At 66.3% G+C, this 55,413-nt stretch carries 61 protein-coding genes and 1 pseudogene (2 of these 62 only partly in view); 31 read left to right on the plus strand and 31 right to left on the minus strand.

Going from position 1 to position 55,413, the window contains the following annotated elements; all coding sequences use genetic code 11:
• A protein-coding gene (locus ASE34_RS00870) for an LLM class flavin-dependent oxidoreductase (protein ID WP_056275515.1) crosses the window boundary here: on the plus strand, positions 1 to 939 show its 3' portion. The gene continues 447 nt to the left of window position 1, outside the view; 939 of the gene's 1,386 nt are visible here — the last part of the coding sequence; the start codon falls outside the window, past its left edge; its stop codon occupies positions 937 to 939.
• 27 nt (positions 940 to 966) lie between these two features.
• Here the strand turns inward: ASE34_RS00870 and ASE34_RS00875 are convergent, their stop codons facing one another.
• Positions 967 to 1,146: a hypothetical protein gene (locus ASE34_RS00875; protein ID WP_056275518.1), complete on the minus strand. Its 180-nt coding sequence runs from the start codon at positions 1,144 to 1,146 to the stop codon at positions 967 to 969.
• Positions 1,147 to 1,293: 147 nt separating this feature from the next.
• On the opposite strand from ASE34_RS00875, the gene ASE34_RS00880 reads away from it, so the two are divergent.
• Both ASE34_RS00880 and ASE34_RS00885 read left to right on the plus strand, forming a co-directional pair.
• Complete coding sequence (locus ASE34_RS00880; protein WP_056275521.1) at positions 1,294 to 2,334, plus strand: iron-containing redox enzyme family protein; 1,041 nt, start codon at positions 1,294 to 1,296, stop codon at positions 2,332 to 2,334.
• On the plus strand, positions 2,331 to 2,537 hold the full coding sequence (locus tag ASE34_RS00885) for a CDGSH iron-sulfur domain-containing protein (protein ID WP_053098184.1): 207 nt from the start codon (positions 2,331 to 2,333) through the stop codon (positions 2,535 to 2,537). The genes ASE34_RS00880 and ASE34_RS00885 overlap by 4 nt, the downstream gene beginning before the upstream one ends.
• Positions 2,538 to 2,551: 14 nt before the next feature.
• Here ASE34_RS00885 and ASE34_RS00890 read toward each other — a convergent pair whose 3' ends face one another.
• Complete coding sequence (locus tag ASE34_RS00890; protein WP_056275524.1) at positions 2,552 to 3,088, minus strand: hypothetical protein; 537 nt, start codon at positions 3,086 to 3,088, stop codon at positions 2,552 to 2,554.
• A 158-nt stretch (positions 3,089 to 3,246) separates the two neighbouring features.
• On the opposite strand from ASE34_RS00890, the gene ASE34_RS00895 reads away from it, so the two are divergent.
• From ASE34_RS00895 to ASE34_RS00915, 5 genes are all read left to right on the plus strand, one after another.
• The gene (locus ASE34_RS00895; protein WP_056275527.1) at positions 3,247 to 3,924 is read left to right on the plus strand and encodes a response regulator transcription factor; all 678 of its coding nucleotides are present in this window, start codon (positions 3,247 to 3,249) and stop codon (positions 3,922 to 3,924) included.
• Positions 3,917 to 5,248, plus strand: a complete 1,332-nt coding sequence (locus tag ASE34_RS00900) for a sensor histidine kinase (protein ID WP_056275530.1) — start codon at positions 3,917 to 3,919, stop codon at positions 5,246 to 5,248. The genes ASE34_RS00895 and ASE34_RS00900 overlap by 8 nt, the downstream gene beginning before the upstream one ends.
• Before the next feature lie 355 nt (positions 5,249 to 5,603).
• Positions 5,604 to 6,452: a PepSY domain-containing protein gene (locus tag ASE34_RS00905; RefSeq protein WP_235567399.1), complete on the plus strand. Its 849-nt coding sequence runs from the start codon at positions 5,604 to 5,606 to the stop codon at positions 6,450 to 6,452.
• Between the two features lie 195 nt (positions 6,453 to 6,647).
• Positions 6,648 to 6,965, plus strand: coding sequence for a hypothetical protein (locus ASE34_RS00910; protein ID WP_053098188.1), 318 nt, complete (start codon positions 6,648 to 6,650; stop codon positions 6,963 to 6,965).
• A gap of 68 nt (positions 6,966 to 7,033) precedes the next feature.
• Positions 7,034 to 7,261, plus strand: a complete 228-nt coding sequence (locus ASE34_RS00915; RefSeq protein WP_053098195.1) for an RNA-binding S4 domain-containing protein — start codon at positions 7,034 to 7,036, stop codon at positions 7,259 to 7,261.
• 19 nt (positions 7,262 to 7,280) lie between these two features.
• On the opposite strand, the gene ASE34_RS00920 is transcribed toward ASE34_RS00915, so the two are convergent.
• A complete protein-coding gene (locus tag ASE34_RS00920; protein WP_056275533.1) occupies positions 7,281 to 7,838 on the minus strand; it encodes a dihydrofolate reductase family protein in 558 nt (185 codons plus the stop codon).
• A 153-nt stretch (positions 7,839 to 7,991) separates the two neighbouring features.
• Between ASE34_RS00920 and ASE34_RS00925 the strand changes: the two genes are divergently transcribed.
• Both ASE34_RS00925 and ASE34_RS00930 read left to right on the plus strand, forming a co-directional pair.
• Positions 7,992 to 8,888, plus strand: coding sequence for an SDR family oxidoreductase (locus ASE34_RS00925; RefSeq protein WP_053098197.1), 897 nt, complete (start codon positions 7,992 to 7,994; stop codon positions 8,886 to 8,888).
• 101 nt (positions 8,889 to 8,989) lie between these two features.
• Complete coding sequence (locus ASE34_RS00930) at positions 8,990 to 9,775, plus strand: DNA/RNA non-specific endonuclease (RefSeq protein ID WP_056275536.1); 786 nt, start codon at positions 8,990 to 8,992, stop codon at positions 9,773 to 9,775.
• Here ASE34_RS00930 and ASE34_RS00935 read toward each other — a convergent pair.
• Both ASE34_RS00935 and ASE34_RS00940 read right to left on the minus strand, forming a co-directional pair.
• Complete coding sequence (locus tag ASE34_RS00935; protein ID WP_056275539.1) at positions 9,772 to 10,116, minus strand: hypothetical protein; 345 nt, start codon at positions 10,114 to 10,116, stop codon at positions 9,772 to 9,774. The two genes, ASE34_RS00930 and ASE34_RS00935, sit on opposite strands and share 4 nt — an antisense overlap.
• A gap of 62 nt (positions 10,117 to 10,178) precedes the next feature.
• Positions 10,179 to 11,087: an RNA polymerase sigma-70 factor gene (locus ASE34_RS00940; protein ID WP_235567401.1), complete on the minus strand. Its 909-nt coding sequence runs from the start codon at positions 11,085 to 11,087 to the stop codon at positions 10,179 to 10,181.
• Positions 11,088 to 11,278: 191 nt separating this feature from the next.
• Between ASE34_RS00940 and ASE34_RS00945 the strand changes: the two genes are divergently transcribed.
• Positions 11,279 to 12,040, plus strand: coding sequence for an SDR family oxidoreductase (locus ASE34_RS00945; protein WP_056275543.1), 762 nt, complete (start codon positions 11,279 to 11,281; stop codon positions 12,038 to 12,040).
• An 86-nt stretch (positions 12,041 to 12,126) separates the two neighbouring features.
• Positions 12,127 to 12,882: an SDR family oxidoreductase gene (locus ASE34_RS00950; RefSeq protein WP_053098200.1), complete on the plus strand. Its 756-nt coding sequence runs from the start codon at positions 12,127 to 12,129 to the stop codon at positions 12,880 to 12,882.
• Between the two features lie 193 nt (positions 12,883 to 13,075).
• Here ASE34_RS00950 and dnaB read toward each other — a convergent pair whose 3' ends face one another.
• Positions 13,076 to 14,449, minus strand: coding sequence for a replicative DNA helicase (gene dnaB / locus ASE34_RS00955; RefSeq protein ID WP_053098201.1), 1,374 nt, complete (start codon positions 14,447 to 14,449; stop codon positions 13,076 to 13,078).
• A 556-nt stretch (positions 14,450 to 15,005) separates the two neighbouring features.
• Here dnaB and ASE34_RS00960 point away from each other — a divergent pair.
• Both ASE34_RS00960 and ASE34_RS00965 read left to right on the plus strand, forming a co-directional pair.
• Positions 15,006 to 16,091 (plus strand): hypothetical protein, encoded by a 1,086-nt coding sequence (locus ASE34_RS00960; RefSeq protein WP_082586446.1) that lies wholly within the window; start codon positions 15,006 to 15,008, stop codon positions 16,089 to 16,091.
• A 108-nt stretch (positions 16,092 to 16,199) separates the two neighbouring features.
• Positions 16,200 to 17,801, plus strand: coding sequence for a chaplin family protein (locus tag ASE34_RS00965; protein WP_056275549.1), 1,602 nt, complete (start codon positions 16,200 to 16,202; stop codon positions 17,799 to 17,801).
• A gap of 258 nt (positions 17,802 to 18,059) precedes the next feature.
• Here the strand turns inward: ASE34_RS00965 and rplI are convergent, their stop codons facing one another.
• Genes rplI through rpsF form a run of 4 tightly spaced genes read right to left on the minus strand, consistent with a single transcriptional unit; the run spans position 18,060 to position 19,712 of the window.
• Positions 18,060 to 18,512, minus strand: coding sequence for a 50S ribosomal protein L9 (rplI, locus tag ASE34_RS00970; RefSeq protein ID WP_053098203.1), 453 nt, complete (start codon positions 18,510 to 18,512; stop codon positions 18,060 to 18,062).
• A gap of 11 nt (positions 18,513 to 18,523) precedes the next feature.
• On the minus strand, positions 18,524 to 18,778 hold the full coding sequence (rpsR, locus tag ASE34_RS00975) for a 30S ribosomal protein S18 (RefSeq protein WP_042541518.1): 255 nt from the start codon (positions 18,776 to 18,778) through the stop codon (positions 18,524 to 18,526).
• Positions 18,779 to 18,828: 50 nt separating this feature from the next.
• Entirely contained in the window at positions 18,829 to 19,338 is a 510-nt protein-coding gene (locus tag ASE34_RS00980; RefSeq protein ID WP_053098204.1) for a single-stranded DNA-binding protein, read from the minus strand.
• Between the two features lie 5 nt (positions 19,339 to 19,343).
• On the minus strand, positions 19,344 to 19,712 hold the full coding sequence (gene rpsF, locus ASE34_RS00985) for a 30S ribosomal protein S6 (RefSeq protein ID WP_029264265.1): 369 nt from the start codon (positions 19,710 to 19,712) through the stop codon (positions 19,344 to 19,346).
• Positions 19,713 to 19,938: 226 nt separating this feature from the next.
• Between rpsF and ASE34_RS00990 the strand changes: the two genes are divergently transcribed.
• Positions 19,939 to 20,652: a hypothetical protein gene (locus tag ASE34_RS00990; RefSeq protein WP_230101270.1), complete on the plus strand. Its 714-nt coding sequence runs from the start codon at positions 19,939 to 19,941 to the stop codon at positions 20,650 to 20,652.
• 201 nt (positions 20,653 to 20,853) lie between these two features.
• Here ASE34_RS00990 and ASE34_RS00995 read toward each other — a convergent pair whose 3' ends face one another.
• From ASE34_RS00995 to ASE34_RS01015, 5 genes are read right to left on the minus strand one after another with little or no spacing between them, the layout of a single operon-like run.
• Positions 20,854 to 21,693, minus strand: a complete 840-nt coding sequence (locus ASE34_RS00995) for an ABC transporter ATP-binding protein (RefSeq protein WP_053098206.1) — start codon at positions 21,691 to 21,693, stop codon at positions 20,854 to 20,856.
• A complete protein-coding gene (locus ASE34_RS01000) occupies positions 21,686 to 22,561 on the minus strand; it encodes an ABC transporter ATP-binding protein (protein WP_082586447.1) in 876 nt (291 codons plus the stop codon). Before ASE34_RS01000 ends, ASE34_RS00995 begins: the two co-directional genes overlap by 8 nt.
• Positions 22,558 to 23,469 (minus strand): ABC transporter permease, encoded by a 912-nt coding sequence (locus ASE34_RS01005; protein ID WP_056275557.1) that lies wholly within the window; start codon positions 23,467 to 23,469, stop codon positions 22,558 to 22,560. The genes ASE34_RS01000 and ASE34_RS01005 overlap by 4 nt, the downstream gene beginning before the upstream one ends.
• Positions 23,466 to 24,527, minus strand: a complete 1,062-nt coding sequence (locus tag ASE34_RS01010; RefSeq protein ID WP_053098208.1) for an ABC transporter permease — start codon at positions 24,525 to 24,527, stop codon at positions 23,466 to 23,468. Before ASE34_RS01010 ends, ASE34_RS01005 begins: the two co-directional genes overlap by 4 nt.
• Before the next feature lie 13 nt (positions 24,528 to 24,540).
• On the minus strand, positions 24,541 to 26,127 hold the full coding sequence (locus tag ASE34_RS01015) for an ABC transporter substrate-binding protein (RefSeq protein WP_056275560.1): 1,587 nt from the start codon (positions 26,125 to 26,127) through the stop codon (positions 24,541 to 24,543).
• A gap of 192 nt (positions 26,128 to 26,319) precedes the next feature.
• Here ASE34_RS01015 and ASE34_RS01020 point away from each other — a divergent pair, with 192 nt between their 5' ends.
• Entirely contained in the window at positions 26,320 to 26,853 is a 534-nt protein-coding gene (locus ASE34_RS01020) for an Lrp/AsnC family transcriptional regulator (protein ID WP_082586448.1), read from the plus strand.
• 19 nt (positions 26,854 to 26,872) lie between these two features.
• On the opposite strand, the gene ASE34_RS01025 is transcribed toward ASE34_RS01020, so the two are convergent.
• Positions 26,873 to 27,232 (minus strand): hypothetical protein, encoded by a 360-nt coding sequence (locus ASE34_RS01025; RefSeq protein WP_230101268.1) that lies wholly within the window; start codon positions 27,230 to 27,232, stop codon positions 26,873 to 26,875.
• A gap of 216 nt (positions 27,233 to 27,448) precedes the next feature.
• On the opposite strand from ASE34_RS01025, the gene ASE34_RS01030 reads away from it, so the two are divergent.
• The 8 genes from ASE34_RS01030 to ASE34_RS01065 all read left to right on the plus strand — a co-directional run bounded on the left by ASE34_RS01030 (position 27,449) and on the right by ASE34_RS01065 (position 35,532).
• Complete coding sequence (locus ASE34_RS01030) at positions 27,449 to 28,411, plus strand: hypothetical protein (RefSeq protein ID WP_235567402.1); 963 nt, start codon at positions 27,449 to 27,451, stop codon at positions 28,409 to 28,411.
• On the plus strand, positions 28,408 to 29,523 hold the full coding sequence (locus tag ASE34_RS01035) for a hypothetical protein (RefSeq protein ID WP_056275563.1): 1,116 nt from the start codon (positions 28,408 to 28,410) through the stop codon (positions 29,521 to 29,523). Before ASE34_RS01030 ends, ASE34_RS01035 begins: the two co-directional genes overlap by 4 nt.
• A 372-nt stretch (positions 29,524 to 29,895) precedes the next feature.
• Positions 29,896 to 30,591: a DUF1684 domain-containing protein gene (locus ASE34_RS01040; protein WP_056275568.1), complete on the plus strand. Its 696-nt coding sequence runs from the start codon at positions 29,896 to 29,898 to the stop codon at positions 30,589 to 30,591.
• Positions 30,592 to 30,619: 28 nt separating this feature from the next.
• The gene (locus ASE34_RS01045; RefSeq protein ID WP_056275571.1) at positions 30,620 to 32,113 is read left to right on the plus strand and encodes an ABC transporter substrate-binding protein; all 1,494 of its coding nucleotides are present in this window, start codon (positions 30,620 to 30,622) and stop codon (positions 32,111 to 32,113) included.
• 53 nt (positions 32,114 to 32,166) lie between these two features.
• On the plus strand, positions 32,167 to 33,129 hold the full coding sequence (locus ASE34_RS01050; RefSeq protein WP_053098213.1) for an ABC transporter permease: 963 nt from the start codon (positions 32,167 to 32,169) through the stop codon (positions 33,127 to 33,129).
• Positions 33,126 to 33,986 (plus strand): ABC transporter permease, encoded by an 861-nt coding sequence (locus ASE34_RS01055; protein ID WP_056275574.1) that lies wholly within the window; start codon positions 33,126 to 33,128, stop codon positions 33,984 to 33,986. Before ASE34_RS01050 ends, ASE34_RS01055 begins: the two co-directional genes overlap by 4 nt.
• Positions 33,983 to 34,780, plus strand: coding sequence for an ABC transporter ATP-binding protein (locus ASE34_RS01060; protein WP_056275578.1), 798 nt, complete (start codon positions 33,983 to 33,985; stop codon positions 34,778 to 34,780). The genes ASE34_RS01055 and ASE34_RS01060 overlap by 4 nt, the downstream gene beginning before the upstream one ends.
• Entirely contained in the window at positions 34,777 to 35,532 is a 756-nt protein-coding gene (locus ASE34_RS01065; protein ID WP_056275581.1) for an ABC transporter ATP-binding protein, read from the plus strand. Before ASE34_RS01060 ends, ASE34_RS01065 begins: the two co-directional genes overlap by 4 nt.
• Positions 35,533 to 35,585: 53 nt before the next feature.
• Here the strand turns inward: ASE34_RS01065 and ASE34_RS01070 are convergent, their stop codons facing one another.
• The 8 genes and pseudogenes from ASE34_RS01070 to ASE34_RS01110 form a co-directional block, all read right to left on the minus strand.
• The gene (locus ASE34_RS01070) at positions 35,586 to 36,050 is read right to left on the minus strand and encodes an HIT family protein (protein ID WP_056275585.1); all 465 of its coding nucleotides are present in this window, start codon (positions 36,048 to 36,050) and stop codon (positions 35,586 to 35,588) included.
• 357 nt (positions 36,051 to 36,407) lie between these two features.
• Positions 36,408 to 36,569: pseudogene (locus ASE34_RS01075) on the minus strand (DUF779 domain-containing protein); the annotation flags it as partial.
• A 382-nt stretch (positions 36,570 to 36,951) separates the two neighbouring features.
• Entirely contained in the window at positions 36,952 to 38,142 is a 1,191-nt protein-coding gene (locus ASE34_RS01080) for a 5-methylcytosine restriction system specificity protein McrC (protein WP_056275590.1), read from the minus strand.
• 244 nt (positions 38,143 to 38,386) lie between these two features.
• Positions 38,387 to 40,021 (minus strand): McrB family protein, encoded by a 1,635-nt coding sequence (locus ASE34_RS01085; protein WP_056275593.1) that lies wholly within the window; start codon positions 40,019 to 40,021, stop codon positions 38,387 to 38,389.
• Between the two features lie 52 nt (positions 40,022 to 40,073).
• Positions 40,074 to 41,978, minus strand: a complete 1,905-nt coding sequence (locus ASE34_RS17455; RefSeq protein ID WP_157538034.1) for an N-6 DNA methylase — start codon at positions 41,976 to 41,978, stop codon at positions 40,074 to 40,076.
• On the minus strand, positions 41,975 to 43,753 hold the full coding sequence (locus ASE34_RS01100) for a DNA methyltransferase (protein WP_056275603.1): 1,779 nt from the start codon (positions 43,751 to 43,753) through the stop codon (positions 41,975 to 41,977). Before ASE34_RS01100 ends, ASE34_RS17455 begins: the two co-directional genes overlap by 4 nt.
• A complete protein-coding gene (locus tag ASE34_RS17880) occupies positions 43,750 to 43,950 on the minus strand; it encodes an AbrB/MazE/SpoVT family DNA-binding domain-containing protein (protein WP_162253839.1) in 201 nt (66 codons plus the stop codon). The genes ASE34_RS01100 and ASE34_RS17880 overlap by 4 nt, the downstream gene beginning before the upstream one ends.
• Positions 43,951 to 44,121: 171 nt before the next feature.
• A complete protein-coding gene (locus ASE34_RS01110) occupies positions 44,122 to 44,601 on the minus strand; it encodes a DUF1643 domain-containing protein (protein WP_056275609.1) in 480 nt (159 codons plus the stop codon).
• A gap of 266 nt (positions 44,602 to 44,867) precedes the next feature.
• Between ASE34_RS01110 and ASE34_RS17705 the strand changes: the two genes are divergently transcribed.
• From ASE34_RS17705 to ASE34_RS01120, 3 genes are all read left to right on the plus strand, one after another.
• Positions 44,868 to 45,014, plus strand: a complete 147-nt coding sequence (locus tag ASE34_RS17705) for a hypothetical protein (protein WP_157538036.1) — start codon at positions 44,868 to 44,870, stop codon at positions 45,012 to 45,014.
• Between the two features lie 58 nt (positions 45,015 to 45,072).
• A complete protein-coding gene (locus ASE34_RS01115; RefSeq protein WP_056275611.1) occupies positions 45,073 to 45,279 on the plus strand; it encodes a hypothetical protein in 207 nt (68 codons plus the stop codon).
• A gap of 65 nt (positions 45,280 to 45,344) precedes the next feature.
• Positions 45,345 to 45,674, plus strand: a complete 330-nt coding sequence (locus tag ASE34_RS01120; RefSeq protein WP_056275614.1) for a hypothetical protein — start codon at positions 45,345 to 45,347, stop codon at positions 45,672 to 45,674.
• 137 nt (positions 45,675 to 45,811) lie between these two features.
• Here ASE34_RS01120 and ASE34_RS18320 read toward each other — a convergent pair whose 3' ends face one another.
• Positions 45,812 to 46,393 carry a recombinase family protein gene (locus ASE34_RS18320; protein WP_082586453.1) on the minus strand — a complete coding sequence of 194 codons (582 nt, stop codon included), beginning with the start codon at positions 46,391 to 46,393 and terminating at the stop codon, positions 45,812 to 45,814.
• Positions 46,394 to 47,807: 1,414 nt separating this feature from the next.
• Between ASE34_RS18320 and ASE34_RS17710 the strand changes: the two genes are divergently transcribed.
• Positions 47,808 to 48,095, plus strand: coding sequence for a hypothetical protein (locus tag ASE34_RS17710; RefSeq protein ID WP_157538038.1), 288 nt, complete (start codon positions 47,808 to 47,810; stop codon positions 48,093 to 48,095).
• A gap of 475 nt (positions 48,096 to 48,570) precedes the next feature.
• Here ASE34_RS17710 and ASE34_RS17715 read toward each other — a convergent pair whose 3' ends face one another.
• Positions 48,571 to 48,984 (minus strand): hypothetical protein, encoded by a 414-nt coding sequence (locus tag ASE34_RS17715; RefSeq protein ID WP_157538040.1) that lies wholly within the window; start codon positions 48,982 to 48,984, stop codon positions 48,571 to 48,573.
• A 149-nt stretch (positions 48,985 to 49,133) separates the two neighbouring features.
• Between ASE34_RS17715 and ASE34_RS01130 the strand changes: the two genes are divergently transcribed.
• Complete coding sequence (locus ASE34_RS01130; protein ID WP_082586454.1) at positions 49,134 to 50,270, plus strand: EcsC family protein; 1,137 nt, start codon at positions 49,134 to 49,136, stop codon at positions 50,268 to 50,270.
• Between the two features lie 143 nt (positions 50,271 to 50,413).
• Here ASE34_RS01130 and ASE34_RS01135 read toward each other — a convergent pair whose 3' ends face one another.
• Positions 50,414 to 50,860, minus strand: a complete 447-nt coding sequence (locus ASE34_RS01135; RefSeq protein WP_157538042.1) for a hypothetical protein — start codon at positions 50,858 to 50,860, stop codon at positions 50,414 to 50,416.
• Between the two features lie 1,273 nt (positions 50,861 to 52,133).
• Here ASE34_RS01135 and ASE34_RS01145 point away from each other — a divergent pair.
• Positions 52,134 to 52,463, plus strand: coding sequence for a hypothetical protein (locus ASE34_RS01145; RefSeq protein WP_157538044.1), 330 nt, complete (start codon positions 52,134 to 52,136; stop codon positions 52,461 to 52,463).
• Positions 52,464 to 53,084: a hypothetical protein gene (locus ASE34_RS01150; protein WP_056275628.1), complete on the plus strand. Its 621-nt coding sequence runs from the start codon at positions 52,464 to 52,466 to the stop codon at positions 53,082 to 53,084.
• A gap of 110 nt (positions 53,085 to 53,194) precedes the next feature.
• Here the strand turns inward: ASE34_RS01150 and ASE34_RS01155 are convergent, their stop codons facing one another.
• From ASE34_RS01155 to ASE34_RS01170, 4 genes are all read right to left on the minus strand, one after another.
• Positions 53,195 to 53,584, minus strand: coding sequence for a hypothetical protein (locus ASE34_RS01155; protein WP_056275630.1), 390 nt, complete (start codon positions 53,582 to 53,584; stop codon positions 53,195 to 53,197).
• A gap of 659 nt (positions 53,585 to 54,243) precedes the next feature.
• On the minus strand, positions 54,244 to 54,435 hold the full coding sequence (locus tag ASE34_RS17720) for a hypothetical protein (RefSeq protein ID WP_157538046.1): 192 nt from the start codon (positions 54,433 to 54,435) through the stop codon (positions 54,244 to 54,246).
• A gap of 396 nt (positions 54,436 to 54,831) precedes the next feature.
• Entirely contained in the window at positions 54,832 to 55,230 is a 399-nt protein-coding gene (locus tag ASE34_RS01165; protein WP_056275635.1) for a DUF779 domain-containing protein, read from the minus strand.
• Between the two features lie 68 nt (positions 55,231 to 55,298).
• Positions 55,299 to 55,413: the 3' end of an aldehyde dehydrogenase family protein gene (locus tag ASE34_RS01170; RefSeq protein WP_053098219.1), read on the minus strand. It continues 1,436 nt past the right edge of the window; 115 of the gene's 1,551 nt are visible here — the last part of the coding sequence; the start codon falls outside the window, past its right edge — the gene reads right to left on this strand; the stop codon is at positions 55,299 to 55,301.

Raw genomic sequence — 55,413 nt, forward strand, 5'->3', positions numbered from 1 at the left:
GACCAGCTCGCGCACGACGACCGCTACGACCATGCCGATGAATACGTCGAGGTGCTCTACAAGCTCTGGGAGGGGTCGTGGGAAGACGACGCGGTCGTCGAGGACCGTGAGCGCGGCATCTTCACCGACCCGTCGAAGGTGCACCCCATCGGCCACGAGGGGAAGCACTTCAGCGTTCCCGGCATCCACATCTCCGAGCCGTCACCGCAGCGCACGCCGGTCATCTACCAGGCCGGAGCGAGCCCCCGCGGCGTGCGCTTCGCGTCGGAGAACGCCGAGGCGATCTTCGTCGCCGCCCCGTCGAAGGAGGTGCTCGCCGGCACCGTGAAGCGCATCCGCGACGCACTCGAAGAGGCGGGCCGCGACCGATACGACGCGAAGATCTACACGCTGCTCACGGTCATCACCGGGGCGACGAGCGAGGATGCCGCGGCGAAGCACGCCGAGTACCTCTCGTATGCGAGCCCCGAGGGCGCGCTGACGTTCATGTCGGGCTGGATGGGCGTCGACCTCTCGCAGTACGCCGAGGACGAGCCCGTCGGCAACGTCGAGTCGAACGCCATCCAGTCGGTGCTGCAGCACCTGAAGGAGGAGGCCGACCTCGGACGCGAGTGGACCGTCGGCGACTTCGGACGCCACAACGCGATCGGCGGCCTCGGCCCGACCCTCGTCGGCTCGGGCGTCGAGATTGCCGACGAGCTGCAGTCGTGGGTGGAGGAGACCGACATCGATGGCTTCAACCTCGCCTACGCGGTCACTCCCGGCACCTGGCAGGACGTCATCGAGCACGTCATCCCGGTGTTGCGCGAACGCGGCGTCTACCCCGAGGAGTACACGCCGGGCACCCTCCGCAACAAGCTGCAGGGCAAGGGCGACCGCGTGCAGGACACGCACCGCGCCGCGAGGTATCGGATCGGGGCGAACGTCCCGGTCGCCTGACCCTCAGCGACCTTCGGTCGGGCGCGGTCAGTCGGCCTTCGAGGTGAGGAGCCCGCGCAGCACGAGGAACACCACGACCGCGACGACGAGCACGATCGCCAGCTTGGCGATGAACCACAGGATCGAGAACAGCGCGCTGACGATCCACCAGGCGATCACCACGGCGAGGACGACGCCGACGATGGTCCAGAGCGAGTTCTTGTTCATGGTTCCAGCCTAGGCGGCGCGGCGACGTCACAGATCCGAACGCTGCGGCATCCGCCCTTCCGCATCCGATGCGTCGCCGTCAATCCCCTTCCCGTGCGCTGATCACCGGGGTGAGACTGCAAGCATCCGACTCTTGGGAGCATCTCCATGTCTGCGCCAGCACTCACTTCGTCCGCCGTTCACGGCATCACCGCGAGAGGTCCCCTCAGCGACGCCGTCATCCGCCGACTGACCGGCGAAGACGCCGACGATCTCGGTGCCAGGGCCGAGGCTGCGCTCGCTTCGACCGATGACGTCGTGCGCGACGACGACATCCAGCTCGCGCTCTTCGTGCTCTACGCCTCGTCGTACGGGTCTCTTCCCGAGCTCGACCCCGCCCTCGAGTGGGATCCGGCGTTGATCGCGACACGGGGAATCCTCGAGCACGCGTTCGAGCGGGCACTGCGGGCGAGTGTCCCGATGCCCGAACTCCCCGAGCCGACCGTCGATGCCGTCGGGCGGGCCCTCTTCGCCCTCGCCGAGGCCGACACGGGTCCCAGCCTGTCGCGCTACGTCGCGAAGAAGGCGACGGAAGAGCAGATGCACGAGTTCTTCATGCAGCGCTCGATCTACACGCTGCGCGAGGCCGACCCGCACTCGTGGGCGATCCCGCGCCTGCACGGGCGTGCGAAGGCGGCGCTCGTCGAGATCCAGTCCGACGAGTACGGCGGCGGGCGGCCCGACCGCGTGCACGCGACGATCTTCGCTCGCGCGATGCGCGGCGCCGGACTCGACGACACCTACGGCGGATACGTCGACGACGTGCCGGCCATCACGCTCGCCTCGCTGAACTCGATGTCGATGTTCGGCGTCAACCGGCGCCTCCTCGGCGCCATCGTCGGACACCTCGCCGCGTTCGAGATGACCTCGTCGATCCCCAACCGCCTGTACGCCGACGGCCTGCGGCGCCTCGGGTTCGGTGAGGACGTGACCGACTACTTCGATGAGCACGTCGAAGCGGATGCCGTGCATGAGCAGATCGCGGCGCGTGACCTCGCCGGCGGGTTGGCGGAGGATCACCCCGAGCTGCTGCCCGACATCATGTTCGGCGCGGCCGCCTGCCTGACCGTGGACGGCTGGGCAGCGGGCCACATGCTCGACTCGTGGACGCGTGGAGAATCCTCGCTGCGGCCGAGGGACGCACGATGAGCGCGCGCGAGGATGCCGTCACCATCACCGCCTACCCCGACGGACCGCTGCTCGTGCGGGGCGCGGCGGTGCTGGAGTCATCCGACGGCGAGCCGATCGAGGTCACGCGCCGCACCGTGGCGCTGTGCCGCTGCGGCCTCTCGACGATCAAGCCGTTCTGCGACGGCACCCACAAGGCCGCAGGGTTCCGCACCGACGCCTGATCTCAACCCGTCGGTCAGTGCCCGACTGCCGGCAGGCATCCGCCGTCCATGATGACGCCGCCGATCTCGACCGTGAGCACGTCGGCCGAGACCTCGCCGAAGATGCATCCCCCTTCGGGAGCAGCTGCACCGAAGGCCACGGCCCGCTCGTCGCCCAGCGTCTGGACGTAGGCGAGGCCGGCGTCGGCGAAGACCTCCTCCACAGCCGCGACCGACAGGCCGCCGGAAGTGCGGAGCGACTCGAGGCCGGCGCGGATGTCGTTCGCCGGTTTCTCGGCGGCGGCTCGGCTCTCCTCCGAGAGGTCGACGCGATCGCGGTAGCGCTCGTTCTGCGCCATCGCGTCGTCGGGGTCGTAGGGCGCGCAGTCCGGAGGCAGATCGACGCCTTCGATCTGCGGGCACGCTGCCGTGGGAGTGGGACTCGGAGATGCAGATGGCGATGCGCCAGGCGGGCCGGCGGTGGCCGTCGCGCACCCTGCGAGCATCATGGTCGTCGCAACGACGAGAAGCAGCCGTGCACCTCTCGACCTGTCCCCCCGGAGTCCGGTCATTCCCTCATGCAACCACACGGGAGCTCAGTGGCCAATGGTCATTCCGTGTGCGCCTCCGCTCACCGCGACAACGCCCCCGGGTGCAGGCCGGATGCGGCGATGAGGCGCGACGACCCCGCTTCAGCCCGGATTCAGCGTGCGCCCGCCACACTGGAGGAATGCGGATCCTGGTGGTTGACGACGAGGTGCGGTTGGCCGACGCCGTCCGCCGGGGACTCGAGGCCGAGGGCTTCGCGGTCGACGTGGCGAACAACGGCGTCGACGGGCTCTGGCGTGCGCGCGAGACCCGATACGACGCGATCGTGCTCGACCTCATGATGCCCGGCATGAGCGGCTGGAAGGTGTGCGAGGCCCTGCGCGCCGAAGAGAACTGGACGCCCGTGCTGATGCTCACCGCCAAGGACGGCGAGTGGGATCAGGTGGAGGCCCTCGAGACCGGCGCCGACGACTATGTGACGAAGCCGTTCTCCTTCGCGATCCTCGTCGCCCGCATCCGCGCCCTCGTGCGCCGCGGAGCCGTGGCCCGCCCGGCCGTCCTCGAAGCCGGAGACCTGAAGCTCGACCCCTCGTCGCACCATGTCTGGCGGGGCGAGACCCCGGTCACGCTGACCGCCCGCGAATTCGCCGTGCTCGAGCACCTGATGCGTCATCGAGGTCAGGTGCTCTCGAAGCGCGAGCTGATCGACGGCGTATGGGACGACGACTTCGACGGCGACCCCAACATCGTCGAGGTCTACGTCGGACACCTGCGCCGCAAGCTCGACAAGCCCTTCGGACGCGAGGCGATCGAGACGATCCGCGGTGCCGGCTACCGATTGGCGGTCGACGGTGGCTAGGCGCTCATTCCGATCGGTGCGCGCCCGGACGACCCTCGGCGCGACGCTCGTCGTGGCCGTCGCCCTGCTCATCGGGGCGTTCTCGTTCTACGGCATCCTGAGCTCCAGCATCCACGCGAGCGCGGAGCGTGCCGCCGAGCAGCGCCTCGACGAACTCGCCGATCGCTTTGACGGCCCCGGCGGCGGACCAGGCGGCGAACGCGGCATCGACACCCTCGACGACGAGATCGTGCAGATCATCGGCGGCGACGGATCGGTGCGCGCCGCCAGTGAGGATGCGCGCGACGAACTGGGGTCGACCGCTCTGCCGGTCTCCGACGGCGCGCAGACCCTGACGATCGGCGGCGAGCCCATGCTCGTGGTCTCCGACGGCATCGAGGACGACGACACCCTCGTGCTGGCGGTGTCGATCGAAGACGGGGTCGAGACGCTGTCGACGGTCGCGCTGCTGCTCGCGGTGGCCGTGCCGCTACTGCTGCTGCTCGTCGCCGTGACCACGTGGCTGGTCGTCGGGCGGGCCCTCCGACCGGTCACCCGCATCCGCGAAGAGGTCGACGGGATCACCGCCGAGCACCTGCATCGGCGCGTCGAGGTGCCGCCGTCATCGGACGAGATCGCGGCGCTCGCGACCACCATGAACCGGATGCTGGATCGCCTCGACGCCTCGGCGACGGCGCAGCGCCGTTTCGTCTCCGATGCGTCGCACGAGCTGCGCTCCCCGCTCGCGACGATCCGACAGCACGCCGAGCTCGCGCAGGCCCACCCGGCCACCACGAGCATCGGCGAGCTCGCGGAGGTCGTGTCCGATGAAGGACTCCGGCTCCAGGGCATCGTCGAATCGCTGCTGCTGCTCGCCCGGCTCGACGAGGGCGGCGGCACGCACGACGAGGCGATCGATCTCGACGACCTCGCGCTCGCTGAGGTGAGGCGGCTGAGGTCTCGGGGCGTCGAGGTCGACGGCTCCGGCATCCGTGCGGCCCGTGTCACCGGAGACCCCCGCCTGCTCGGTCAGCTGCTGCGCAACCTCGCCGACAACGCCGTCCGGCACAGTGCGGCTCGCGTGGCCATCAGCGTGATCCCGCAGGATTCGTGGGTGTTCGTGACCGTCGAGGACGACGGCTCCGGCGTGCCGCCCGACGAGCGCGAGCGCATCTTCGAACGGTTCGTGCGGCTCGACGAGGCGCGCAGCCGGGATGCGGGAGGCAGCGGTCTCGGCCTCGCGATCGTGCAGGGCATCGCCGTGGCCGGCGGCGGCACCGTCTCGGTCGACGCCTCCCGTTGGGGCGGCGCGCGCTTCGTCGTGGCCCTGCCCCTCTCGGACTGACACTCTCTCGGCGTCCGGGCCGTCCGCAGGACCTGGCACCTCAGCATCCGGGCCGTCTGCAGGACCTGGCACCTCAGTATCCGGGCCGTCTGCAGGACCTGGCACCTCAGTATCCGGGCCGTCTGCAGCACCTGGAGCCACAGCATCCGGGCCGTCTGCAGGACCTGGCACCTCAGTATCCGGGCCGTCTGCAGGACCCGCGCACGGATGCGGGAACAGGATCCATGTCTCGTCCTGCATCCGTGCCCGGATCCTGCAGGTGGTACGTGTCACTGCGGCCGAGACGCCCTGCTTCCTGAAGACGCCTTCAGGACGCTTCAGGGTGGCTTCAGCACTGCCGCGAGAGCATCGAGACATGAACGACAAGAACCCGACCCCCGACCAGACGCCCGAGAACCTCCCGACGAACGCGACTCCCCCAGCACCGCCCGCACCCCCCGCGCCCACCGCGACGCCGTCCCACGATGGTGAGACCGTTCCCGTCGCGCCGGTCGCGGCTGAGAACGCCGCCCCGGCATCCGCGTCCGCAGCTCCCGCGAAGCGCGGTCGCAAGCGCGCTCTGCTGATCGGCGGCGGAGTCGCCGCTGCCCTGATCCTCGCCGGTGGAGGCGTGGCCGTCGGAGCAGCCATCGGAGACGACATCGGCGACGACGACGACCGCCCCTCGGTCTCGGACGGGCCCCGCGACGGCGACGGAGACCGCGGTGGACAGCCCGGCGACGACCGTGACGACAGCGACAGCGACAGCGACGATCAGGGCGCACCGCAGGGCGGCGGCCCCGTGACCGGGATCGGCACGGACTCGGCCGACGAGCTCGTGGACATCGCGGATGCCGCCCGCGGAGCCGCCGAGGGCGACGTCACCTCGATCGACGCGAAGCGCGACGGCACCTGGGAGGTCCAGCTGACCGCCGCGAACGGCAGCGAGACCGAGGTGCGAGTGGATGCCGACCTCGCCGCCACCGTGATCTCGACCGAGCAGGAGGACGACGACACGGCTCCGACCCACACCCTCGACGAGGCCGCGATCCGTGCCCTCGTGGATGCCGCATTGGCCGAGGCCGACGGGATGATCACCGACCTCGACGCCGACAACGACGAGGTCAGCCCCTACGACGCGTCGGTGCTCACCAGCGACCGCCGCTCGATCGACATTGACTTCAGCGCCGACTACGCGGTCGTCGGCACCGACATCGACGACTGATCGCCCTCGTCGTTCTTCGAGCCGCCGGCCCTATGGGGTCGACGGCTCGACGCGGTTTCAGCCAGACGTCCCGGCCGCGGAACCCGGCTCCCGCAGGCGATTCCCCGCGTAGCGTCATGATCCGTCACTCGTCGGGTCTCTCTCAGTGAGTTCGGTCGCCATCGCGCGCCGACGATGCGGACACCGGGGGGATCCATGCCAGTCACGGCGCACACCTACTTCTACACACCCGCTCGAGCGGACTCCGTCGTGCAGGCACTGCAGCACCTCGTGACCGACCTGAAGCACGTCGAGCGGCGATACTTCGACAGCCGTTCGGTCGCGTTCAGCACCCGCGGGTCGCTGTTCGAGGCACCGGCCGACGTGACGATCGTGACGACTCCCCTGACGACCGGCGGATCGGATGTGAGGATCGCGCTGCAGACGACGACCCGGCGGACGGCGAGCCGCCGGTCGCTGACCACCAGGGCCGCCGACCGCCTCAGCGTGCGGATTCAGAAGGCGCTGGGCTGACCGCGAGCCAGACGTATCCTCTCGCGGCGCTCGCTCGCAGCTGAGCACCGCCGGATACCATCGGAGTCATGACGAATTCCGGTCCGATCGACGATGTCTCCATCGGCGGAGAGATGATCCGCCTCGGCCAGTTCCTGAAGTACTCGGGACTGCTCGACTCGGGCGGTGACGCCAAGGAGGTCGTGATCGACGGATTCGTGAAGGTCAACGGCGAGGTCGATCGACGGCGCGGACGCCAGCTGCATGACGGCGATCTGGTCACCTTCGAGGGCCGTACCGTTCGCGTGCGCCCCTGATCACGCGGGCCGCTTCCGGTCACCCCCGCGTCGTGTAGCGGAGGAACATCACGCCGCTGTCGAAGCGCCGATCCTCGGCGAGCTCCAGGTCGACGTGCACCCCGTCGGGGAAGAACGGCTTGCCACCACCGACGATCGCCGGTCCGATGAAGAGACCGAACTCGTCGACCAGTCCTGCGCGGATCGCCTCGGCGGCGAGAGTGGGGCCGTCGACGGAGAAGTCGCTGTCGGACTCAGCCTTCCACCGCGCGATCACCTCCGGATCGAACGTGCGCTCGAGCCGGGTGCGCTCGCTCGACACCTCGGCGAGGGTCTTCGAGAAGACGACCTTCTGCGCGGCCTGCCACACCCGCGCGTAGTCGATGCCGACCTGCGGCTGATCGGGTTCGAGATGAGCGGTCTCCCAATAAACCATGGTCTCGTACATGCGCCGCCCGTAGAGGTAGGTGCCGACGTCTGCGAACTGCTTGTTGATGAAGTCGTGCAGGTCGTCGTCGAGCGCCCAGCCGAACCCGCCGTCCGGCCCACTGACGTATCCGTCGAGCGACGTGATCATGGAGTAGATGAGTCGGGCCATGCGGCGAGGCTACTCCCGGCGTCCGCACGGGTCGACCCCTTCTCGGCGTCCTCTCTAGCGACCCTCGGCTTGAGACGCAAGGTGCTGGCCGACATTCCGACGTCGGCGCACGCTGGAGACATACCCCCAGACCAGCGATCGAGAGGAACCCCCATGTCTCGCGACCAGTACACCTTCACCAACCCGGCCGAGCTCTACTCCGACATCGAACCCGAGAAGCAGCACATGCCGGAGCCCGGCCTCGATGCCGACCTCGGTCCGAAGGCCGACCTCGGTGAGGAGAGCTACCGCGGCACCGGCCGACTGACCGGACGCAAGGCGCTCATCACCGGCGGCGACTCCGGCATCGGCGCGGCGACTGCGATCGCCTTCGCACGCGAGGGCGCGGACGTCGCGCTCTCGTACCTGCCCGAAGAGGAAGAGGATGCGGCACGCATCGCCGGCATCCTCCGCGACGCCGGCGCGACCGTGGCGCAGATCCCCGGTGATCTCCGTGACCCCGAGTACTGCCGCACGCTCGTCTCGGAGGCGGTCGGTGCGCTCGGCGGCCTCGACATCCTCGTCAACAACGGCGGCAAGCAGATCTACAAGGAGTCGCTGACCGACATCACCGACGAGCAGTTCGACGACACCTTCAAGACCAACGTCTACGCGATGTTCTGGATCACGAAGGCCGCGCTGCCGCACCTCCCGGCAGGCTCGACCATCATCAACACCACGTCGATCCAGGCCTACTCGCCGTCGGGAATCCTCGTCGACTACGCATCGACCAAGGCCACGATCAACGCGTTCACGAAGGGCCTCGCCGAGCAGCTCGCGCCGAAGGGCATCCGTGTGAACGCCGTGGCACCGGGACCGATCTGGACGCCGCTGCAGCCGAGCGACGGGCAGCCGCAGGAGAAGCTGCCGGAGTTCGGAGAGGACACCCCGCTCGGCCGCATGGGCCAGCCCGCAGAACTCGCCCCCGCCTACGTCTTCCTCGCCTCCGCGGAGTCGAGCTACGTCGCCGGCGAGACGCTCAACGTCAACGGCGGCATGCCCACGCCGTGAGTCGCTGACCGCGGACGCCCCTCCCGAGCTCGCTTCGGAGGGGGCGTTCGCGTGTGCGGCGAGGCCGCGGCGATGTCGGTGGAACCAGGCAGTATGTCGGTATGGCAGACGGATACGACCTCGACTTCCTTCCGACGCGGGTGCCCCTGCCCGGGCCGGCCCGCGATGCGACGGAGCTGACCTACCCCCACTTCAGCGTGCTGCTCGACCGCGAGCGCCGCCTGGCTGCCGTGACGGGCGTGAACATCGACGGGGCGCTGCTGCGCGAGCTGCCCCGCACCGGGGACTGGCAGCTCGACCCCCGAGTCGATGCAGCACTGCAGACCGGACCCGAGGTGTATGCGCGCAACGACCTCGATCGCGGCCACCTCGTGCGCCGACGCGACCCCGGCTGGGGTGATGTCGACGATGCTCGGGCGGCGACCGAGGCGACGTTCTTCTATCCGAACGCCGCCCCGCAGGCCGCCGGTTTCAATCAGTCCGCAGAGCTCTGGCTCGGTCTGGAAGACCACGTGCTCGAGTATGCCGAGACGACGGATCAGCGGATCTCGGTGTTCACGGCCCCTGTGCTGGGAGACGACGATCCGCCGTACCGCGGCATCCGCATCCCTCTTCTGTTCTGGAAGATCGCGGCGTGGCAGGGCCCCGACGGTCTGTCAGCGGCCGGGTTCGTGCTCGATCAGTCAGAGCTCGTCGAGTCACCGGACGGTCTCTTCGCGGTTCCGCCGCTCGGCGCATTCCGCACCTTCCAGGTTCCGATCACCGAGATCATCCGGGTGACAGGGCTGGATGTCGGCCCGCTGCTCGATGCCGATGTGCTCGACCGGCGCAGCGCCCGATCGACCGAGTGGCGGGCGCTCGCCTCGGCATCCGACATCACGCTCTAGCCGTCGCGGCGTCGGTTCCAGTGGGTGAGCTTGTCGGGGTTGCAGACGACCCAGATGCGCGAGAGCAGCCCTGATCTGCTCTCGACCGACACCGCCGCGACGACTGCGCCGTCTCGTTCCAGCACGAGTCCAGCGGAGCCGTTGATCGACGCGATCGAGACCGTGGGGCCGGTCGCCACCAGTGCCGCCAGCTCCGCGGATGCCGTGTGGGTCCCGTCGACGGCGGTCGACGACTGCGGCATGCGACCTCCGCTGTCGATGATCATCACCACGTCAGGGTGCAGCATCGAGCGGATGCCGGCGCGGTCGCCCGCAGCGAGCGCCAGCCGGAGTTCTTCCACAGCGATCGGTTCGGAGGCATCCCGAGGTCGCCGGCCCAGACGAGCCGGATGCCGCCCGCGAGTCATGTCGCGACCGCAGTGATGTGTCCGAGCTTCTGGGGACTCATCACCCAGAGCAGATGCTCGATCCCTTCGTCGGAGGCCGTGACGGTGACCATCGTGGTGACTTCACCGTTCTCGACGAGCGTCGCGGCGGGCTGACCGTTGACCTCCACCCACCCGATCGACTTGCCCGTCCAGAAGTGGTGCGCGAACGCAGCCACGAACTGCGCCACGCGGCCACGACCGATCACCGGGATCCGCGCCGCGAGCTTCACCCCGTTGCCGTCGGTGTAGCTGACCACGTCGGCGGCGAAGAGCTTCTCGAGTTCCCGGGCATCGCCCTTCCGCGCGGCGGCGAGGAAGGCCTCGAGCAGGTGACGTTGATGCGAGGGCTCGACGGTGATCTGCTTCGCCGAGGCCAGGTGCGCGCGAGCCCGGCTCACCAGCTGTCGAGCGCTCACCGCACTCGACGAGATGATCTCGGCGATGCGGGGATACGGATAGTCGAACGCCTCGCGGAGGATGTACGCCGCACGCTCGGTCGGGGTGAGCTTCTCGAGCGTCAGCAGGATCGCGAACTGCAGCGCCTCGGCGCGCTCGGCGCCGAGCGAGGGATCGTCGTCGGTGTTGACCGGTTCAGGCAGCCACGGCCCGATGTAGGTCTCCCGCTTCACGCGAGCCGACTGGAGAACGTTGATCGACAGACGCGTCGTGATGGTCGTGAGGAAAGCGGCGGGTTCCTGCACCTGGGTCCGGTCGGTGTTCTGCCAGCGGATCCAGGTCTCCTGCACGATGTCCTCGGCGTCGGCCACGGTGCCCAGCATCCGGTAGGCGATGCCGAACAGTCGGCGACGCTGGGCGGCGAACACCGAGACCGCGGTGCCGAGGTCTCGGATCGACCCGCTGTGCTCGTCACGTGTCGCGGTCACGTCTTCACTCTGCACCAGAGGTCGCCGCATGCGCACTCCCCTTTCCGCGCCGTCGGCGCTCCCACTCACAGCTCTGACCGGAGGGCGACGCGATCTGTGACGAATCCTGGCGATTCCGTCACAGCCTGGTCTCCCGGCCGGTCAACCAGGTACACGCGGGCTCGTCCGCATCACTCGATCAGAGGAGCGACATGAGGATCACAGTCATCGGCGGCACGGGGTTGATCGGCACCCGCGTCACGCGCGTCCTGAAGGGCGCGGGACACGACGTCGTCGTCGCGTCCCGCGCCTCGGGGGTGAACTCATTCACCGGCGAGGGGCTCGACGACGCTCTCGCCGGCGCATCCGCGGTGATCGATGTGTCGAACTCGTCGTACACCGACGAGGCCGGTGCGCAGGAGTTCTTCTCCACCTCGACGATGAACCTTCTCGCCTACGGCGAAGCCGCGGGCGTCGCCCATCATGTCGCCCTGTCGGTCGTGGGCACCGACCGCCTCGCACGCGCGCAGGGCGGATACTTCATCGCCAAGCATCAGCAGGAACGCCTCATCGCGGCATCCGGTCGCCCGTACACCCTCGTGCATGCGACGCAGTTCTTCGAGTTCATCCGCAGCATCACCGACCACGCCCTGCGCGAGGGAGCCGCGCACATCGCCGATGTGCTCGTGCAGCCGATGGCGGCCGACGACGTCGCGAACGCGGTCGCAGCGGCAGCGCTCGGAGAACCCCGTGTCGGGATGATCGAGTTCGGCGGCCCCGAGGTGTTCAGCCTGACGGAACTCGCGGCACTCGACCTGCGGGCGAGACAGGACGATCGGGAGGTCGTCCCGGATCCGCTCGGAACGTACTTCGGCGCGCATCTCGCCGCCCGCGACCTGCTGCCGGAGATGACCGCGACGATCGCTCCGACGAGGTATCACGACTGGAGGGTGAAGACGCCCGCCAGCATCTGAGAACCCGAGGCGTCACATCTTCGGGCACTCAACGGTCATACCTGGCAGACGCCACCCGGGCGTCGTCACCGAAGAAAGGTTTGGACATGGCAGAGATCGTCGTCATCGGAGGCACCGGCCTCATCGGCTCGAAGGTCGTCGCGAAGCTGACGGAGCACGGCCACGACGCCGTCGCCGCATCGCCGAACACCGGCGTGAACTCGCTCACCGGCGAGGGCCTCGCGGAGGTTCTCGTCGGAGCCCACACCGTGGTCGACGTGTCGAACTCCCCCTCGTTCGCCCCCGACGATGTGCTGGAGTTCTTCACCACGTCGACTCGCAACCTGCTCGCCGCTGAGGCCGCGGCCGGTGTCACCCACCACGTCGCTCTCACGATCGTCGGCACGAACCGCCCTCAGAACATCCCCTACTTCGCGGCGAAGGTCGCGCAGGAGACGCTGATCCGTGACTCCGGGATCCGATACTCCCTCGTGCACGCCACGCAGTTCTTCGAGTTCGTGGGAAGCATCGCCGACATCTCGACCGACGGCGACACAGTGACGCTGCCCGGGGCGCTGATCCAGCCGATCGCCGCCGAGGATGTCGCCACGGCAGTGGCCCGTGCTGCGGCCGGTGAGCCGACCGGCGACATCGAGATCGCAGGCCCGGAGGCCTTCGGCATGGACGAGTTCGCGCGCCGCGCCCTGGCCTTCCGTGGCGATCCTCGCACGGTCGTGCGTGATGACGCTGCGCCGTACTACGGTGCGCAGATCGAGGAGCGCACCCTCATCCCGGTCGACGGGGCGCACATCTTCGAGACGACTCTCGAAGAGTGGCTGCCGCTGAACCCGCCTCGCGAGTAGCGGCGGCATACCGGTCGACAATAGGTCTTGCGCGGCGCGTCGGCCGGTGTCACGCTTGCGTCACAGCTCTGTCGCGCTGTAACGCGACAGCTGGGGTGCCGCTCATCGGCGGCATCGGATGGGGCGCCCTTTCTGCTACCTCCCCCGTGGTGGGGGCGTCCCGTCCTCCCCCGACCTGGCGAGCGAGCGCGACTCAGTTGAAGTCGCCGCCCGGTGCCATGTCGTGGAAGCGCGAGTAGTGGCCCTGGAAGGCCACGGTGATCGTCGCGGTCGGGCCGTTACGGTGCTTGGCGACGATCAGGTCGGCCTCGCCCGGACGAACGTCCTTGTCGTAGACCGAGTCGCGGTGCAGCAGGATCACCATGTCGGCGTCCTGCTCGATCGAGCCGGACTCACGCAGGTCGCTGATCGCGGGCTTCTTGTCGGTGCGCTGCTCGGGACCACGGTTCAGTTGCGACAGAGCGATGACCGGAACCTGCAGCTCCTTGGCGATGAGCTTGAGGCTTCGCGAGAACTCCGAGACCTCCTGCTGACGCGACTCGACGCGCTTGCCTGACGTCATCAGCTGCAGGTAGTCGATGATGACCATCCGCAGACCCTCACGCTGCTTGAGTCGACGGCACTTCGCCCGGATCTCGACCAGCGTCATGTTCGGGCTGTCGTCGATGTAGAGCGGAGCGTCGTTGATGCGTCCGCGGGTCGCGGCGACCGTGGTCCAGTCCCGCGGGTCGAGGTTTCCCTTTCGCATGTTCTGCAGAGGGATCTGCCCCTCGGCACTGAGCAGACGCATCGCGATCTCGCTCTTGCCCATCTCGAGTGAGAAGAAGACCGAGGGGAGGTTGTGGCCGATGGAGGCAGCGCGGGCGAAGTCGAGCGCGAGCGTCGACTTACCCATGGCGGGACGAGCGGCGACGACGATCATCTGCCCGCCGTGCAGGCCGTTGGTGAGCTCGTCGAGCTCCTTGAAGCCGGTCGGGACACCCGTCATCGACCCGTCGCGACCGCTGGCGGCCTCGATCTCCTCGAGCGCGGCGTCGACCGCGATCTGCAGCGGCACGTAGTCCTCTGCGGTCTCGGAGCCGGTGATCGAGTAGATCTCGGCCTGGGCGTTGTTGACGAGGTCGGTCGCGTCGCCCTGTCCGTCGTAGCCGAGCTGCACGATACGCGTGCCCGCATCGACCAGACGACGCAGGATCGCCCGCTCCGACACGATGCCCGCGTAGTAGCCGGCGTTGGCGGCGGTGGGGACGATCGAGGTGAGCGTGTGCAGATAGTCGGCACCGCCGGCCCGGCTCAGCTCTCCCGTCTTGATGAGCTCGTCCGTGACGGCGACGACGTCGGTCGGCTCGCCGTGCGAGTAGAGCGACAGGATCGCCTCGAAGATCAGCTCGTGCTTGGGGATGTAGAAGTCGGCACCCTTGAGCGTCTCGATGACGTCGGCGACAGCATCCTTCGAGAGGAGCATTCCACCCAGGGCGCTCTGTTCGGCGAGAGTGTCGTGGGGAGGCGTTCGCTCCTGTGGACGCTTGCCTCCGAGGCGCTCCTCTGAGATGTCGGCGATCGACACGCTGCTCCCTTCGATGCGACGGTTCTTCCGGTGTGCTCGGTGCCGACTGCGTCGGTCACGCGATGCGAATCAGCTCGAGAAAGGGCCGTCCGCACAGCAAACCAGGCACTTCCGACATCGGGTCGCTGGACCACGCTACGAGCGGGGGTTTTCGGTCGCAACACGGCCTGTGGATAACTATGTGGAAAGCGTGCGAACAAGTCCGGAGAGTCTGTGCAGAACGCATGTGGATAAGTCGGTGGAGTACCTCGAAACACAAGTTTCTTTTTACACCTGATCTGGTATTTAGAGTTTCCCCACCCTGTGGATGAGATCGTGGTTCAACCGGGCATTGAAGGTTCATCGAATCCGGGATGGGATGTGTAGAACCTGGGGAAAGTCAAGCCGAGATTCCACCGGGCGCGTCACAGTGCGCAACCCTCCGAAATGTGCGCGATATGTCATCGTTTCCGAGCGGAACCCTCTAGACACGGCGATATACCGGGAGTATCGTCACCCGCTATCGACGTACTGTGCGTCGAGGACGAACGATCGCTCTCGGGGGAGGGAAGTCGACGTGAACGCTCAGGCAACCCGCCGCGGCCTACCTGCCGTCGCTCTCTGGGGTGGCGTGGGCGCGATCGCGTGGGCCGCGATCACGATCCTCACGGGCGGTTCGTCCGCGAGCGCGGACGACGGATCGAACGACTCGCTGCTCGACGGCGTCTCCTCGATCGTGAGCGAGACCGTCTCATCGGTCGAAGACACCGTGACGTCGGTGACCTCGCCGATCGTCGCGCCGGTCGAGCCCGTCGTGACCGAGGTCGTCCAGCCTGTGGTCACCCAGGTCGTCCAGCCGGTCGTGACCGAGGTCGTCAAGCCCGTCGTCACTCACGTCGTCGAGCCCGTGCAGCAGGTGGCACCTCCGGTCGTCGAGCACGTCGCCGAGACGATCGCTCAGGTGCCCGTCGTGGGCCCTGCGACGTCGCCGATCGTCGACGCCGCCACCGACACCACCGGGGCCGTCATCACTCCCGTGACCGATCTGTTGGACGGATCCCCGGTCGCCGAGATCGTGGCCCCGGTGCAGGATCTGATCACCGAGCTGCCGATCGTCGGAGAACTGGTCGACGATCTCGGAGTGACGCCGGTGATCGACGATGTCGTCGGCGTCATCGACGCGACCACCCCGACTGTCGGCACGGTGGTCGAGAACACTCTCCCGCCGGTGCTCGAGGCCATCACCCCCGCACGCCCCGGATCCTCCGGATCGGACCCCGACCCCGGTCCGATCGGAACAGCGCCGCTCGGAACGGTTTCCCCCCTGGCCGATGAGCCGACACGCGGTCACTTCTCCACGTCCGCGGTGCGCCAGCCGGTGATTCCGTCGGCCGGGTCCGACCTCCCGCCTACGGTGTCCGTCGCGGCATCCGAGGTGAACGAGCCGGCAGCCGACGTCGAGGAGTCCCCCTCTGCACCGCCCGCCGGAGCCCCCTCCGCGCCCACTTCCTCCGCCGGTTCGAGCGGAGCATCCTCATTCACCCCCGCGCGCCTCAGCGATGCGGGAGTTTCTGCGTTCCGCACTGTGGAGCGCACTTCCGGTGCATCCGACGACGTCCTTCCGACGTCTCTGGTCGCCGACACCGACGTCTCTCCTGACTGACGGGTTGTCCGGTCGTTCCTCGTGAACGACAGATGCCGTGCTGCGCGCGCACATGCTCTTCGCGTGCACCCATCCAGACCACCCACTTCCAGTCAGGAGAAGGTCATCATGCGTACATACATCAAGCGGGCCCTGTGGGGCACGCTTCTCGCCGGCGGGATCACCCTGCTCGGCGCAACAGCCGCCAACGCGGCAGACACCTCAGGAGAAGACGGGCTGCTCTCGGGCACCCAAGCGGATGCGCCGATCTCGGTGCCCGTGACGGTCGTCGGCAACGCGGTCTCACTGCTCGGAGACACCTCCGCCCAGCAGACCTCGGCGCCCGCTTCGTCTCCCGCTCCCGCTCCCGCACCGGCCGCCACCACGAGTGGAGATTCCGGCACCGCATCGGGCACTCAGGCCGTCGTGGACGTCGTCGTGCCTGTCACGGTGACCGACAACGCGATCACCGTGCTCGGAGACTCGTCGAGCGGCACGGCGGCTGCTCCGGCTGAGGCTCCCCAGGCCCCAGCTCCGGCTCCCGCTCCCGCTCCCGCTCCCGCGATCACGACGAACGGCGCCGACGGCGTCCTCTCGGGTACCCAGGCCCTGCTGGACGTCGACGTTCCGGTCACCGTCTCAGGCAACGCGATCACCCTGCTCGGCGACAGCGAGGCAACGGGCCAGAATGCTGCAGCACCGGCATCCTCGGACGGCGGCGGCGCGGGATCGACTGAGCCGACCACGTCGGGCGACGACGGGGTCGCAAGCGGCACCCAGGTCGTCGCGCCCGTCACCGCACCGATCGACGTCACCGGTAACGCCATCTCCATCCTCGGAGACAGCGAATCCACCGGCGGCACCAGCACCGGCACCCCGTCCGGAGGCAGCAGCACCGGAGCGGAGACGTCCGGAGACGACGGAATCGCAAGCGGCACCCAGGTCGTCGCGCCCGTCACCGCACCGATCGACGTCACCGGCAACGCCATCTCCATCCTCGGAGACAGCGAATCCACCGGCGGCACCAGCACCGGCACCGCAGGAAGCCCAACCACCGGCAGCACCACCACCGGAGACGACGGAATCCTCGGCGGCACCCAGGTCACCGCACCCGTCACCGCACCGATCGACGTCACCGGCAACGCCATCTCCATCCTCGGAGACAGCGAATCCACCGGCGGTACCAGCACCGGCACCGCAGGAAGCCCAACCACCGGCAGCACCACCACCGGAGACGACGGAATCCTCGGCGGCACCCAGGTCACCGCACCCATCACCGCACCGATCACGATCGGCGGCAACGCCATCTCCGTGGTCGGCGAGAGCACGGTGACGCCGCCGACGACGGACCCGGGCACTGATCCCGGAACGGACCCGGGCACCGACCCCGGCACCGACCCGGGAACCGACCCCGGAACGAACCCCGGCACCGACCCCGGCACGAACCCCGGCACCGACCCGGGAACGGACCCGGGCACCGACCCCGGAACGAACCCCGGAGTCGACCCCGGAACCACCCCCGGAATCGGCATGAATCCCGGAACGGTGACAGCCGTCGGCACGGGCGCCACAGCAGCCGCTGCCGCGAGCGGCACAGCTGCGACGGCATCCGAGCCCATCGAGGGACTGGCCGCCACAGGTGGTTCGTCCTCGATCGCCTTCGTGTCGCTCGCCACTCTCCTGCTCCTCCTCGGAGCGGGGATGCTGCGCCGCCGCCGTGTGACGGCGTAGCCGCAGACCCCGGCGGTGTCGACGTCCTCGGGGGAGGAGATGCGACACCGTCGGTGTGCGGGTCCCGCGACGCCCCGCGCAGGTTTCCCCAGACCTGCCCGCGTCGGCGATGCCGCACAGTTCACGGATGCCCCGCGTCCCCAGCGCGGGGCATCCGTCGTGCCCCGCCACTCCCCCGAGCGAGTGCGCCCCGACAGCCCCGCACACGCAGAACGCCCCCTGTCCCGAAGGACAGGGGGCGTTCGAGAGCGTCGCGCCTTACTTGGCGGCGACGACCTGCAGCGTGATGACTGCGGTCACGTCGTCGTGCAGACGAACCGTGGCCTCGTGCTCACCGGTCGTCTTGATCGCCGACGGGATGTGCACCTTGCGCTTGTCGATCGAGCCGAGACCCGCGGCTGCGACAGCATCCGCGATGTGATCGGTCTTGACCGAACCGAAGAGACGACCCTCGTTGCCGGCCTTGACGGCCAGACGCACCTTGGTGTTCTCGAGGGAGTTCTTCAGTGCCACGGCCTCGTCGCGGTCGTGGATCGCGCGAGCCTGACGAGCAGCCTGGATCGAAGCGACCTGCTTTTCGCCACCGCGGGTCCACGCCGTAGCGAAGCCCTGGGGGATGAGGTAGTTGCGGGCGAACCCGTTCTTGACCTCGACCACGTCACCGGCGCTACCAAGCCCGGCGACCTCGTTCGTGAGAATCAGCTTTGCCATCTCGTTACCCCTTACCGGCCGGCGCCAGCGTAGGGCAGGAGTGCCATTTCGCGCGCGTTCTTGATCGCGGTGGCGATCAGACGCTGCTCCTGCACCGAAACACCGGTGATACGACGGGCACGGATCTTGCCGCGCTCCGAGACGAACTTACGGAGGGTGGAGACATCCTTGTAATCGATGACTCCGACCCGGATCGACTTCGCGGGAGCGGTGGGCTTGCCACCCTTCCGCGGCTTGCGGCGGTCGCCGCTCGACTTTCCAGCCATTGTTTTTCCTTAATTATGAGTCGGATGCCGAAGCATCCGGAGATCCTGTTTCAGAAGGGGGTGTCGTCACCGAAGCTGCCCGGAGTGCTCCAGGCATCTGCGCTGGTCGACGAGCCGGGCGTAGACCACGGCTCTTCCGACACCTGCTGCTGCTGTGCGGGACGGGACTGTCCGCCACCGCCGCCGCCACCGGTCGACGCCGCACGGGTGACCTGCGCGGTCGCGTACCGAAGCGAGGGGCCGATCTCGTCGACCTCCAGCTCGATCGCGGTGCGCTGGTTGCCCTCGCGGTCCTGGTAGGAGCGCTGACGCAGACGGCCCTGCGCCATGACGCGCATGCCCTTGGTCAGCGAACCCGCCACGTGCTCGGCGAACTCGCGCCAGACCGACGCGCGGAGGAACAGCGCTTCGCCGTCCTTCCACTCGTTGGCGGCGCGGTCGAAGTTCCGAGGCGTCGAAGCGATGGTGAAGTTCGCCACCGGCAGTCCGTTCTGCGTGTAGCGCAGCTCGGGGTCGGCCGTGAGGTTGCCCACCACGGTGATGACTGTTTCGCCGGCCATCGGACTCAGGCCTTCGCAGCCTTGGCGGCCTTGCGGGCAGCCTTCTCTTCAGAGCGCTTGGCCTCCGAAGCGACCATCGCCTGAGCTTCCTCAGAGCGAAGGACCTTCGTGCGCATGATCTGCTCGTTCAGCTTCAGCTGACGGTCGAGCTCCTGCGTGGCCTCGCTGGTGGCGGTGAAGTTGACGACGGCGTAGATGCCCTCGTTCTTCTTCTGGATCTCGTAAGCCAGACGGCGCTTGCCCCAGATGTCGACCTTGTCAATCGAGCCACCATCGTTGGTGATGACCTTCAGGAACTTGTCGAGCGTAGGGGCGACCTGGCGCTCGTCGATCTCGGGGGTCAGAATGACCATGAGTTCGTACTGGTGCGTCACTTACCCACCTCCTTCGGACTAGAACGGCTTCCGGGACTTTCCCGGAAGCAGGAGGGTGTGTGCACGTCATCCGCCGAGCCACCCGAGTGGGTGCCTGATGGCAGACAACCTTGACAGTGTAGCGGAGAAACCTTCGGAGTGCCCCCACGCGCATCACCTCGCACTTGGCATGCTGGAATGCGTGCGTGCTGACTCTCAGTGCGCACACGACCGAAGGGGGAACGCCATGCGCGTCAACAAGTGGGGGGTCGGCATCGTCCTGGCCGCCACCGTACTGCTCACCGGGTGCACCGCGGGTGCCGAAGAGCCCGCCGATTCGGAGCCGACGTCGGCCGCCGAGGAGACGCCTGCGACCGACGGTGCCGCATCCGATTCCGACTGCCCCGAGCTGTCGGAGGGTGCGACGGTCGACGGAGCCGAGCTCGGCGCCTGCATCACCGAGGCGATGACCGACACCGCCGGCTATGCCGCCAAGACGTCGATCCTGGGCATGGACACCACCGCCCGGTTCAACCCCGAGACGGATGCCGTCGAGACGATCACGCCCATGGGCTCGCTCATCCTGATCGGCGACGACGCATGGGTGAAGACGCCGACGACCGAGTGGCAGGTCGCCGACCCGAACTCGAGTGACCCGATCGTCGCTGCTCTCAGCAGCGGTGCCGCCACGGCCGCGGGCACCGACCCGGCCACCGCCGCCGGCGCCCTCACCGGCGAGTTCACCGTCACCGGGACCGGCACGCGCCTGGGTCAGGACGTGTACCTCGTGAGCGGCACGTCCGAGGCGCAGGGCGTCGCCGTCGACGTCGTCTTCGAGGTCACCGAGGACTACGTCGTGCTGGCCACGAGCGGCAGCACCGAGGCCGCGGGCCAGATGATCGAGACCTCTCTCGAGATCACCGAGTGGGACGTCGAGCAGGACATCGTCGCCCCGCTCTGAACCACGAGCGGATGCTGCGGGCCGGGGCTGACGCCTCGGCCCGCAGTGCGTTCCGGGTCGATTCCTGTCGGCATGGATCGGCGATGGGGCCGGCGATGGGGTCGGCGATTCGGAGGAGATCTGCGATCGGGAGGAGCATCCGGCTCGGAGCATCCTCCCGCCGGCGGATCTCCTCCCGAACGACCGAGCCGACAGCGCGGCTCAGTCGAGGACGGGGGCGATCTCCGACCAGACGGTCCGCTCGTTCGTCGAGGGGGCGACCGGGATGCGGCCCGCACCGTCGGGCTCGGGGATCGCAGCGAGCAGGGCCTGCGTGTACGGATGCTGCGGTGCAGACCACACACGGTCGGTGGCCCCGGCTTCGAGCACCCGCCCGGCGAACATCACGAAGGTGCGGTCCGCGATGCGGCGGACCACGGCGAGGTCGTGCGAGATGAACAGCATCCCCGCGCCGGATTCCGCGACGAGGTCTCGCATGAGCCCCGCGACGCTGGTCTGGGTCGATGCGTCCAGGGCCGAGATCGGCTCGTCGGCGACGAGCAGCGACGGCCGCGCGGCGAGCGCTCGCGCGATCGCGAGTCGCTGCTTCTGCCCGCCCGAGAACTGGTGCGGGAATCGCGTCGCGACTTCGGTCGGCAGGCCGACGCGGTCGAGCCACTCGGCGACCGTCGACCCTTCGGCACCCCGAGCCCGAGCCGTGGCGATGCCGTCGGCGATCTGATCGCCCACGCGGCGACGAGGGTTCAGCGAGGTCGACGGATCCTGGAACACCATCTGGATGCCGGTGAGCGCCAGGTCGCGTCGACGGATGCCGAGCGGCTTCACGGGAGCGTCACGGAAGCGCACCTCTCCCCCGGCGAGCTTCTCGATGCCGACGACCGCGCGGGCGAGGCTCGACTTGCCGCTGCCGGATTCGCCCACGAGCGCGACGGTCTCTCCGGGGGCGACGGTCAACGAGACGCCGTCGACGGCGACCACCGGAGGACTCCCGGGGTAGCGCACGACGACGCCCTGCGCGTCGAGGACGGCGACTTCACTCATCTCGGGCCTCCTCTTCGGCATCCTGCACTGCCGACTCCGGCAGCACCGGATCGAGCAGCGCGGGATCCGCGTCGGCGGTCGCGATCTTCGACCCCGGCAGCGCCGCGAGCAGCGTGCGGGTGTATTCGTGCTGCGGGTCGCGGAACAGCGTCTCGCGGTCGGCCCGCTCGACGATCTGCCCGTTCTTCATCACGGCGACCTCGTCGGCGATCGCGCTCATGACGCCCAGGTCGTGGGTGACGAGCAGCACAGCGAGGTTGCGCTCGGTCGCGAGGTCGCGCAGCAGCCGCAGGATGCCGGCCTGCACCGTGACGTCGAGTGCGGTGGTCGGCTCATCGGCCAGCAGCACCTCGGGGTCGCACGCGAGGGCGCACGCGATCGCGATGCGCTGGCGCTGTCCGCCGGAGAACTGGTGCGGATAGCGCTTCAGCGCAGCATCCGGCTTCGGCACCTGCACGGTCTCGAGCAGTTCGATGGCCCGAGCCTTCGCCGCCTCGCCTCGCAGTCCGAGGTGCACGCGCATGTGATCCGTGAGCTGGCGGCCGACCGGCAGTTGCGGGTGCAGCGACGCCGAGGGGTCCTGGAAGATCATCGCGATGCGCCTGCCGCGGATGCGGTTGAGCGCCCGCCGGCGCATGCCCACCAGCTCCTCCCCCGCGAGCGTGATCGATCCGCCCGTGCGTGCCTGCCGGGGCAGGAGTCCGAGGACGGCCAACGAGGTGAGCGTCTTGCCGGATCCTGACTCGCCGGCGAGACCGTGGATGCGTCCGGCCTCGAGGTCGAGAGAGATGCCGTGCACGAGAGGACGACCGATGTCGATCGTCAGGTCGCGGATGCTCAGAGCACTCGTGGGGGCCGAAGCGCTCATGCTGCCGCTCCCTTCGCGGAGGCCACATGCTCGGCCTGCTTCTCGTGGGTGACCTCGGCCGTCGGGTCGAGGATGTCGCGCATCGCATCACCCAGGAAGTTGAATGCCAGCACCACCGTGAGGATCGCGAGTCCCGGGAAGACTCCGAGCCACCACGCGTCGAAGTTCTGCATGGCCGCCGAGATCATGGAGCCCCATTCGGCGGTCGGCGGCTGCGCGCCGAGACCGAGGAACGAGAGTCCGGACAGCAGCAGGATCGCGGCGCCGATGTCGAGCGTCGCGAGCACCAGCACGGGGCCGGCGATGTTCGGGAGGATGTCGATGAACAGCGTCCGCAGCGGCGAGTGGCCGAGCAGGCGGCCCGCGATCACGTAGTTCTGGCCGCGGAGGCCCAGCACGATGCTGCGGGTGACTCGCGAGTACTGCGGCCACGAGACGACGATCGCCGCGATCACCGCGTTGAACAGCGACGGGCCGAGGGATGCCGCCACCACCATCGCGAGGATGACGGTCGGGAACGCCATGAACAGGTCGGTGATGCGCATCAGCGTCTCGTCGACCCAGCCGCCGAAGTACCCGGCGACGGCGCCGATCACGGTGCCGATGATCATCGCGGCGATCACGAGCATGAGCGCGAGCGGCAGGCTCACCGTCGCACCCGTCATCAGACGCGAGAAGATGTCGCGGCCGTTGCCGTCGGTGCCGAGCAGAGTGTCGATGCCCGGCGCCTGCAGTCGTGGCAGCACCTGAGCGTTGGGGCCGTACGGCACCCACCACTGCGCGGTGAAGGCGACGATGATCCAGGCGCCCGCGATCACGGTGCCGATCACGCCGAGGGGCGTGCGCCAGGCGCGCGGCCAGCGGAAGCGGAACCGCCAGGGGCCGGATGCCGAGTCGATGCGGCTCATGCGATCCTCACTCTCGGGTCGAGGACGCCGTAGAGCAGGTCGACGACGAAGTTGATGAGGAGGTAGATGAACCCGACGACCAGGCCGACTCCCATGATGCCGGGCAGGTCGAGGTTGGCCGCCGAGTTGTAGGCGTAGGTGCCCAGGCCGGGCCAGGCGAACACCGACTCGACGAGCACGGTGCCCGAGAGCAGGGATCCGAAGGCGACGCCGACGACCGTGAGGATCGGGAGGGATGCCCCGCGCAGGACGTAGTCGAGGATCACGCGCATCGCCGGAAGGCCCTTGGCCCGGGCAGCACGCACGTAGTCGCTGCCCAGCACCTCGAGCACGGAGGTGCGGATGAAGCGGGTGAGCAGGCCGATCGTCACGAGCGACAGCACCATCACCGGCAGCGCCAGGTGGGCGAGCGCGTCGGCGAATCCGACACCGTCTCCGTTGAGGAGGTAGTCGACCGTGTAGAGCCCGGTGATGCGGGGCGGCGGCGTGATCGACGGCGAGATACGACCCGAGCCGGGGGCGATGCGCAGCTCGAGGAAGAACACGTAGAAGCTGACCAGCGCGAGCCAGAAGGTCGGCACGCTCAGACCGATCAGCGTCACGATGCGGATCACCTGATCGGTGACGAGTCCGCGCCGGTAGGCGGCGAGGGTGCCGAGCACGACGCTGACCGCGAGGCTGAGGATGATGGCGCCGATCGCGATCTCGATCGTCGCCGGCACCGCGGTGGCCAGGTCGCTGGTGACCGGTCGCCCGGTCACCAGCGATGTGCCGAGGTCTCCGCGAAGGAGATTCCCCATGTAGATGAAGTACTGCACGAACAGCGGCTGATCGAGGCCCTGGGCCTTGATGAACGCCTCGCGCGTCTCGGGATTCTGCGATGCTCCCTCACCCAGTGCCGCCGACACGGGGTCGCCGGGCACGAGGTTCGTCAGTGCGAAGGTCACGATCGTGACCCCCACGAGAAGGAGCAGCGAAGTGCCGATTCGGCGAAGCAGGTATCCGACGAGCGGCGACCTGCGACGCTGTGCTTGCCGTCGCACGGCCACCGTCGTCATGAGTCAGCTCCGATCAGCCGGCAGGCGTGATCTCGGCGATGTCCATCTCCCACACCGAGTTGTACACGGCGCCGGTGACGGCATCCGCCGTGGCGATGTTGCGACCGGGGACGATCAGCGGAACGAAGGGACCCTCGGTCTGCATCGCCTCGGCGAACGAGGTGAAGGCCTCGCTGCGCTGGGCCTCATCGGTAGCGGCGGCAGCACCGGCTGCGATGCCTGCGATCTCGGGGTTCGCCTCAGCCGCCCAGCCGGCACGCAGGCCGACCTTCAGACCGGGAGCGAACGGAAGGAAGTTCGCCGAGTCGGCGTAGTCGGGGCCCCAGAACCACAGGCCGAAGCCCTCGGTGCCGTTGACGTACGCGTCGAGCTCGGTGGCGAACGGGGCAGGCGCGAGTTCGACGGCGATGCCGGCATCCTCGAGCTGAGCCTGGACGCGCTCGGCGAGCGGGGTGAACTCCACACCGCCGACCGGGTAGTCGTTCGGGAACTGCAGCTTCAGGGTCTGACCCGTGTAGCCGGCCTCGGCCAGAGCAGCCTTCGACTTGTCGAGGTCCTGCTCCACACCGCTGTCGAGGGCGCCCTCGAATCCGGGCGGGATCACTCCGGTCGCCTGCACGGCGCCGGCACCCGCGAGCTCGAGCAGCGCGTCGTAGTCGAGCGCGTAGCGGATCGCCTCGGCGATCTTGACGTTCGCGAGCTCGCCCGCGACGGCCTCGGACTGGTTGAGCAGCAGGAAGATCGTCTGGCCCGACGGCACCGACTCGACGTTCAGTCCGTCGCCGAGGCCCGAGACCTGGTCGCCGTTGAGGTCCATCGCGACCATCGAGTCGCCGCCCTTGAGGTTCGCGAGCTGCGTCGCGCTCTCCGAGACGTTGCGCACGACGACACGGGCGTATTCAGACTCTTCGTCGCCGTTGTACTCGTCGCTCTTGGTCAGCACGACCTGCGACGAGAGGTCGAGGGTGTCGAGCACGAACGGTCCAGAGCCGGCGGAGGTTCCGTCGAGGAACTCCTGTGCGCTGTCGGTGCCGTCGGTGGTTCCGCCGTTCTCGATCACGACGTCGGAGTTGACGATGCCGAGCGCCGGGTTCGCGAGGATCGCGGGCAGCTGCAGCAGCGGCGTCTCGGAGGTGATCGAGATCGTCTTCTCGTCGACCTCGGTGATGGTCAGACCGCCCAGGAGGAAGTTCGGCTTGGCATCGGTCATGCCCTGGATGCGCTGCAGGGTGAAGACGACGTCCTTCGCCTCGATCGGCGAGCCGTCGGAGAAGACGCGGTCCCCCTCGAGCGTGAACGTGAACTCGGTCGCCTCGTCGTTCTGCTCCCACGATGCGAGGCCGGGGACGGGGGTCGAGACGTCGGAGCCCTCGAAGTCGACGAGCGTCTCGTAGAGCGCCTTGGCGATCATGTTGCCGGTCGGGTCGTAGGTGTGACCCGGGTCGGCGGTCTCGATCGAGAACGCGGTGTCGATGACGAGCGAGTCGGAACCGGAGGATTCTCCGCCGTTGTTCGCCGAGTTGCCACCGGAGCAACCAGCGAGGGCGAAGAGAGCGACGGCTCCGATCGCGATGACGGACGTGCTGCGACGTGACGACATATGGGCCTCCAGGGGCGAGGAGTTTCATCGGGTTCGGTCGACGCCGGGTGGACGACCGGTGATCAGATTCGCATTGTATGGGACTATGTGTCCAGCGAGAATGCAGACGTCATCACAGTCTGTCCAAGACCCCGCCCGTGAGGAGCATTGTGTCCACCAAGAGCGACGAAGCCACGAGGCAATCTGGACGAAGTGCCGCCCCACTGGAACAGAATCCTCGAGACGCTGCGTGATAACGGTCGTATCTCGATCGCCGCACTGGCCGAGACCGTCGGGATCTCGCGGGCCAACGCCTATACCCGCGTCGAGACGCTCATGCAGGACGGAGTGATCACGGGATTCAGCGCCCGCGTCGACCAGTCGAAGGCCGGGCTGTCGATCGGTGCGCTGGTCTTCGTCACCGTGCACCCGCAGGCCTGGGCGTCGTTCCGCGAGAGCGTGCTCGAGATGCCCGATGTCGAGTGGTGCGCCATCACCACCGGCGAGCACGACGCCATGCTGCTGATCCGTGCGGTCGACGTGAGCGGCGTGCACGAGTTCACGACGGGTGTCATCGCGCAGCTGCCCGAGGTGCGCACGGTCGTCAGCGTGGTCGTGCTCGACGAGGTCATCCGCCGGTCGTTCCTGCTGCCGAGCGACCTGCCCGAGCGCGACCTGGCCACGCCGCTGGGCATGACGCGGTGGACGCCGGCGACGCCGGGCCGCGACATGCTCCCGCCACGCTGACCCGCGGCGGAACGAGCCGTCAGGCGGCTGCGGGCTCTTCGCAGACGCTGAGCTGCGGCAGTCCGTGCATCTCGTAGTGCTCGACGAGGCGGATGCGACCGTCATCCGTGAGCTCGAGCCGGCTCTCCCCGTCTCCGGTCACGACGGTGCCGTCGGAGACGAGCACGTGCACGAACGAGACCCAGATGGTGTCGCCGGTGCGGGTGCCGACGAAGCGCCCGAAGGTGACGGTGTCACCGGAGTAGTCGCCCCAGATCGCCCCGTCCTTCTCCCAGTACACGAACTCGCTGGGCGATTCGGGATCCACGGCCGAGGTGGTCGACGAGACCATCAGGAACCGGCGGCCGTCGAGGGAGGGGATGGTTGCAGTCGTGCTCACCCTCCGATTATGGAGGGGGTGGCGGCGACTCTCATCTCGCCTCGTGAACCGTCTGGGTCGGCCGCCGGACGGGCGCGCGGAGCGAGACGAATTCCGCAGAGAGGCTCCCCGGCGCGCCCTTTCGTCTGACCACACGATCGGGGTCGAGGTGCCGCATCGCCGTCGAGACCTCGGGAGTCGGGAAGGCCCCCGGGTACCGTGGGTCGCATGCACTGGATGCCTGACACCTCTGCCGGAGACTGGCTGCGCGAGCGTCTCGACGACCCCTGGAACTCGACGATGCACGCCGTGGTGCCGCACGGCTTCCCCGCGTATGCGCGCATCCTGCACCCTGCGATCGTGCGATCGCTCCCCGACCGACCGGTGCCGACCTACGACGACTACGACCGGATGCCGGAGGCCGAGCGACAGTCGCTCCTCGATCGGTTCATCGATGAACCGGCGACATGGGCGCAGACGGCCGCCGCCTTCGGCACGACGCTGCATCCTCTCGCTCAATGGCAGCGGATCGTGCGCACTCCGCCGGAGACCGACTGGAACGCGCGGATCTCCCCCGACGGGCGCGAGTTCACCGCGCCGATGGACGGCGTCGTCTCGCCTGAGGTGCTCGCGACCGTCGTGGGTCATCTCGTCGCGCATACCGCGACGCCGGATGCCGGATTCGCCGCGCTCTGGGAGGGCACGGGCGGGTTGCTGGGTCACCTCGGACACGGCCCCTCGCGCACATTCCTCACGTTCGACGACGACCCGAACCACCGGGCGATGCTCGATCGCAGCATCCGCGATCCGCTCAACAACGCGTTCCGCAAGCCGACGTGGCAGGAGGGCATCCTGTCGCGCGAGGTCTCGGAGGGTCCGCGGCTGGAGCTGCCGGACCGCGATCACGTGCTGTTCCGTGGTGCGCCGAGCACGTTCGCGCGTCGGGACTGGGTGCTCGACGTGCCGTGGCGGGATCGCGAGTCCGAGGAGCACGGGTTCGCGCCGGCCGCACAGAGCCCCAGCATCCTGTGGCCCGACGATCACGCCTGGGTGCTCGTCACCGAGGTCGACTACGACTCGACGATCATCGCGGGGTCCGCCGAGCTGATCGCCGAGCTCATCGCCGACGACCTCCTCGAGGTCTTCGCCATCCCCGAGAACGCCGAACTCACGTGGGACTCCGACGAGGTGAACCGATGACGGCACCGCAGCCGGCCGCATCGTTCGACGCCCGCCCGCTCACCGATCCCGTCGACGCCCGGGCCGTCAGCACCTTCAACGCCGAGCTGCGCTCGCGGGGCAAGATGGGCGGCTCGGCCACGACGATCGTCGCCTTCGTGATCTTCGGCATCGTGTTCCTCGCGGCCATGACGGTCGTCGGCGCGACGATGGTCTCGCTGCTCACCGATGCAGGGTCGTCGTCGTTCGCCGGCATCGGGATCCTCGTCGCCGCAGTCGTCGGGATCACGATCGCCACCGTCGGCTGGCGCCGATCCCGCATCGCGCGGTACCGCCTCGACGCATTCGCCCGGGCGAACGGGATGACGTACGAGGCCAGGGTCGCCGACCCTGCCCTTCCGGGCATGCTGTTCGGCCTCGGACGCTCCCGAGAAGCCACCGATCTCGTGCGAGGCGCGAAGCCTCGCTTCGTCGAGTTCGGCAACTACCGATACACGACCGGGTCGGGGAAGAACTCGACCACCCACCGCTGGGGCTACGTCGCCGTCAAGCTCGATGTGCCCCTGCCGAACATCGTGCTCGACGCCAAGGGCAACAACGGCTTCGGGTCGAATCTGCCCGCGTCGTTCCAGCGCGAGCAGCGCCTCTCGCTGGAGGGCGACTTCGATCAGTACTTCACCCTGTACTGCCCCGAGGGGTACGAGCGTGACGCGCTGTATCTGTTCACGCCCGACATCATGGCCAGGTTCATCGACAATGCCGCCGAGCTCGATGTCGAGATCGTCGACGACTGGATGTTCCTCTATACACAGCGCAAGGCGTCGACCCTCGACCCTGCGACCTGGGCGTGGCTGTTCGGAGCCGTCGGCGCCTTGATGACGAAGCTCGATCAGTGGGAGCGCTGGCGCGATGAGCGTCTGCGGCTCGAGAGTGCGGCTCCGGCGTCTCCGTCGCCCGCCCTCGCACCGGTGGGCGCGTCCGCGAGTCTGCCCTTCGCTCCGCCGGCCGGTCTTCTCGCTCCCCCGCCAGGAGTCGCGCGTGAGGGACGCCGGCTGAAGCGCAGCTTCCAGTGGGTGCCGATCGTGTTCCTCGTCGGCTTCGCACTGATCTGGTTCTGGTTCAGGTCGTTCTGAGGGAACCCCCGAGGGTGGGTTGTGGGGGTGGGTGCTGACTGGGGATCAGCGCTCCCACCCCATCCCCCCTCGGGATCAGAAGAAGATCTGACTCTCCCTCCGCAGGACGGTCGAACCGTCCACGCGCGGGTCAGCTGGGGACTGACGACTCTGCGCGTATATGAGTAATGGTATACCGGTATACGTTGCATTCCATTGCGTCCGAGAGACTCGACCGAACACGTTGCATCCGGTCCAGAAACGTGCGAAATGAGGGTCTGGGGCGCCTTTCCGACACCGCATTCGTGCATACCCTCCTCGCACCGTGATCTCCGTTACCCAGAGTGACGCGTCCGGCCCCACCCCCGTCTGCATGCAAGAGAATGGAAGGTGATGTCTGAACTCGAAGATCACACCCAGTGGCAGGCCGATCGCCGCGCCTCCGTCACCTCTGCGACCGGCAACCTCGCGCTGATCGAGACCCGCTGGACGGGCGAGGCTCCCGATCTGGATGCCGAGCGGCAGGCCTCATCCGACACGGTGACCGTGACGCCGATCCAGCGCACGAACATCGAGACCGGGGAGGCCGAGCACGGGCTGCGCGTGTGGGATGCCGAGTCCCCCGCCATCCGCGCCTTCGACCGCATCGACACATACGAGTACGACCCGGCATGGGTTCTCGAGGGACACTTCACGCCGGTCTCCGGCGATCGTCGGGTGTCGTTCGAGCACATCCGCGACAACGGCGGCACGCGTGAGCTCGTCGTCCCCGGCGACATCCACTTCGTGCTCGACGGCCGCGCGTACGACCTTGCGGCCTTCGACGACGGCGGCACGCTGCTGCTCGTCTTCGGCGACGAGACGAACGGTTCCGAGACCTACGGATCCGGCCGCTTCCTCTTCGTAGAGCTCCGTGACGACGAGGGCACCGTGGTGCTCGACTTCAACCGCGCCTTCGTGCCGCCGTGCGGATTCAGCGCCCAGTACAACTGCCCGCTGCCGCCGGCATCCAACCGCTTCCCCCTGCCTATCCGAGCAGGCGAGAAGAACGTCGTCTTCCGCGACGGCTTCGACATCTACGCGGCGTGACGCCGCGCACCCTCACCCTGGAGCACTCATGAGAAGAACCCGCATCCTCGGCGCGCTCGGCGCCGTCGCCACGCTCGCCCTCGTGGCCGGCTGCGCGTCGGGCGCCACCGACGACGCCGCGAGCGAAGACGCCACCATCTTCATCGGGTCGCTGTACGAGCCCACCAACCTGAGCAACACGCAGGGCGGCGGCCAGGGTGTGACCGAGGCACTGACCGGCAACGTCTACGAGGGCCTCTATCGCCTGACCGACGACGGAGAGGTCGAGCCGCTTCTCGCCGAAGACGCCCAGGTGTCGGATGACGGCCTGACCTACACGATCACTCTGCGCGACGATGTGACGTTCCACTCGGGTGACCCGCTCACGTCCGCCGACGTGAAGTCGAGCATCGAGGCCGTCACCGCCGAGGACTCCGTGTCGGCGCGCAAGTCGAGCTTCACGACCATCGCCGACATCGCGACGCCCGATGACCAGACCGTCGTCTTCACGCTGTCGCAGCGGTCGATCTCGTTCCTCTACAACCTCAGCTACGTCTGGATCGTCAACGACGAGGCCGGTGACATCACCGGCACGGAAGACGGCACCGGCCCCTACACGCTCGACGAGTGGAAGAAGGGCTCGACCCTGACCCTCGAGCGCTGGGACGACTACTGGGGCGAGCCCGCCAAGAACGGCGAGGTCGTCTACACGTACTTCACCGACGCGACCGCTGAGAACAACGCTCTGGCCACCGGCGAGATCGACGTGATCACCAGCGTGCAGAGCCCGGACTCGCTCGCGCAGTTCGACAGCGACGACTACGTCATCAGCGAGGGCACCTCGACGACCAAGGAGCTGCTCGCCTTCAACGACCGGGTCGCCCCGTTCGACAACGCCGTCGTGCGCAAGGCGATCTACTCGGCCATCGACACCCAGAAGCTGCTCGAGTCGATCTGGGGCGACTACGGCACGCTCATCGGATCGATGGTGCCGCCCACCGACCCCTGGTACGAAGACCTCACCCAGGTGAACCCGTACGACGTCGACCTCTCGAAGGATCTGCTCGCGCAGGCCGGCTACGCGGACGGCTTCACCTTCACGCTCGACACCCCGAGCTACGACCCGCACCCCGCCGTCGCGGAGTTCCTGCAGTCGCAGCTCGCCGAGGTCGGCATCACGGTCGAGATCAACACGATCAGCGCCGACGAGTGGTACACCAAGGTCTTCAAGGAGCAGGACTTCGAGGCCACCCTGCAGGAGCACGTGAACGACCGCGACGTGGTCTGGTACGGCAACCCCGACTTCTACTGGGGCTACGACGACGCCCAGGTGCAGCAGTGGGTCGCCGAGGCCGAGCAGGCCGCCACGACCGACGAGCAGACAGCTCTGCTGAAGCAGGTCAACGAGAAGATCGCCGAGGATGCCGCGAGCGTATGGTTGTACCTGTACCCGCAGATCGTGGTCGCCTCGAGCGACCTCAGCGGTTACCCGGTCAACGGCCTGAACTCGCAGTTCTTCGCCTACGACATCGTCAAGTCCTGACGCGCGAGGGGGATGCCGCGTGTCGGCATCCCCCTCTTTCATCCTGAGAAGCCATGCTCGCCTACCTGCTGCGCCGCCTCGCGTTCCTCGTGGTCTCGCTCGTCGTCGCGATGATCGCGATCTTCGTGCTGCTGCGGCTGCTCCCCGGCGACCCGGCGAACGCCCTGCTCTCGGTGAATGCGACACCCGAGCAGATCGCCGCCGCCCGCGCACAGGTCGGCTCGGATCAGCCCCTCCTGCAGCAGTTCACGACCTGGGCCGGTCAGCTCCTGCGCTTCGACCTCGGTGAGTCGTTCCTGAGCTCGCGTCCGGTCGGCCCCGACATCGCCGATCGCCTCGCCGTGACCCTCCCACTCACACTCATCGCGTTCACCGCCGCCCTTCTCGTCTCCCTGGTGATCGGCATCACCGCCGCCGTGAAGTCCGACCGCTGGTACGGCATCGCGCTCTCGGGATTCGCGCAGCTGGGTGTTGCCGTGCCGGTGTTCTGGGTGGGCGTCGTGCTCGTCTGGATCTTCGCACTCGGCCTCGGCCTGCTGCCGTCCGGCGGATTCCCGCGCGACGGCTGGGAGGATCCGGCCGACGCGCTACGCTCTCTCGCGCTGCCGGTGACGACGATCGTGATCGTGATGAGTGCATCCCTCAGCCGTTACGTGCGCTCCGCCACCCTCGACGTGATCGGCAGCGATTACCTCCGCACCGCGCGCGCCGGCGGGTCGGGCATGTCCGAGGCGCTGCTGCGTCACGGAGTGCGCAACGGCTCGGTGCCGGTCGTCGCGGTCCTCGGCATCGAGCTGTCCACCACGCTGCTCGGCGCGGTCGTCGTCGAGAGCGTCTTCACTCTTCCCGGTCTCGGCAGTCTGCTGCTGTCGGCCATCGAACAGCATGATTTCCAGGTCATCCAGGGTGTCCTCGTCGTCAGCACCCTCTTCGTGCTGCTCGTCGGGTTCGCCGCCGACATCGTGCAGCGCCTGATCGATCCGCGACTGCGCACGAGCGTCTCGGGCAACCGATGAGCCGCGTCGCCGAGCAGCTGATCACCGGATCCGTCCCCGTGCGGAGGCGGCCGAAGGCGACCCTGCTGATCGGGCTCGTGCTCACCGGCATCATCGTGCTCATCGCGCTGGTGTCGCTGTTCTGGCTCCCCTATCCGCTCGCCGACACGAGTGGAAGTCGTCTCGAGGGGCCGAGCGCCATGCACCTGCTCGGCACCGATCGGCTCGGCCGCGACCTGCTCTCGCAGCTCATGTGGGGTGCGAGGATCGCCTTGATCGTGGGCATCTGCTCGGTCGCGATCGCCGCCGTTCTCGGCGTGATCGTCGGACTGATCGCCGCCTTCTCGCGGCCATGGGTCGACGACACGCTCTCCGCCGGACTGGACGTCGTGATCGCCTTCCCGGTGCTGCTGCTCGCGATGCTCGTCGTCGCGGTGCAGGGAGCGTCGCTGTGGTCGGCGGTGCTCGCGATCGGACTGGCGATGTCGGCGGTCGTCGCGCGTCTCACCCGCATCCTCTCGCGCCGCGTGCTGCAGGAGCAGTACATCACCGCCGCACGCACCAGCGGCACGGGTGTGCTCGGCATCGTGTTCCAGCACGTGCTCCCCAACATCGCACCGACCCTCGCGGTCAGTCTGGCGCTGCAGTTCGGTGCCGCAGTGCTCGCGGAGGCCAGCCTGTCGTACCTCGGGCTCGGTGCCCCGCCGCCCAACGCCTCGTGGGGTCGGATGCTGCAGGAGGCGCAGGGCACCGTGCTCACCGCTCCCGTCGGCGCGATCGCCCCCGGCATCGCGATCATCGCCCTCGTGCTCGGGGTCAACTTCCTCGCCGACGGCCTGCGCGATCTCGCCGACCCGACCCGCAGGAGGAGCCGATGAGCATTCTCGAGGTCGCAGGGCTCACCGTTCGCTCCGGATCCGGGGCTCTCGTGCGCGATGTCTCGTTCTCGCTGCAGCCCGGCGAGCGCCTGGGGCTGATCGGCGAGTCCGGGTCGGGCAAGTCGCTCACCTCGCTCGCGGTCACCGGCCTGCTGCCGGATTCTCTCGTCTCGTCCGGGTCGGTGCTGCTCGACGGGCACCAGGTCGTCGGTGCGCGGGATGCCGACCTGAGGCCGTTGCGCGGACCGGTCGCCCAGATCGTGTTCCAGGAGCCGCTCACGGCGCTCGACCCTCTGATGAGGGTCGGTCGCCAGATCGCCGAGCCGCTGCGTCGTCATCTCGGCCTGCGCGGCGCGGAACTGCGGGCGGCCGTCACGGCGGCGCTCGATGAGGTGTCGCTGTCGGAGCCGCGATTCGCGCGCGCCTACCCGCACGAGCTGTCCGGCGGTCAGCGCCAGCGTGTGGCGATCGCCATCGCCTTGGCCGCCCGGCCACAGCTGCTCATCGCAGACGAACCCACCACCGCGCTCGACGTGACCGTGCAGGATGCCGTGCTCACGCTGCTCGAGCGGCTCGTCGCCGAACGCGGCATGGCATTGCTGTTCATCAGCCACGACCTCGCCGTCGTGTCGCGCATGGTCGACCGCATCGTCGTGCTGCGCGACGGTCTGGTGGTCGAGGAGGGGGCGGTCGCCGAGGTGCTGCGGCGCCCCGCGGAGCCGTACACGCGGATGCTGGTCGACAGCGCTCGCGCGCTCGATGCGTTCCTCGATGCGAAGGAGGCTGACGCATGAGCCTCCTCGAACTGCGCAGTGCCGGCTTCGCCTACGGATCGCGCCGGGTGCTCGACGACATCGCGCTGAGCCTCGACGAGGGAGACTCGCTCGGCCTCGTGGGCGAGTCGGGTGCGGGCAAGTCCACGATCCTGCGGCTGATGCTCGGGCTCTCGGCACCACGCGATGGACAGGTGCTCTTCGACGGTGCTCCCCTGTCGCTGCGCGACCGTGCGCAGATGCGCCGCTTCCGCGCGAGCGTGCAGCCGGTGTTCCAGGATCCGTACTCGTCGCTCGACCCCCGTCAGCGCATCGACCGCATCATCGGCGAGCCCCTGCGTTCACTCGGCCTCGCCTCCGGCGCCGACGCGCAGCGCCGCATCGCCGAGGCCCTCGAGTCGGTCGGGCTTCCCGCCGACACCGCCCGCCGATACCCGCATGAGTTCTCGGGCGGCCAGCGTCAGCGCATCGCGATCGCCCGAGCCGTGGTCTCGCGCCCGCGCGTGCTGCTCGCCGATGAGCCGGTGAGCGCCCTCGACGTGACGACGCGCGTGCAGGTGCTCGAGCTGCTCGACCGCCTGCGTCGAGAGAACGGCCTGTCGCTCGTGATGGTGTCGCACGATCTCACCGCGATCGCGTCAGCCTGCGACCGCACCGTGGTGCTGCAGAACGGCCGCGTCGTCGAACAGGGCGCCACCGCATCCGTGCTGCATGCACCGCAGGACCCGTACACCCGGGCGCTGGTCGACGCGGTTCCGCGACTCCCCCGCTGAGTCGCGGCCAGCCGACATCGTCTAGCAGGGTGGCCGCAGACGACTCCGTGGTGTCAGGCTGACGCGCGCCAGGCCTCTCGGAGTGCGACCACAGAATGGGTCATGTCCGAGTCAGGGAGATGCACAGGTCCATCGGAGATGTCCACGTTCTGAAGCGGGTCATGCGCCAGATGCTGCGGGAACACATGGCAGTGGAGATGCGGGGCCCGATGTCCCATCACCAGGTAGTTGATCTTCCGCGGGTCGAATGCCCTGTCGATGGATCGGCCCGCTCGTTGGACGTCGCACCAGAACGCGCTGAGCTGGCCGGCATCCAGCTGACCGAGGTCAGTGAGATGCTCACGGAGGATCACGACGGTGTAGCCGGGATGCGCCTGGTTTCGTACCAATCGGACGTGAGTCATCTCGGTCGAGGCCACCAGGATGCTGTGCTCGTTCTCCGGCAGATGTGCGTCGGCACACATACCGCAGACCTCCGGGTCCACGAGTTCGGCCCACTCCTCATCCGTCCACCACATCGGCCCATGGTAACCAGGCGCGAGGGCGGCCACGGTAGAACTCACGGCATCCCGGCCATGCTTTGGCTGGTTGCTCCGGCAGCCTGTCGCGGTTTCGCCCGGATGGATCCGCGAAACCGACTCCACTCACCGGGGCTGAAATCCGTATCGCTTCATCGTCTCCTCAGTCGTGCGCAACTCACCGGCCGCTGACTGCCTTCGTGCGTCTTCAATATCCTGACCGATGCCTGGCTGCGACAACCAAAAGTCGACGAGAGGCGATACGCAGTCCTTCAACTCACTCCTGTATACGCGCTGCATCTCGCCTTTCTAGTCCGATGCGCTGCCAACAGAGGCATACTTCTGGCCACATTTCCCTCAGCTCCCCGAAGGCGCGAGGCCGAAGTACTGCAGCTCCGCGTCGTTCAGCATCCGCGAGCGGATCAGGAACCGCATCCCTGTGGGACCCTCGACCGAGAAGCCGGCACCGCGACCAGGCACGACGTCGATCGTGAGGTGGGTGTACTTCCAGTACTCGAATGCAAGACTCTCGATCACAGATCCGCGGGATTTCCTTCTCCGCTAGCGGCGAAATACTCGCGTTTCGCCCTCAAAACCGGACTTCAGGTTGAAATCGCTTTGAAATAACCATCCCGCCGTGACGTGGCAGGGATTCGTTGAGCACTCCCTCGATGCGTTTCGCTGACGACTCGCGTACTCAGCTAGTTCACATCGTCACCGACTGCGGGTTTCGAAGGTCGCGCTGCGTCATCCGGGAACTATGGCGTCTAAGGGCGCCGAAACGTGTAGGCCACCTGCTAGCTGACTCATGCTTCGGGCTTCGCTAACAGCCACCCACCCTGCGACAGTGACACCGGTAAGAGGGAACCTGTACCGACGCTGATGATGGGGTAGTGCTGTCCTACCTCCAGACAGCGCCAAACTCGACCAGTTGGGAAGCGAGCTTGTCACCATATGCCCGCCACCGAGCGATATCTCGAACGTCGGCGCGACTAGGAAAAGGGAGTGACGCCACCCAGAGAGGCATATCGGAGTCGGGCTGCCGCGTGAAGACCGCTTGCTCGGGGACTTGCCCGTCGCGGGCTGGTCGCAGAACGGCAGCGAGGTCCGCCCTGCGCCCATGGAGTTGCGTCAGATGGCTATAGGCGAAGAGTTGGTATGCATCATCTGCGTCGATGGACGGCCTCTTCGACAGTTTGTACTTCGCGTCGACGACCACGGTGGCAGATCTGTTTCTTAGGAGGAAGTCCGGTGCCATCAGCCCCTCCTTAGCCTGAGCCTCGGGCTGCTGACTCAGCCAAGGTGGCGAAGCAATCACGCCCGCAGCAAGCGCACCCTCTCGGTTCACGTGCAGGTCACTGAAAGCAGTGGCAAGGGCGATCTCGAGGCACTGCTCCCAGACCTTCTCAGTTGAAACCAGCAGAGAGATCACCCTGCTTCGGGAGGAACCTGTTATGGGCGCAACATCCTCGTCGGAGAGAACCGGGACGGCGGCTGCGAGTGTCCCTCGCCAGGGTCTATCCAACGGGGTCAAGTGCAGTCGTTTCGCGATACTCGCAGCCGCGGAGCGCTCAAGCGGTGTGACGCTCTGGAGGTAGTGCAAAAGTTGCGCCGCCCGCGGTGCTAGGCCGGGCCTGAGCGACTGGACTTTCGGATGAAGTCTGGTGCTGGCCACTACCAGAAGAGCTGCACGTGTAACGCGGAGGAGAGGGGTGTCCATCGAAAGCTCGTCAAACGTAGCGCGGATCTGCGGAATCCCTGATGCCGCCGAGATGAGTAGGCTCTCGGCGGATAGTCGACCTCTGGGGACTGAAAGCAACTCAGTACGTTCGGAATAGCGGGGTCTTGCCCTAAAGAGGATGCGCTCCGCCTCTCGCACAAGGCGCTCAAAAGTGATCAGCCGCAGTACCGCAGGAGCGAAGTCGCCTTCGAAGATCCCATCATGAGTCCGCAGTACGCTTCTCTCGACGAGCAAGGCTAGGTCCAGCAAGCTTTCCCACGGATCATCGCCGATGTCGACGTCGACGTCCCGATACTTCGGCGCCCCGGCAAGCTCAAGCAGGCCAGCATGGCTGCTCGCGGCATCGTTCAACCCGAGAGCAAGAGCACCGAGCGCCTGTTCGGGTGCTGAGACCGCTGCGAGCTCACCTTCGTGAAGTACTAGGTGGGTAGTTTGCGTCGGGGTGTGACGAACTTCGCGCACCGCCTTGCCGCGGCTCGCCCATGGCTTCGGCAGGACGGTAAAGGAGACCTGCCCACCCAGTCCGTCAGGGAGCACTACAAAGCCTGAGCGCCGGCCTTGGGGACTCGCCCTAAGCCAGAGTTGAGGTCGCTCTTCAGTCATCGTCCGAGGGACTGGCGCCCTGAGTATCGAGGTCCTCATGTGTGGGCGCTGTCGCCGTCAGCTCGGTCACAGCAAGCCCGCGAGTCAACCCGAAGCCCTCTTCGCGCACGGCCAATGAGAGATCTTCGAGGAAATCGTCAAACAGAGCCCACCTATCCGCCACATCCTCATTGCCGGTCTCAGCCAGCCAACGAACGCGCGCGTCCTCGTCGAGCAATTCGGTCGCTCCGACTTGGGTGAGTGTGTCGATCAGTTGCGGAAGTATGGCGTATCGCCAGATTGTGAGCTCAGCGTCCGCATCGGTATCAGTACGCGCTTCGGTAGATTTCTTCAGCTCGTCAAGATCGATCTCGCCGTAAGACCTTCTCAGTGCTGACGTGTTGGACTCTTCGTGCCACGCGCTGACGGCCACGAGCGCTGCTTTCGCGTCGAGATCCAGAAGAACCAGTTCGAGGGTGTGGTCCGCACGACGTAGGAAGGTATGAATCTTGAAATCAAACAGATGATCCTTCGTCACAGCGGTCATCTTCTCGCCAGCTGAAGTGGCTCCGCTGAGGTACAGCTTGAAGTTTGGCCCATCTTTGTTCCATCGCACCACGTTCGAGAGGTAGGTCTTACCCGCGTACGTGATATCGACGTTGTCTCGCTCACCTTTGGGCGATTGCCGCGCCGTCACCTTCCCTTGCGACGACATCGGATAGAACGACGAGAGAATGCCGTGCTCGCGTTGCGGAGGCGCCTCATCAGGGAGGCCAAGCTGATTGAAACTACCACCGTCGAGCTTGCGGGACTCGACCCAGAACGCTCCCTTTATTTGCCCAGATGAGGCGGCGGCGCGCAGTTCGGCCAGGGGGTCTGGGACATCTGCCAACAACCCGACCGTTGGCGACATTCCGAAGAGGTAGCTATGTCCCAGCATCGCGTCGGGACCAAGGCACTCTCGAAGCGCGGCGTTGAGGTTCGTCAGTTGGTCGATTGACCGTGCCGCACGTGCCGCGGAATCTTCTCCCTCGACAGCGCGGAGCCGGTCTCGCAACGCAGTGCCTCCCAAGGGTTGCACGCGGATGAAGCCGAATCGACGGCGGAGCGCAGAGTCGAGAGGCGCGATTGACCTGTCCGTGGAGTTCATGGTTCCGAGCAGGTAGACGTTGCTCGGTAGCGAAAACTGATCGCCGGAGTAGGGGAGCGTGACGATCATGCCGCCCGACCAGTCGCCTGTCGCTGGATCCCAAGATGCCCGCTTGCTAGCTTCCATCGTGAGCAGCAGGTCACCGAAGACCTTCGGCACGTTCGCTCTGTTCAGCTCGTCGAGAAGGATGAGGAAGTCCTTGTCCGGCGCGGCCTTCGCCTCAGTGGCAATACGCCTCATGAACCCGTCTTTGCGAACGAAGCTCTGGGCGGTCTCGTCGTACCGGAGCCCATCGATGAACTCTTCGTATGTTGTGCTGGGGTGCATCGTGATCGCGTACGCGCCCCGGCCGTCGCCTTTCAGCGTTCGACCGGTCTGCTCAGTCCAACGCCGCGCGATCTCGGCGACTACGTGACTTTTGCCGGTGCCGGGTGGCCCCTCGAGAACGACGTTCTTGAACCGGCTCACCACGCGGATCGTTTCTAGTGCGAGTTCCACAGCTTCTCCCCTTGGTCTGCTGCAACTCACTCTAGGGGGATGGAGAAACAGTTCAGGCCAAGCGTTCGGCCAGCGCAGATCGCGCGACGGCGCTGAGTTGCTCCGCAACGCTCGCAGCATCTGCCGCCCGAGTCGACAAGGCGAACGCGACGACTTCGTTCACCCGGTCCAGGGCTCGCTCTGAGTTAGCTTCACGCAGATCTCTGCCGAGGTTCTCCAGTTCAGCCTGGGCCTCCCGAGTGAGTTCGGGCAACGGAAGTCGTCGCAGGTCTGTCGCCTCCACCTTGAGTGCACCGCCGCCAAGCACGGTACAGGAGTGCTCCAGTACGGCCGCCACCCAGTCGGAGTGCAATAGCGCGAGAAGGGCGTCAGGGGGCAGGGCTGTCGATGACCGCCGCCACATGGTAGCGAAGTTGGCGTCGACCACGGCGCCACCCGTGTTCGAGTAAACAGTAGGTCTACCGCCACATACGCGCGCCATGAAGACCTCAGGTCGATGTCGCGGCGCGAGCTCGGGGAGCTGATACCAGAACCCACTGGGGCGACCATCGCGCCCGGGACGGTTGTTTGGAGCTACAGCCGAGAGCTCAGGGAAGAGCTTTGAGGACCGTGACTCCAGCAGCGGAGTCCGCGCGACTTGCTCGATCCAGTTGGACACTGACTCAGGCAGCGACTGAACGGCAACACCATGTCCTAGCCGCTTCACGTCAGAGGCAGTAGCCCAGCCTCGAAAGTAGGCGAGCCGCGAAGGGAGCATCTGCGCGTCACACACGTCTTGGCGCCCACGAACATCGCTTTGACGTCGCACGACCGGCAGCAAGCAGGACGCAGGTATTGGGACATCCTCCCGCCTCCATCGCGCCGCGGGGACAACCCGCGCCCCCTCCACCTCGACGTAGAAGAACTCGTTTGCACCTGTGCGCAGCCCTTGCCCCACCTCCCAGCCAAGCGCAGCCAATGACCCCGTAGCCCGAGCACGGACGCTCTCGCCAAGGACCGCCGCAATATGCGCGGGTACGAAGGCCTGACCGGAACTCGCGCGCTCGAGCAAAGCACCTGCTTCGAGGCGAGCTGTCAGACCCTTCGTGATCTCGATAGGAGTCGAGCTAGTTACTCGACGCAGTGCTTCGGCAACCGAGGCTTCATCTTGGAGCGCCCCCGACAGCACACCACTTTCGTCGAGATCGCGGGTCGCACGTCCCACCACAGTGCGCCTTCGCGGAGACTCGCCAGCGATCCGCCGACGCGCCACCACGAGGTGGGTTCGAACCAACGCGTCATCGAACCAAGAAGCGTCTCCATCTTCGATGATGAATTCAACGTCGAACACTTCGTCAAGTAGGTCTCGCACTGCCTGCGCATAGTTGCGACTCCACCATGTCTGCGGCACGACTACCGCCAGGACGCCGCCTTCGCGAACTAGAGCCGCGCTCAGGATCCAGGCCGGCACAGCGACGTCTGCCGTGGACGGATACTTCTTCGCTGCCCGTATCATCGCTGACCGACCGCCCTCGTCGAGCGTGGGGCGCCGCGCGATAGCTCTCAGCAATCCTTCACGGACGGCCGCGGCGTCGGGCGTTTTCACGTCGTGGCTCTTGTCACGCTCTTGATAGCGAATGTAGGGCGGGTTCGTGATCACGAGATCGAACTGGCCTTCAGGTAGTGCTCCCAAGAAGGCATCGGCGCAGTAGACGCTGACTCCCGCCTTTCCTCCGAGCGACGCCGATGCCTGAGCGACTGCGAGAGGATCGAGGTCAACGCCTACCAGCTCGGCCGGGTCGGCGCCAACGGACAAGCAGGAGCGGAGCAGGTCTCCAGAGCCCACCATCGGATCGATGATCCGAGTGGCGCTTCGAGCGTCCGCGAGGGCAGCCAGCAACCGGCCGACCCGTTCACCTGTGAAGTACTGCCCTAAAGACTTCTTGCGGCTGCGATGAGTAAGTGAGGGTGCACTCACGGAGCTACCTGCCGCGCGTAGACCGCACTTGCGTCCAGCGTGATGGGCACTCCATCGACTAGAGCTCGCCCCACGAGCATGGAGAACTCTCGGCGCTGGTCAGCGGGGTTATGTCCCGTCCCCTCGAGTCTCGTCCGCATCAGGTCGAGCATGGTTTCGGTGGAGGATGGCACCTCGGAGATTTCTTCCCGACGCTTCCGCAGCCGAAGAAGTGGATCTCCGCTGACTGCCGTGTGTCCGTTGACCTGCTTGAAGCTGGGCTGCGTCTTGTCAAGGATGCTCGCTGCCGAGACTTCGAGCCCTGCATCATTCAAGCTACTTGAGAGGGCGCGCCATACCGCTGCCTGCGACGAGTGGAACACAAGCGTCGCTTCCGAGTCGTCCCTCATCACACGCGTCACTTCGCTGAAGACCGAAGTCAGGAGACGCTGATAGTCGTCCACGTCCTTCCCCTGGGCCGGAGAGACGATGGCCTCGTCTGCTACCTCGGTGGTCTTCCCGAGCCACAGTTCGTTGATCTGGTTGATCTCCGAATACGGGATGTACCCTCCGAAAGGCGGGTCCGTGAAGACGTAGTCGATGCTCCGGTCTTCGAGATGTAGCGCCGTGCTACTCCCGGTCACGACGTTCGCGCGACCGTTGAGTCCGTGCAGGAGTTCGAAGGCATTCACGAACGTGCGAACTTTTCGCTCGATACCTGTGAAGACGTTCTTCTCGACTGGGAGGCTACTGACATAGAGCACCCCCGACTGCGCGCCAGTCACGACGAAGTCCTTGGCATTCTTCTTCATGACAACTCGGGTCATGAGCGTCGCGTGGGAAGCGTTGTACGACAGCACCAGCAGCTTGAGGGCGTCGCGGAACTCTACCGGCTCTTCATCGATCCGGTCCCACAGGGTGCACAACGCTCGGAAGTTGCGGGCAGTGTAAAGGTGGTGGAGATGGGTGATTCCCTGGTGATAGCCGGCCCGGTGCAAATCACCCCAGCGGATCTCGCTCAAGGGCGATCCCGCAGGTAGCGGGCGTGCCGCCGCGGCTTTCTCGCTCTCGTCGTCCGCTTTCTCCGCTGGACGGCTCCAGTTCTTCCGTCCGCTGCGACCGTACACTTTCCAGGGCACCCGCCGGCGCCGTGTAGTCACTTCCCCGGTCCAGGGGTCAGTTATCGATTCGACCTGTCGCACCCAGTCAGCTGACTTGCCAGCGTGACCGCATACGCAGACGTGGTCCTCCACCAGACGGAGGGGTTCATACCGAACCCGGGTGTCGGCATAGGTCGATTCGACCCCGCACGCCGGACACGCAACAACGTCGCTCCAGATAACCTGACGGACCTCGCCGCGTTCCCCGTCGGGCCCTGCAGCGGCGTACAGCCCTTGCTCCGCCTCGCGGGCAGACTCCAGCAAGTGATGAGCGGCTCGTGCGAAACCTGCGGGGTTGGGCGCCGACGTCATCACCCTCGCCAGCAGAGTACCGATCTCAGAAAGCTCGTAGATGGTGGCATCGCGCGGGCCCCAAACGGGATGCAGTCCCCGCTGCTCAGCCAGCGCGAGCATCCGCGGTGTCGGCCTCTCGCACAGTAGAGCCGCTATGGCCGTAGAACCCGAGCCGCCGAAGGTGTCGAGAACATGGGCACCCGGCTTCGTGTGGCATGCGATGAAGAGGGCAATGCTTTCGGCAGAGATCTTGGTCGGATACGAGAAGGCGTTGTACAGCGCGCCGGTCCGGTCCGCTGGAATCGGCTCTGTATAGAGGGCAGAGAGGTCGGAGCCGCTCACAGTTCCACTCGCTCCTTGTCGGGTCGCTTGCGACCGGTCGGGCGCACTCGGATCTCCGCCCCGTCGTCCGTTAGGGCGAACTGCAGCTCGCTGCCCGCTTCGAGGTCGAGGGCTCTCAGCAGCTCGACCGGAATACAGACCTGGCGAACTCGGGTGAGTGAGCGAGGTCCGTACCAGATCGGATCGGCGAATGTCACGAGCAAAGAATAGCATCATTAATAGCTTTAGCGCTTTCGCTAGTTGTATTGGGTTTCATAGATCTAATAGTGCAATCTGAAGACACGCCAACGTAGCTCGAAGCTCTGACATCGGGTGCTCACCCGTCATGCGCGGTGCCGCAGTCAGTCGCTGCCAGCGGTTACGTCTGGTTACGTGGCGCGCGGCGGAGTAATCGGTAGTAACAGATCCACGGCGACTGCATCGACGGTCGCGCCGGGATACTGACGAAACACTTCCCGCTGCCAACGAGAGGGGTGTGTTGGACGCCCCCCGAAGCCCCACACGCGAAGAGAGCGCTGCTGGAGCTCGTCGCCCAGCCATTCGAGCTGTCTGCGATACCCGACGCGATGAGACCCGGTCGGCAAGTTGACGCCGTAACCAAGCAACACCTCGGAGACATCCTGCCGCTCCAAAGCTTCGAGGATTTGAGCCCTGCTTTCCTGCCACGCCACGGATGCCGCCGGTACCGTGTTCAGCTCGTTCGTACCTCGGAGGGCTCCCGGGAAGACGTTGACGATTGTGAACGTCTTCTGGCCGAGAACCTGCTGCGCCAACCGAACCCGGTTGATGGTTCGTGTCCCGGAGCCCAGCGGCTCACTGTGCAGGATCGCGACAAGGCGGCCTGTCATGATGCTCCTGCTCGTTGTCGCACCTCGAGAACCGCCCGCTGGTGCGTGCTTCGCGGCCGAGGTCAAATATTGAGCCCAGTCCACGGCTTCGACTCGAAGAATCCTATAGGTCCTCGAGCGCAATGCAGCCTCGCAGCTGCAAGTCAGCAACCGGGGCCGGCGCTTCTACTCGAAGGCCGCGCCAGCGTGGTCTCTATTGGTATCGTCCTCGCTCGACGCCGTCAGTCAGCATCTGCCGGCGCGCGGCTGCTCGATATGTTGCCGACATGGACGACCTTGAAGCTCTAGTCGACGAGCTGGTCAGCGGAGCCGAAGGCCGCGGTCCGCAAGTGCTCGACGCCGCCTTCCCGGGTGATCCCAGATTCGTGCGTTCGCGCTCCACCTCCATCGCTGAGGCGCTCGATCCGGCGTAATAATCTCTGCTCCGTTCATTGGGCTCCCGGCACCCTATGCTCGTGCACTGGAGGGATCATGACCAAGGGAGAGCGCAAAGCGCCGGGTGTCCGAAAGTTCATCGTCGAGGCGGACACGGTGGACAAGGAGGGCAACGTCCTGGCGGACGAGAGCTACAGCACGGGAGGAGCTCGCGAGGCGAACGGCAGAAAGATCAGCGAGTACCGCAATCCGATCCCTATGACCCCGAGGACTCTGCCAACCACGAGTTCTACGCTCGCCTGAACAGTGAGTACGAGGCGGAGCAGCGCCGCGAAGACTATGAAGCGCAAGCGGCGCACGATAAGCGCGTGCGCGAGAACGTGGAGTTCGTTCTCCAGGTATGGAACACGACAATCGAGCCGAGGCTTAAGGCGTACTGGGAGCTCCGCGGCCGAGATGACGCGAAGCGATTCGGGCGGTGGCTTAGCAAGCCCTTCCGGCGCGGTTCCAACGAGCTGGTCGTAGAGGAGGGAGAGGACCCGGCGGAAGCCTTGGTCAGCGAACGAAACGCGGAGTTCGAGGCGGCCGCCCACGAGATGCCCGACAGCATCGCGCGTCTCGACGTGTATCGCGAACGTCGCGACGGGGTACCCAGCGCCGACATCCCCGCAGACCCTCAGAACGCCACGACCGCGTAGTATCTCTGCGCCGCTCTACGCCGGAGCGCGTGGCCCTGCTCATCGCGCTCAATTCGGTGGAACGACACCTGAATCCCTAAGCGTGCACGGATCTTTCGCACAGGCGACGCTTGGCATGAGGTCGAGAATACTTCGAGTCACCGCTTGCCGGAAACGGCGCGACGGATCGTTCGTTCCGAGCACCTGAACACGGCCGCAAGCTCGGCATAGCTTCGTCCTTGACCAGACATCCGCACTACTTCCCGCCGTTGGACATCGGTCAGACGGGCAGGACGCCCTCCGACCCGGCCACGTTCGCGGGCGGCATTGAGACCATCGATGGTTCGCGGGACCAATAGGTCTCTCTCCAGCGTCGCGGCAGCAGCGAGTACCGATAGCAGCAGGTTGGAAACGGGACTGCCATCGAAGACGAGGCCAGGTTCAAGGCATCGCAATATCACTCCACGCCCAACGAGCTCATCCACGAGCGAGACGACCGCCGCGGTGCGTCTTCCTAGCCGGCTCAACTCGGGGATCACCAACGTGTCACCGTCCCGGAGCCGCAAGCGCAGTTCGTCGAGGGCGGGTCGCTCCGCCGAAGCTCCACTCACACCTCGCTCGACGATGATGTCTTCATCGAGGCATCCAGCGGCTTTGAGGCTATCCAACTGCCTCTCGATCTGCTGACCGTTCGTGCTCACGCGAGCGAGCCCGAACGTGCGGGAGCTAGTTGATGTCATGGCGACTACATGCGCGGCCCCTGCCCAAAAGGTGCGTCGGTGCGGATCCGGCCAACCGCACGTTTATGGCAGCGAGCGACTGCCGCGGCGCGCATCGCAAGAGGACGAATAAACACGTGACCACCGCCGTGCCACAAGCCATGGTTTGTGTCCAGCGTCAGCAGCGAGGCGTGGGTTGCTGACCGGCGGTCGCCAGGCGGTCGTTTTCCCTGGGCCGTGTTCATCGCTGCTGGGCTCTGAACCCTACTATGAGTTCGACGAGGGGAGTGGTTATGGCTCGTAACCCGCGCGTGTATGAGATCGCCATCCGACATGGTGCCGACCAGGCCGTAGCCTTGCAACTCTTGAAGGGGCTCGGTGAATACGTGAAAGGACCTTCCTCCACACTCTTGCCACCGGTGGCAAGAAAGCTCGTCGCCGCCCTGACCGCCGATGGTTACTTTGCTCCCGCATTACCAAAGCTCGATTCAGCACCCCCGACGCTACGGGATCTACCTCGTTCGGCGTCGTCCGTGCTCCAGGCCTTGAGCGACGGAGAGCACGAATTCAATCGACGAATCAGACTCGCGACCGAGGACCGCGCGGTCTACTATCTCTCCGGTCCTGCCGCAGACAGCATCGCCAAGAATGCAGTTGCCGGGGAACAGGCTGCTTTGTCTCCGACTCAACTACATACTCGGACAGGAGTGCTCATTGTTCAACCGTCGTCGACTGAGGTCGCCGTTTACGCATGGGTCGCCGATGATAGTGCCCTGCGTTTTCAGACGCTGCGGCTGACGGAGTCGAGTGAGAACTCAGCGCTGACTCCGTCCCGATTGCGTTCAGTCGACATCCCCTTGGTCGAGGACCTCTACAGATCCGACATGAATCAGTTCGCGGAGTTTTGTGCGGTCTGGGAGCTCATACCCGGTCACGAACCTCGGCTCGCCTCAGAACCCAGTACGGAGGCCCCGCGCGAACGTGCGGTCAGTACTCCAGCAGACAAGGACGCACCTCGTATCTCCGCCCTGACTCGACCGCAGGGTACTGAGACGCACCGGCGGGGAGGCTCTCGAGAGGGTCACGCCGCGAACTATCGTTGGACAGTCAGCGGCCACTATCGCGAGCAGCCCTACCCCTCACTAGGGATCACGAAGCGAATCTGGATCGCAACACATACCTCCGGGGCCAAAGAAGGCGAGTTGATAGAGCGCCTGAGAATCTTCGTCATAGCGCCGCGCTAGCCAGTCCCCAGGCTAGCTGCTCTTGTCGGACCGCTTCGATCTGCGACCGCACGTGCTGCCACTCATGGGCATTCGTGAAGTCGAACTCTTCGTAGTCGGGCTCGAGACCGAAGTACAGGGTTGTCTCGCCCCGCACGTCGCTCCCCTTCCGCGCAGGAAGGAAGCGCCCGGCGTCGCGGTACCCTGCGTTTGTGAGCGAGACTTCTGACCGACCTCCTGCACTTCGCGATGCTACGGTCGCGATTGCTTACCAGCGCTGGCTTGTCGAGAATGAGCTGGCAGACTCCGATGCAGCTGCGTGGCGCTTTGCCGCGGAGATGGGCCAGGTCTCGGCGCCGGTCGATGAGGACAAGCGCGGCCGTTCATGGTCCGTGATGGCAATGATCGCGACCGCCTCGGCAGTGGTCGTAGTTGCGCTGCTCGACGGTTTCTGTCGCAGTCCTCACCGCTCACCATTGGACGAAAGTGACCGAGGCTGAGCAAACAGAGATCGTCCAGGTGCCGAGCGGTACCTGGCATGTGTCACTGGGCAGTAAAGATGTTTGCGTTGTAAATCAGCTCTACGCGGACTGTATCGGGGCGTGGGTGAACGAATGGAACGGGGCCTGCGCGGACAGAGTCCTCGATGCCACTTCGAGCACGCTATGCGACTCGTACTACGACGTCACGCAGGACATGAAAACGAAGGAGGCTGCAGAGCCGGGGCTCGTTGTCGGCGACGGCCAGACTCCGAGCCAGCTACTTCGGAAGGAAAACACGAGAGGACAGATCGTCGTTGTAACACCCGAGAAGACCCGCGAGGCCGTTTGCTACCTAGGGTTCCTAGGCGAGTGCCCGGAGCCGAACGATACCGGCTCGTAAGCGCCGAGTACTAGGTCTTAGCGCTCCGCGAGCCAACAGGTGTGCCGCCCGTTCACATCTGCCGCGGCGGAGACTGGCCGCGTTCGCGAACTGTCAGCACCGTTCGCCATCCACCTCAAGCGAAATCCAGCGCTCTGCCGGAATCACCGATGGGGCCATCCACCACGTTCGAGCGGCAGCCATCCCGCCTCCCGTGCTGATAAGGGTTCGACGCCAAGCTGGTTCGGTCTGGTGGTAAAGCTCAGAACCCAGCCATGGTTCAGCATCCGGTACATCTACCTCGAACCTCACTCGTGTCTTGTCCGCAGCTGTGCCCGGCTCATTGACTCCCGCGTTGAGCCCGTGCTTGGTGCCAGCGATGGGCGTGGTGGTGAGCCAGACAACCGGAGGGGCAGCGTGCGTTCGCAATCTACTCGCGTTTGATTCGGTCAGTTTGAGGAAGCCAGCATCGACGATGGTGGGCAGGTGCCCGAGTGCGGTGAAGTGGAAGAGGGCTGGCGTGTTCATGCGGGACCAATCAGTGTGAAGGACGAGCGTGGCGGGTTTCCGCCTCACTCCTTCTATGCACGGTCTGACCCCTAAACGTGTGACACGGGTCCTATCTCGTCGAGGCGTCATCTCCGAGGCCCCTCGATCTGCGCAGATATGCTGACCGCATGACGGAACCTTCCAAGTACGAGGCCGACGCGTGGGTCAAGCTGCAAGCCCACACGGGGAAGCCCCTGTCAGCAACGCTGCGAGACGCCAACGACAAGGTGGTCCAAGGCGCACGCGCTCTCGGCTCGAGCGCAAGTGCGTACCTCGCTGAGCATCCAAAACTAGAAGATGCGGTTGCGCGTGGTCAGGGAGTTGCCGCGAAGGGTGCGAAGGCCGTCAGCGCAACCGCCGGCAAGGTGGCCGCTAAGGTTCCTGCCGCAGCCAGTGAATGGGCCGGAGCGGCGCTCCATTCAGCGAAGAAGTCCGCCGCGCGCGCATCACGCGTGGGTCTCTCGGCAAAGCGCGTGGTCGCACTTCACCAGAAGCAGGGTCACGCCGTAGAGGATCTCACTGACGTTCGACGGCTTGACCTTCGGCAGGTCGATAAGGTCGGTCGACGCGGTACTCAGGTTTACTACCCCGGGTTGGCGGCGTTGAGCGGCGCTGGAACCGGGCTCGCCATTTCCGGTGGGCAGATAGTGACAGTGGCCTCAGGTGGCGCAGCGGCGGCACCATCTACAGGAGTGGTGTTGGGCGCCGTAGCAGCCGACGCGACAGCGATCCTCACGCTGGCCACGCGTGCGGTCGGCCACGTTGCGCTGCTGTACGGCTTCGCCCCGGAGGATCCGAACGAGAAGATCTTCGCCCTCTCTGTGGTCAATGCTGGCACTGCAGTATCGGCCACCGCCAAGACCGCCGCGTTCGCAGACGTCTCGCGCCTCACTCAAGCTCTCGTTCGAGGGAAGACGTGGGAGGTCTTGAACACGAGTGTGGTCTCGAAAGTGAGCGGACAGTTTGCCAAGGCTTTCGGCGTGCGACTGACGAAGAAGAGCCTCGGTAAGTTCGTGCCTCTCGTCGGCATCCTGTTGGGAGGGACGTTCAACTGGGCGACTCTCGAGGGCATCTTCGATGCAGCGGACGTCGCGTACCGGCGGCGGTTCCTCCTTGAGAAGTACCCACACTTGGCGGAGGATGCGCCCGTAGAACTGCGGGTCGTTGAAAACGACGAGGACGAGGACACCGACGAGCGAATCAGTGTGCTGGATGATCTCGCCCAGGCCGGGGGGCCCGACCTCCGAGAGAACCCCGGTGTGTAGAGCGACCAGACTGCGGTCGCTCACACACCTTCAGCTCGAGAAGATTCCGACCGACTAGCTCGTAGTCAGTGCTGAGCTTCCTCACGTCTTGCGCAATGCTCCTCGTGGAGGTTCGCCCAGACGCCTCCACGAGGAGAGATCCCTCAGCGGCCGGAAGCGAATGCGCGATAGATGCGCGCGGCCTCCGATACGGCCTCCGGGACGCGAGTCGCCGAAAGGTCGACCTCGGACGCTCGGATGAGCACCGCGCAGAACGCCAGCTTCAGACCGACAGGCCGCAGGTGATACTCGACGTTCTTGTAGGCGTGCTCCCAGAGGTCGTCCGCGCTGTCCGCCCTCGGACGGTTGCCGAGGTAGGTCGCGGCGTTGTCGATTCCGAACTGTCCGGCGAGCTGGGTGAGCTCGTCGTCGGTCCACTCGGTCCGGGGATGCCGCAGAAAGTCGGCCAGCCTCTCTCCCCGCGGACCAACGATATGGCCGTCGTAACCGATGGCGGCGGCGAGCAGCATGACTGACCATGCTTCGAGCGCGAAGCCTTCCTCAACCCTGCCTTCCTGCTGCAGCGTGTTTGCTTCCTCGACGGTCTTCATCAGTCCGCGGAGGAAGTCGGGGCCCTCTGCGATGAAGCGCATCGGGCTCTGGATTCGGAAGGGAACGCTCATTCTCATAGTGAGCTCTCCCATCTCGGGCGCGAGGGTGGTCATACAAATCCGTTCCGTTTGGGGGTGAGGCACTCCTGTCTGGGGAGGCCAGCAGCGTCGGCTGCACGACGCCTATGCGCGGCGCGTCCGGTCTCGAACACGACTACCAGGGCTGGGGGAACTCGTACCAGCGCACGCACCCCCCGCCTTCATCGATATCCACGAGCAGATGGCCCCCGCTTTCTGGTCTCATACTGCGCGTCCCGGCGATCTCGACAGCCCACCGTTGAGCGCCATCAACCTCGCCAAGGAGTTGGACCTTGCCCAGGGACCACGTGGTCCATGTCGAAGGAGCAGCGAGACATTGGACGCTGCTATCCCCTTCCAGCCATCGTGTTGTCAGGTCACGCGCTTCTGAGCCTGACGAGGCGCATCCGACAAGCGTGAGTGCGAGAGCGCCGAGTGCAGTAAGGGAGGTGATGAATCTTGTCTTCATGTTCGGGTCATGCGCGGTCGGATCGGCGCATCGGCGCCAACCCGAGTTTGCTCTTGCGGCCCGGCCAGGGACGGTCTCGCCAAGTGGTGTGTTCGGTCGCCCCATCGACCGAACACACCTGGGCGCCTGTTCCTCTATGCGCGGCTCTGGCCCCGGGTTCTCACAGTCGACCTTGACCGTTGGTGCCCCCCCCCCCCCCCCCCCCCCCCGCGAGCACGCGGTCGGACGGCAGGACCGTCACGAACCAGGGGGCAGGAGCTGCCCGATTGGCCCGTCGGCCGATTCGGTTGAGTCGCCATCCGCGTCTAGTGCGCTGAACTTCGGCGAACGTCGCCATCGTGGTACCCCGACTAATCGACGGGTCAGCAAAGGCCCTGACTTCGATGCAGACGCCGAGGCTCTCGGTCGAAGTGAGCCCGAGGCTCGTGAGCGTGGCGTCTGCTTCGGCGGTCGCACGGTGCAGGTCATCTATGGTGAGCAGGCGGGCACGGTACGAAGTCTGCGCGAGATGAAGGATGAGTCTCACCATCAGCGTTTCGGACAGCGGGATGTTGATGACGTCGGGAGCTTGGTACACGGAGCCTCCATGAGATTGAGGAATGTCACGGTGACTCCGTGACTGTCGACCTATGCGCGACCCCTCAACAGTTGTGACAGCGACGAGCGCCGTGCTCGTGTGCGATCTGATGCCGACCTGGCTATTTCGCATGCCCTACGGTGGTGCTCATGAGCTCCGGATTCGCGTTCCATGAAGCCCAGCCCGTGATCGACGAGGATGAGGATGGTTTGCCCATCGTCGCGGCGTATCCGGCGGGTGCAGCGTATGCGGTTGCTGGTGTCGACGACGGCTGGGTGCACGTGCTCCTTCCGTCCGCCGGTGGTGATATCGAGTCGTCGTTCCCGGAGTCAGTCGGGACGCTGACGGATGCGTCCGCGCCGGCGCCTGCGACGCTCGTGCCGTACCGGGAGGCTGCAGAGCGCTTCCCTGACCTCATTAGCGCCGATGATCTCGCGGACTACGAGGCAGCGGCGAGGGCCATCGCGGAGTGGAGCTGAGTGACGAAGACAGGACGTCGGGCCGGTGTCCTGCGCGGCTTGTTGCAGAGCGCAGGTGTCCAGTTCCGCCAGAGCAGCGGCTCCCTGCGGATGGTCGATCTTCACTCTGACGCGCGCGATGAGGTGCTCGCAATATACGCGATGCTCGGCGGGCTGTCACCTGCTCCCACGCTGCGGCCGGGTTCATGGGACATGCAGACGCACGACAACCTCTACATTGAACTCGACGAGGAGTTCCACTTCACCCGCTATCGCGCCGCCACACTTCAGCTCTCGACTTTCGCGGGACTCCCGTGGACTCCGACGCACCTCGCCTTCTGTGCCGCGCATGAGAAAGCAGCCGCGCGCGGCGGTGGGCGGTGGACGAGCGCCTCGACGGAGAAGATGTTCGGACCCTCCGACGCTGTCGGCGTGTATGGAGAGAACGGGAGCGCACGTGGGAAGCAGCGGGCGCTATACGACGCGATGAAGGACGTCGCGGCGGCCACCGGCTCAGTACGGCTCACCCGGATCTCGATCTACGACTGGGTGGAGGGGGTCACACTAGGCGACATCCTCAATGGGAAGCGGTCGGTGCCGCCGGAGGCAGTGCGGCGCGCTATCGAGTCACGGGTTCAATAGTTCACCAGTCGCTGCCGCCGCGTGGTAGTCACGTAGCGCGCTGGCGGTCACGGGCGCGCGAAGGCAGTCATGAAGTGGAGAATCGAGTAGCGTTTCGGCTGCCCTGCCGGTCAGTAGCGGCGGTCGTTGCTCCTCGCCGCCTTCGCCTCGGCGCGTTCCCTCTCGGTCCTTTCGAGGTCGCTGAGCATACTCCGTGCCGCGTTCGCCCAGGGGTGGACCATGTCGCCGGGAATCTTGGCCTCAGCAAGCACTCTCCCGGGCTCGAAAACCGCCGCTTTGACGAGATGTAACCGTCGCCCCCTGTCGTCCCAGAACAGCTCGAAAGTGTAAGGTCGGAGCTTGCCTTTCGCGGTGGAGCGAACCATCTGGACGTGGGCATACCCGTCTGCGACATCATCGTCGAAGACTCGCGCACCTTCGCAGTCATCGCGATACTCCAGGAAATCTCGAATCGCCTTCGCTGCCAGGCTGAGATGCTTGCCACGGAACCATTTCTTCATGCCCCGATCTTGACATGCGACCACCACCGGCGGCAGCCGTCGCGAGCGAGACCGCGCGGCAGCGCTTCGGGATTCGAGGTGAGGTGCCAGACGAGCGGTCAGTGAAGCCGTGAGCGAGAGGTCCGAGCTCTGCAAGGGCGCATATAGGAGAGCTCATTCCGTCCCTCCTCCCTGCCCTCTCGCCACGCGCTCACGTCGCTCGCTCGTGCCGTTCGGTTGGTCGTCGGTCTGTCGTTCGCTCGGTCACCACGTTCCTTGGCGCACGCGGGGTGTTGTAGTGCGTGTGTCGGTATAGGACTGTGTGCGCCTTGGCGTGACGTGTAACCAACGTCGAGAGTGAGTGGTGGTGATGGTTTGGGGGCGAGCCTCGGGTCGGGACAACTCGTCAACAGGCTACGGCGAACGGGACGTTGCTCGATGGGGCACGGATCTCAAGTGAGAGACACGCCACTGCTTCCGCGCGGGGGTCCCCTCTCGCACCCAGCGACCCTCCTCGGAGGCCGCACTGGTAGTGCCCCTGCAGGGTATGCCTGGGCAATGTCAGACGACGGCCTAGGAGGGGGGAAGGTAACCGGGGGCGGCAGACCCAGGATGGGCGATTATCGAGGTGATATGTTGGCCGATTCCGCTGGATGAAGACCGCTTCTTGAGCGCTCACTTCACACCTGTCGACGGAGTTCCCAGCCGTGGGCGAGAGCCTGATGGCGCACCCAGGCATGTGCTGTGGCCGCTGCTTCTGAGGAGTCGATGAGGCTCGCGGCGTGGGCGATGCCCGAGCGCCGCGCTCGCGCTGCTGATGGGTGGAGCACGATGATCTCGTTGCCCCGGGCGGGTGCAACGACTTCCAGCATGTGAGTTCCAACCAGAACGTCGACTAGGAACGCGTCCGGTCGGACTCGAGTGATCTGGGCCACGCCGCCGAGGGCCTTGATGCTGTCCATCCAAAGCGTGCACGTCGTGCCGATTCGGGTACGCGCGACCATCGCGCCGAGCGTCTGTGAGTGTGCGCCTGTCACGTCAGCGAGGACAGCGTCCGGCTTTCCTGGATGACGGCGTGTGAGCATGATCCTCGCCATGACATCTGACATGCGCGGCGAGTTCGGACGCCGTGACCGCGCCGGTCTGAGCGCATCTGGCCGCGTTCTAGGCTGGCTGAATGGAGACCGACGCGACGCTGCCGCCGCATTCATTCGCGGATCTGCTGCCACGCATGTCGGACATGGAGATGGACGAGCTCGTGCGCGACATCAGTTTGAAATAGCCAAGCCGAAGTACTGCAGCTCCGCGTCGTTCAGCATCCGCGAGCGGATCAGGAACCGCATTCCAGTGGGGCCCTCGACCGAGAAGCCGGCACCGCGGCCCGGCACGACGTCGATCGTGAGGTGGGTGTACTTCCAGTACTCGAACTGCGATTCCGACATGAAGACCTCGACCGGGGAGTCGAGCCCCACATCGAGGGCGCCGAGCAGCACATCGCTCGGCCCGGTGATGAACATGCCGACCGGGTAGCACATGGGTGACGAGCCGTCGCAGCATCCGCCCGACTGATGGAACATCAGGGGTCCGTGCTGCACGGTGAGATCGCGGATGAGGGATGCCGCGGCATCCGTCACGTCGACCCGCTGATAGGTGCCGATGCTGACCATGGTCCGAGCCTTCCTGCAGGTGGTTCCGGGCGGGCGCTGCCGGTGCAGCGCCCGCCCGGAGGTCGAGCTCAGAAGAAGCCCATCGGGCCTTCTGCGTACGAGACCAGGAGGTTCTTGGTCTGCTGGTAGTGGTCGAGCATCATCTTGTGGTTCTCGCGACCGACGCCCGACTGCTTGTACCCG

It is taken from the genome of Microbacterium sp. Root280D1 (assembly GCF_001428975.1).
GTDB lineage: Bacteria > Actinomycetota > Actinomycetes > Actinomycetales > Microbacteriaceae > Microbacterium.

Coding starts and splice junctions, on each gene's coding strand:
- ASE34_RS00875 (WP_056275518.1), bottom strand. CDS start 1,146: ATGAACAAGAACTCGCTCTGGACCATCGTCGGCGTCGTCCTCGCCGTG.
- ASE34_RS00880 (WP_056275521.1), top strand. CDS start 1,294: ATGTCTGCGCCAGCACTCACTTCGTCCGCCGTTCACGGCATCACCGCG.
- ASE34_RS00885 (WP_053098184.1), top strand. CDS start 2,331: ATGAGCGCGCGCGAGGATGCCGTCACCATCACCGCCTACCCCGACGGA.
- ASE34_RS00890 (WP_056275524.1), bottom strand. CDS start 3,088: ATGACCGGACTCCGGGGGGACAGGTCGAGAGGTGCACGGCTGCTTCTC.
- ASE34_RS00895 (WP_056275527.1), top strand. CDS start 3,247: ATGCGGATCCTGGTGGTTGACGACGAGGTGCGGTTGGCCGACGCCGTC.
- ASE34_RS00905 (WP_235567399.1), top strand. CDS start 5,604: ATGAACGACAAGAACCCGACCCCCGACCAGACGCCCGAGAACCTCCCG.
- ASE34_RS00910 (WP_053098188.1), top strand. CDS start 6,648: ATGCCAGTCACGGCGCACACCTACTTCTACACACCCGCTCGAGCGGAC.
- ASE34_RS00915 (WP_053098195.1), top strand. CDS start 7,034: ATGACGAATTCCGGTCCGATCGACGATGTCTCCATCGGCGGAGAGATG.
- ASE34_RS00920 (WP_056275533.1), bottom strand. CDS start 7,838: ATGGCCCGACTCATCTACTCCATGATCACGTCGCTCGACGGATACGTC.
- ASE34_RS00925 (WP_053098197.1), top strand. CDS start 7,992: ATGTCTCGCGACCAGTACACCTTCACCAACCCGGCCGAGCTCTACTCC.
- ASE34_RS00930 (WP_056275536.1), top strand. CDS start 8,990: ATGGCAGACGGATACGACCTCGACTTCCTTCCGACGCGGGTGCCCCTG.
- ASE34_RS00945 (WP_056275543.1), top strand. CDS start 11,279: ATGAGGATCACAGTCATCGGCGGCACGGGGTTGATCGGCACCCGCGTC.
- ASE34_RS00950 (WP_053098200.1), top strand. CDS start 12,127: ATGGCAGAGATCGTCGTCATCGGAGGCACCGGCCTCATCGGCTCGAAG.
- ASE34_RS00965 (WP_056275549.1), top strand. CDS start 16,200: ATGCGTACATACATCAAGCGGGCCCTGTGGGGCACGCTTCTCGCCGGC.
- rplI (WP_053098203.1), bottom strand. CDS start 18,512: ATGGCAAAGCTGATTCTCACGAACGAGGTCGCCGGGCTTGGTAGCGCC.
- rpsR (WP_042541518.1), bottom strand. CDS start 18,778: ATGGCTGGAAAGTCGAGCGGCGACCGCCGCAAGCCGCGGAAGGGTGGC.
- ASE34_RS00980 (WP_053098204.1), bottom strand. CDS start 19,338: ATGGCCGGCGAAACAGTCATCACCGTGGTGGGCAACCTCACGGCCGAC.
- ASE34_RS00990 (WP_230101270.1), top strand. CDS start 19,939: ATGCGCGTCAACAAGTGGGGGGTCGGCATCGTCCTGGCCGCCACCGTA.
- ASE34_RS00995 (WP_053098206.1), bottom strand. CDS start 21,693: ATGAGTGAAGTCGCCGTCCTCGACGCGCAGGGCGTCGTCGTGCGCTAC.
- ASE34_RS01000 (WP_082586447.1), bottom strand. CDS start 22,561: ATGAGCGCTTCGGCCCCCACGAGTGCTCTGAGCATCCGCGACCTGACG.
- ASE34_RS01005 (WP_056275557.1), bottom strand. CDS start 23,469: ATGAGCCGCATCGACTCGGCATCCGGCCCCTGGCGGTTCCGCTTCCGC.
- ASE34_RS01010 (WP_053098208.1), bottom strand. CDS start 24,527: ATGACGACGGTGGCCGTGCGACGGCAAGCACAGCGTCGCAGGTCGCCG.
- ASE34_RS01015 (WP_056275560.1), bottom strand. CDS start 26,127: ATGTCGTCACGTCGCAGCACGTCCGTCATCGCGATCGGAGCCGTCGCT.
- ASE34_RS01030 (WP_235567402.1), top strand. CDS start 27,449: ATGCCTGACACCTCTGCCGGAGACTGGCTGCGCGAGCGTCTCGACGAC.
- ASE34_RS01035 (WP_056275563.1), top strand. CDS start 28,408: ATGACGGCACCGCAGCCGGCCGCATCGTTCGACGCCCGCCCGCTCACC.
- ASE34_RS01040 (WP_056275568.1), top strand. CDS start 29,896: ATGTCTGAACTCGAAGATCACACCCAGTGGCAGGCCGATCGCCGCGCC.
- ASE34_RS01045 (WP_056275571.1), top strand. CDS start 30,620: ATGAGAAGAACCCGCATCCTCGGCGCGCTCGGCGCCGTCGCCACGCTC.
- ASE34_RS01050 (WP_053098213.1), top strand. CDS start 32,167: ATGCTCGCCTACCTGCTGCGCCGCCTCGCGTTCCTCGTGGTCTCGCTC.
- ASE34_RS01055 (WP_056275574.1), top strand. CDS start 33,126: ATGAGCCGCGTCGCCGAGCAGCTGATCACCGGATCCGTCCCCGTGCGG.
- ASE34_RS01060 (WP_056275578.1), top strand. CDS start 33,983: ATGAGCATTCTCGAGGTCGCAGGGCTCACCGTTCGCTCCGGATCCGGG.
- ASE34_RS01065 (WP_056275581.1), top strand. CDS start 34,777: ATGAGCCTCCTCGAACTGCGCAGTGCCGGCTTCGCCTACGGATCGCGC.
- ASE34_RS01070 (WP_056275585.1), bottom strand. CDS start 36,050: ATGTGGTGGACGGATGAGGAGTGGGCCGAACTCGTGGACCCGGAGGTC.
- ASE34_RS01110 (WP_056275609.1), bottom strand. CDS start 44,601: ATGACAGGCCGCCTTGTCGCGATCCTGCACAGTGAGCCGCTGGGCTCC.
- ASE34_RS17705 (WP_157538036.1), top strand. CDS start 44,868: ATGGACGACCTTGAAGCTCTAGTCGACGAGCTGGTCAGCGGAGCCGAA.
- ASE34_RS01115 (WP_056275611.1), top strand. CDS start 45,073: ATGACCAAGGGAGAGCGCAAAGCGCCGGGTGTCCGAAAGTTCATCGTC.
- ASE34_RS18320 (WP_082586453.1), bottom strand. CDS start 46,393: ATGACATCAACTAGCTCCCGCACGTTCGGGCTCGCTCGCGTGAGCACG.
- ASE34_RS17715 (WP_157538040.1), bottom strand. CDS start 48,984: ATGAACACGCCAGCCCTCTTCCACTTCACCGCACTCGGGCACCTGCCC.
- ASE34_RS01130 (WP_082586454.1), top strand. CDS start 49,134: ATGACGGAACCTTCCAAGTACGAGGCCGACGCGTGGGTCAAGCTGCAA.
- ASE34_RS01135 (WP_157538042.1), bottom strand. CDS start 50,860: ATGAAGACCGTCGAGGAAGCAAACACGCTGCAGCAGGAAGGCAGGGTT.
- ASE34_RS01145 (WP_157538044.1), top strand. CDS start 52,134: ATGAGCTCCGGATTCGCGTTCCATGAAGCCCAGCCCGTGATCGACGAG.
- ASE34_RS01155 (WP_056275630.1), bottom strand. CDS start 53,584: ATGAAGAAATGGTTCCGTGGCAAGCATCTCAGCCTGGCAGCGAAGGCG.
- ASE34_RS17720 (WP_157538046.1), bottom strand. CDS start 54,435: ATGCTGGAAGTCGTTGCACCCGCCCGGGGCAACGAGATCATCGTGCTC.
- ASE34_RS01165 (WP_056275635.1), bottom strand. CDS start 55,230: ATGGTCAGCATCGGCACCTATCAGCGGGTCGACGTGACGGATGCCGCG.